Source organism: Kitasatospora sp. NPDC058243, assembly GCF_042882025.1.
In the GTDB taxonomy this organism is placed as follows: Bacteria; Actinomycetota; Actinomycetes; order Streptomycetales; family Streptomycetaceae; genus Kitasatospora.
In genome coordinates, this window is the sequence record NZ_JBHVWW010000053.1 from 1 (window position 1) to 55437 (window position 55437).

Consider the following 55437-nt stretch of genomic DNA (forward strand, 5'->3'; position numbering starts at 1 on the left):
AGGCGGCCGCCCTCGACGACGCCGCCGGGCAGGACCAGCCGGGCGCCGGCCAGTGCGGTACGGTCACGGTCCGCGGTGGTCACGCGGTCACCTCCATGGAGAGCAGATCCCAGGCGAGCAGGCCCGCGCCCAGGGACGCGGCGGTGTCTTTGAGCATGGCGGGTACGACCTTCGGGGGCATCTGGAAGGTCAGGCGCTCGGTGACCGCCGTGCGCAGCGGGCCGAAGAGCGTGTCACCGGCCTCGGCCAGCCCGCCGCCGACGATCACCGTGGACGGGTCGAGCAGGCTCTGGGCGAGCACGATCCCGTCGGCGAGGGCGTCGACGGCGCCCTGCCAGACCGCGAGCGCGCGGTCGTCCCCGGCGTCCACCGCGGCGGCGCAGGATGCCGCGTCGGCGTCGGGGTCGCCGCTGGCCGCGGCCCAGGCACGGGACACGGCGGAGGCGGAGGCGAGCGTCTCCAGACAGCCGCGGGCGCCGCAGCCGCACTGCGGTCCGCCCGGGCGGACCACGACGTGGCCGATCTCGCCGCCGTAGCCGTGCGCGCCGGCCTCGATCCGGCCGCCGATGCCGATGGCACCGGCGATGCCGGTGCCCAGCGCGATGAACAGGAAGCGGTCGACGCCCCGGCCGGCGCCGAGCCGGCCCTCGGCCAGGCCGCCCGAGCGCACGTCGTGGCCGAGTGCGACGGGGATGGCGGCTCCGTCGGGCCCGGCCAGGCGCTCGCCCAGCAGCTTGCGCAGCGGGAGGTCCCGCCAGCCGAGGTTGGCCGAGTAGACCGCGATGCCGTTCCTCTCGTCGATCGTGCCCGGGACGGCGACGCCGGCCGCGAGCGGGGCGACGCCGAAGCGGCCCCGGCCCTCGTCCGCCAGGTCGGCGGCGAAGTCGAGGATGGCGGCGACCACGGCGTCCGTGCCGTGCTCCCGCCCGGTCGGTCGGCGTGCTTCGAACAGCACGGAGCCGTCCTGGGCGAGCAGCGCGGCCTTCATGCCGGTGCCGCCTACATCGAGTGCGATGACGTGCTTCACGGAGGACAGTTTCCCTTGGTCGGGTAGAAGAGGTCTAGTCCAGTTGTCGGATTGGTCTGGTCCAAAGTAGGTGAGCTTTGTCGCAGATGGGGTCGGTGTGAGCGGCTTTGCGTCGGGCGCCTTCCGTTCACCTTCTGTTGCGCATCGTGCAATGACGTCCGCACTTCGATAACTACTCGGCGGGCTCGGCACAGTGGTGTGGACCACCGCCAGGTGGGTTTGGCAGTGTTGCGCCTCCCCCCTCCCGGATTCCCCCGTCCGGTCGCAGTTCTCCCCTGAAGGCGGTACCCGCGTTGAACAGGCGCGCCCACGTTCCCACCCGCGTCCTCGGCACCGCGCTGGCCGGAGCACTGGTACTCACCGCTGTCAGCGCCTGCGGCGGGCAGAACGACGGGCCGGTCACCCTCAAGCTGGTCGCCGCCGACTACGGGGAGAGCGCCGACACCAGCTCCAAGCTCTACTGGGACGAGATCGCGCACGGCTTCGAGGCTGCCAACCCCGGCATCAAGGTCGACGTCGAGGTGGACAGCTGGACCGACATCGGCAAGAAGGTCGACGACATGATCGCGGCCGGCAAGTCCCCCGACCTGCTGCAGACCGGCGGCTTCGCCGACCAGGTCGCGGCGGACCGGCTGTACCCGGCCGCCGACGTGCTCTCGATGGACACCCAGGCCAACTTCCTGGACACCTTCGCGCACGCCGGGCAGGTGCTCGGCACCCAGTACGGCATCCCGTTCGTCTCCTCCTCCCGGGTGCTCTTCTACAACAAGGCGGTCTTCCGCCAGGCCGGCATCACCCAGCCGCCGGCCACCTGGAACGAACTGCGCCAGGACGCCGAGAAGATCAAGGCCAAGGTGCCGGGCGTGACCCCGTACGGGCTGCCGCTCGGGCCGGAGGAGGCGCCGGCCGAGTCCATGCTGTGGACGCTGAGCGGCGGCGGCAGCCTCTCCGACGACGTCGGCAACTACACCATCGACAGCACCCAGAACCAGGCCACCTTCAGCTGGCTGAAGAACAACCTGGTGGCCACCGGGCTGACCTATCCTGACCCGGGCAAGATGAACCGCACCCCGGTCTTCCAGGACTTCGCGGCCGGGAAGGTCGCGATGCTGAACGGGCACCCGACGCTGCTGCGGATGGCCACCGCCGGGAAGATCGACTTCGGGACGGCGCCGATCCCCAAGAAGGACGGCGTGGGCAAGACCGGCAGCCTCGGCGTCGCGGACTGGATGATGGCGTTCAAGGCCAACGGGCACAAGAACGAGATCAAGAAGTTCCTGTCCTTCGCCTACTCCCGCGAGTTCCAGCTGAAGTTCGACGAGCAGTACAACCTGCTGCCGGTCACCCAGGACGCGTTCAACCAGATGACGTCCGACCCGAAGCACGAGGACCTCAAGCAGTTCGCGGTCGGGCTGACCAACGCCAGCTTCTACCCGTTCGGGGACCCGGCCTGGGGCGACGTCAGCAACCGGATCAAGGCCGGGATCGGGCAGGCCGTCACCGGGGACCCGAAGCAGGCGCTCGCCGGGCTGCAGGACGCGGCGGTCAAGGAGGCGGCCCGGGTCCGCAGGTGAACCCGGGCCGGGGCGCCCTCCAGGGGCGGGGTCTCAGGGTCGGGCTCGTCAGGGGAGCGTGATGGCGTAGGCCTTGCGGAGCGTCTCGTGGACCGTCCAGGTGGTCCGGTCGCCCTCGCGCAGCACGGCGCAGTCGCCCGGGCCGACCTCCAGGGTCGGGCCGCCCTCGACCTCGATGGTGGCCCGGCCGCTGAGCACCACGAACAGCTCGTCGGCCTCCACGTCGGTGACCACGCCCGGGGTGATCTGCCAGATGCCGCGCAGCTGGCGGCCGTCGGAGGACTCGGAGAGGACCAGGCCGGAGACCTCCGGGGTGCCGGAGACGATCTGGGCCGGGTCGAGCGGGTCGGGTTCGAGGTCGGCGGTGGGGATGTGCACGGCGAAGCTGGGCGTGGTCATACCGCCGACGCTAGCCGGGGCGGCCGGGCGCCGGAGGGCGCACAGTGTGTCCGGCTCACGCGGGAGAATGACACTCCGTAGTGATGGCGGAGGTGTCCTGGTGGGCGAGCTGAGTGAGCGGGACCTGGCGGTGCTGGCCCTGGAGGGGCGGCAGTGGCGGACGGCCGGGGCCAAGGAGCGGGCGATCCGGGAGGAGCTGGGGCTCTCCTCCACCCGGTACTACCAGCTGCTGAACGCGCTGCTGGACCGGCCGGAGGCACTGGCGCACGCCCCGGTGCTGGTGAACCGGCTGCGCCGGATCCGGGAGGCCCGTCGGTCCGCGCGGTAGCGGGAGGGGGCCGCGGGGTAGGGCTCGGGCATGGGCTTTGACGAGAAGTGGGTGCCGGTCACGGCTGCCGGGCGGGACGGGCTGCGGGCGATCCTGGCGGCGCCGGGCGAGGCGGTGATCGCGCTGGACTTCGACGGGACGCTGGCGCCGATCGTGGCGGACCCCGATCGGGCGCGGGCGCATCCGGGGGCGGCGGCCGCGCTGCGGGCGCTGGTGCCGGCGGTGCGGGCCGTGGTGGTGGTGACCGGGCGGCCGGCCGCGCTGGCGGCGGAGTACGGCGGCCTGGCCGGGCTGCCCGGGGTCGTGGTGCTGGGGCACTACGGCGCCGAGCGCTGGGAGGGCGGCGAGGTGACCGCGCCGCCGGTGCACCCCGGGGTGGCCGGGGCGCGGGCGGCGCTGCCGGGCCTGCTGGCGGCGGCAGGGGCGCCCGAGGGGACGTGGCTGGAGGACAAGGGGCGCTCGCTGGCGGTGCACACCCGGCGCACGGCGGCGCCCGAGGAGGCGCTGGAACTGCTGCGGGCGCCGGTCGGCGAGCTGGCGGCCGGGCACGGGCTGGTGGTGGAGCCCGGGCGGCTGGTGCTGGAGCTGCGGCCGCCGGGGGTGGACAAGGGCGCGGCGCTGACCGGCTTCCTGCGCGAGCACGGGGCTGGCTCGGTGCTGTACGCGGGGGACGACCTGGGGGACGTGGCGGCCTTCGCGGCGGTGGAGAAGCTGCGCGGCGAGGGGGTGGCGGGGCTGCTGGTGTGCAGCGGCGCGGTGGGGGACGCGCCGGTGCGCGAGCTCGCCGACCGGGCGGACCTGGTGGTCGCGGGCCCGGCCGGCGTGGTGGAACTGCTCGCGGCGCTCGGCGCGGCCGTCGGCGCGGGCTGAGCCGGGCGGCAGCGCGCGGTCGGGCCGGTTCAGCGCGCGTCGAGCCGGCTCAGAGCGCGTCGAGCCGGTTCACAGCGCGCCGAGCTGGTTCACAGCGCGTTGAGCTGGTCGAGGAACCACTGCTGCGGGGGCAGCGCGGTGGCCGCCGCCGCGAGGCGCTTGGTGCGGTCGGCGCGCTCCTCCTCGGGCATGGTGAGGCCGGCGTGCAGGGCGTCGGCGGTGGCGATGACGTCGTACGGGTTGACGGTGAGCGCGTCCTCGGCGAGTTCGGCGTACGCGCCGGCCTCGCGGGAGAGCACCAGGGCGCAGCCGTGGTCGGACACCACCGGAACCTCCTTGGCGACCAGGTTCATGCCGTCCCGGATCGGGTTGACCAGGGCCACGTCGGCGAGCCGGTAGGCGGCCAGGGAGCGCGGGAAGTCGTCGTCGACGTGCAGGATCAGCGGCTGCCAGGCGGGGGTGGCGAACTCGGCGTTGATGTCCTCGGCGAGCCGTTGGACCTGGGCGGTGTAGGCGCGGTACTCGGCGAGGTCGGTGCGCGAGGGGTAGGCGAAGGCGATGTGCACCACCCGGTCGTGCCATTCGGGGCGGGTGCGCAGCAGGTGCCGGTAGGCCTGGAGGCCGCGGACGATGTTCTTGCTCAGCTCGGTGCGGTCGACCCGGACGATGGTGCGGCGCCCGCCGACGGCCTCGCGGAGGGCGGCGAGGCGTTCGTCGACGTCCGGGCGGTGGGAGCGTTCGCGCAGGAAGTCGGCGTCGGCGCCGAGCGCGTGGACGCCGAGCCGGGTGGTGCGGCCGGCGTGGGTGACGGTCATGGCGTCCCGGTCGACCTCGGCACCGAGCAGGTCGGCGCAGCAGTCGGCGAAGGCCAGCGCCCAGCGGCGGGTCAGGAAGCCGGCCCGGTCGGCGCCCAGGATGCCGGTGAGGACGGCCTCGGCGACGTCGTCGGGCAGCAGCCGGTAGTACTCGGGCGGGGCCCACGGGGTGTGCGAGAAGTGGCCGATCCGCAGGTCGGGGCGGGCGGCGCGGAGCAGTGCCGGGGTCAGCGAGAGGTGGTAGTCCTGGACCAGCACGGCAGCCCCGGGGGCGGCCTCGGCGGCCAGCGCCTCGGCGAAGGCGGCGTTGTAGGCGCGGTAGGCGGCCCACTCGGTGCGGAACCCGGCGTCGAAGGCGGGGGCGGTGGGGGTGGCGTAGAGCAGGTGGTGGACGAACCAGAGGGTGGAGTTGGCGACGCCGTTGTAGGCGCGGGCGAAGGTGTCGGGATCGATGTCCAGCATGCGGACGGCCTGGCCGCCCACGTCGTGCCCGGCGAGGTCGAGGCGGCCGTCCGGGGCCTCTCTGGCGGCCTGTCGGTCGGCGGCGCCGAGGGCGGCGCAGACCCAGACGGCGTCGGGGTCGTCGATGGCGGAGAGGCCGGAGACCAGGCCTCCGCCGCCGCGGCGGAGGGTCAGCGTGCCGTCGTCCGCGGTGCTGAACGACACCGGTCCCCGATTGGAGGCCACCAGGACGGGGGCGGTGCCGGTCGCACTCGAACGTTCGGTCGTGAGATCGCCCATGGTTGGTACGTTGCCTGGGCTCCGGAGCGGCAAACCCTTTCGGTGGGTGTTCAGTGTCGGGTCGCGTACTCGGGCACGGTGTGCATGGGCGGGCGTTCCAGGGCGGTCACCGGGTGGGTGTGGGCGGTGAACTCCCGGCTCTGCGGGTCGCGGGTGAACTGGGTCAGCAGCGGGTGGACGAGGTCGGCCGAGGCCTTCAGCCGGTGCGTGCGGTCGAGGCGTTCGAGGGCGGTGCGGTAGATGGTGGCGGCCATCCGGCCGAGGGCCTGGCCGTCCTGGTGCCGGTGGTGCCGGACGCCGACGTCCACCTGGGCCAGGGCGTCCAGCCCGACCGTCTCCAGCGCGTCGACCAGCAGGCCGAGTTCGACGCCGTAGCCGGTGGGGAAGGGAAGCCGTTCGAGCAGCGCGCGGCGGGCCGCGTACTCGCCGCCGAGCGGCTGGACGAAACCGGCGAGTTCCGGCCAGTGCAGGTTGAGCAGCGGGCGGGCGACCAGTTCGGTGACCCGGCCGCCGCCGGCCGGGACCACCGCCCCCTCCGTCTCCAGCGGCCGGTCGTACATGGCCTTGACCAGCTGGATGTCCGGTTCGGTGAGCAGCGGGCCGAGGATGCCGGAGACGAAGGCCGGGTCGAACTCGCGCAGGTCGGCGTCGACGAAGCAGACGATGTCGCCGCGGGTGACCAGCAGCGAGCGCCAGAGCACCTCGCCCTTGCCGGGGACGGCGGGCAGCCGGGGCAGGATCGCGTCGCGGTACTCCACCCGGGCGCCGGCCCGGGCGGCGACGGCGGCGGTGGCGTCGGCCGAGCCGGAGTCGATGACGACGAGTTCGTCGACCAGCGGGAGGCGCTCCATCAGCTCGCGGCGGATGGTGCGGACGATGTCGCCGACGGTGGCCTCCTCGTCCAGTGCGGGCAGCACCACGCTGACCGTGTGGCCGGTCCGGCGCTTGGCCTCCAGCAGGGCGTGCACCGGCCGGTCGACCGCGCTCCACGAGCGGCGGCGCAGCCAGGACGCCGCCTGCGGGAGCAGCGCGGGGGTCGGTTCGGCGGGCACGGGACTCTCCTCGGCGGGGTCGGTGGGACGCGCCATCTCGCGTGGCGGACGATCCCGTTCGGGGTTGACGCCTTCGGATACAGTCTTCGTACAGCGGCCGGACCTTTGCACGTCGGGGTCGCCGTTGAGCACCACCACAATTTCACAAGCTCATCCAGAGGGACTGAGGGAACGGCCCGTTGACGTCCCGGCAACCTTCTCGCGCGGCTGTCTGTCGACAGGCCCCGGCGGGACAGGTGCCAATTCCGGCCTGTGGCGCGACCGTGCCACGGGGAAGATGAGGAGAGAGGCCTCCGCCATCATGGCTATCGACACTGTCGCACCCGCATCCGTGGACCTCGGCCCCGCCACCGCGCTGTCCTGTCGGGAGTGCGGCACCCGCTTCCCGCTCGGTCCGAGCTTCGCCTGCCTGGAGTGCTTCGGCCCGCTGGAGATCGCGTACGACTTCGGCAGCGAGGGCGCCGAGGCGCTGCGCCGCCGGATCGAGGCCGGCCCGAGTTCGATCTGGCGCTACGCGCCGCTGCTGCCCGTCCCGGCCGACGTCGCCACCAAGCCCAACCTGAACCCCGGTTGGACCCCGCTGGTCAAGGCGGACAACCTGGGCCGCGAGCTGGGCTTCACCGCGCAGCTGCACATCAAGGACGACTCGGGCAACCCGACCCACTCGTTCAAGGACCGCGTGGTGGCCTGCGCCATCGAGGCCGCGCGGGCCTTCGGCTTCACGACGCTCTCCTGCTCCTCCACCGGCAACCTGGCCGGCGCGGTGGGCGCGGCGGCCGCCCGGGCCGGTTTCAAGTCCTGCGTGTTCATCCCGCACGACCTGGAGCAGGGCAAGGTCGTCATGGCCGGGGTGTACGGCGGCGAGCTGGTCGGCATCGAGGGCAACTACGACGACGTGAACCGCTTCTGCTCGGAGCTGATCGGCGATCCGGCCGGTGAGGGCTGGGGCTTCGTCAACGTCAACCTGCGCCCCTACTACGGCGAGGGCTCCAAGACGCTGGCGTACGAGATCTGCGAGCAGCTCGGCTGGCGGCTGCCGGAGCAGATCGTCATCCCGATCGCCTCCGGCTCCCAGCTGACCAAGATCGACAAGGGGCTGCAGGAGCTGATCAGGCTCGGCCTGGTCGAGGACCGGCCGTACAAGGTCTTCGGCGCCCAGGCGGCGGGCTGCTCGCCGGTATCGGCGGCGTTCAAGGCCGGCCAGGACGTGATCCGCCCGGTCAAGCCGGACACCATCGCCAAGTCGCTGGCGATCGGCAACCCGGCGGACGGCCCGTACGTGCTGGACATCGCCCGGCGCACCGGCGGCGCGGTCGAGGACGTCACCGACGCCGAGGTGGTGGACGCGATCCGGCTGCTGGCCCGGACCGAGGGCGTCTTCGCCGAGACCGCGGGCGGGGTGACCGTCGGCGTGCTGAAGAAGCTGGTGGAGACCGGCCAGCTGGACCCGGCCAAGGAGACCGTCGCGATCAACACCGGCGACGGCCTGAAGACCCTGGACGCCGTCGCCGGGGCCGGGATGACCGCCGTCATCCGCCCGACCCTGGCGTCCTTCCACGACGCCGGCCTCGCGTCCGCCTGAAACACCCCCCACCCCGCTGGGTCGCACCCGCTAGGAGAACCATGAGCGCCAACGTCCGTATCCCCACCATCCTGCGCACCTACACCGGCGGCGCCGCCGAGGTGGCCGCCGAGGGCGCCACCCTGGGCGAGGTCATCGCCGACCTGGAGAAGAACCACGCGGGGATCGCCGCCCGCATCCTGGACGACGCCGGCAAGCTGCGCCGTTTCGTCAACGTCTACGTGAACGACGACGACGTGCGCTTCGCCGAGGGCCTGGCGACCGGGATCGCGGCCGGCGCCAGCGTCTCGATCATCCCGGCGGTGGCCGGCGGCTGCTGAGCCGCGCCCCGACCCGGGCACCCCGCCCGAGCCGTTCGTCCGACCGGCCGTCCGCGCGTACGGAATTCCGTTCTCCGTACGCACGGACGGCCGGCCGCATTTCGGCGGGAATATGGCGGGGTCAAGTCGGAGTAGAGTGTGGCTCGGTTGGGAACAGGGCTTCCCCTCATCCTCACCCGCGAATCGCCGGACGGTCGTCCGGCCGCTGAGACCGGTCGGGTGCCTGGGCCGTGAAACATGTCAGGCAGATGTCAGAATTCCCGCGGGGATTTGTAGTAATCCGTCCGCTATGTCCGGCGTGAAATGCCGAATTCCTCCCGCTTTCGCCCGTCCTGCCCCTTGGCGCGGTGCCGGAATTCCCCGCAGCTGACCCTGTTGCAGAGGGCGTCGATCCGGATACATTCAGCCGCGGTCGACGTAATCACCCGCTCACAGGGCGCCGTCAGGCACCCCCGGCGGAGGACTGCGGCGTGCACGGCTGCGCCCAGGGGGGGTTCCCCGGGCCGGCCTTCAAACCAGACCCGGGCCCGCGACCTGCGGGCGCGTGAAGGGCCAGCACAGCACTAGGGGAGTTCGGAATGGCTCAGGGCACCGTCAAGTGGTTCAACGCGGAGAAGGGCTACGGCTTCATCGCGGTCGACGGTGGTGCGGACGTCTTCGTCCACTACAGCGCGATCCAGATGGACGGCTACCGCACCCTCGAGGAGGGCCAGCGGGTCGAGTTCGAGATCTCCCAGGGACAGAAGGGCCCGCAGGCGGACATGGTCCGCGCCGCGGTGTGACCCCCTTCCGACCCCAGGAGCTCGGCGCGGCCCACGGCTGGTGACCACTCGCTTCTCGACGGGCCCGTACGACACGCGTCGTGCGGGCCCGTCGGCGTTCCCCGGCGGGGAGTTGCGCGGGTCGGCGGGAGCGCCCCGGACGGCTCGCGGGATCGCGATTGGGCTTGCACTCGACCACCCGGAGTGCTAATCATTGGCGTTAGCACTCACAGCGTGAGAGTGACAGCGGACCGGGTCGGTGAGGCCCCCGGGAGCGGTAGGGGAAAGGACCCCCGCACACCAGGGCCGTCCGTCGCGGGCACCCCTTGGTCCGAGCAGTCGACCGTGTCCCGGAGGACCACTTCTGATGGCCAAGATCATCGCCTTTGATGAGGAAGCTCGCCGCGGCCTTGAGCGTGGCATGAACCAGCTCGCCGACGCAGTGAAGGTCACGCTCGGCCCCAAGGGTCGCAACGTCGTGCTGGAGAAGAAGTGGGGCGCCCCCACGATCACCAACGACGGTGTCTCCATCGCCAAGGAGATCGAGCTCGAGGACCCCTACGAGAAGATCGGCGCGGAGCTCGTCAAGGAGGTCGCCAAGAAGACCGACGACGTCGCGGGTGACGGCACCACCACCGCCACCGTGCTCGCCCAGGCCCTGGTTCGCGAGGGTCTGCGCAACGTCGCCGCCGGCGCCAACCCGATGGCCCTGAAGCGCGGCATCGAGAAGGCCGTCGCCGCCGTCTCCGACCAGCTGCTGGCCCAGGCCAAGGACGTGGAGACCAAGGAGCAGATCGCCTCCACCGCCTCCATCTCGGCCGCCGACACCCAGATCGGCGAGCTCATCGCCGAGGCCATGGACAAGGTCGGCAAGGAAGGCGTCATCACCGTCGAGGAGAGCAACACCTTCGGTCTGGAGCTTGAGCTCACCGAGGGCATGCGCTTCGACAAGGGCTACATCTCCGCCTACTTCGCGACCGACCTGGAGCGCATGGAGGCGACGTTCGAGGACCCGTACATCCTCATCGCCAACTCCAAGATCGGCTCGGTCAAGGACCTGCTGCCGCTGCTGGAGAAGGTCATGCAGAGCGGCAAGCCGCTCGTCATCATCGCCGAGGACGTCGAGGGCGAGGCCCTGTCGACCCTGGTCGTGAACAAGATCCGCGGCACCTTCAAGTCCGTCGCCGTCAAGGCCCCGGGCTTCGGCGACCGCCGCAAGGCCATGCTCGGCGACATCGCCATCCTCACCGGTGGCACCGTGATCTCCGAGGAGGTCGGCCTCAAGCTGGAGAACGCCGGCATCGACCTGCTGGGCACCGCCCGCAAGGTGGTCATCACCAAGGACGAGACCACCATCGTCGACGGTGGCGGCGACAGCGAGCAGGTCGCCGGCCGCGTGAACCAGATCCGCGCCGAGATCGAGAACAGCGACTCGGACTACGACCGCGAGAAGCTCCAGGAGCGCCTCGCCAAGCTGGCCGGCGGCGTGGCCGTCATCAAGGCCGGCGCGGCCACCGAGGTGGAGCTCAAGGAGCGCAAGCACCGCATCGAGGACGCCGTCCGCAACGCGAAGGCCGCCGTCGAGGAGGGCATCGTCGCCGGTGGTGGCGTCGCGCTGCTGCAGGCCTCGGTCGCCTTCGACAAGCTGGAGCTGGAGGGCGACGAGGCCACCGGTGCCAACATCGTCAAGGTCGCGCTGGAGGCCCCGATCAAGCAGATCGCGACCAACGCCGGCCTGGAGGGTGGCGTCGTGGTGGAGAAGGTGCGCAACCTCCCCGCCGGTCACGGCCTGAACGCGGCCACCAACACCTACGTCGACCTGATCGCCGAGGGCATCATCGACCCGGCCAAGGTGACCCGCTCCGCGCTGCAGAACGCCGCCTCCATCGCGGCGCTGTTCCTCACCACCGAGGCCGTCATCGCCGACAAGCCGGAGAAGGCCGCTGCGGCCGCCGGCGGCGGCATGCCGGGCGGTGACATGGACTTCTGATCCTGATCGCACCGATCGGATCAGTTGGTTCCTGATCGTGTGGGCGGTCCCCTTCGGGGGGCCGCCCACACGGCGTTCTACCGGAGAATGGACAGATGGCTTCCGACGACATCGAGACCGCGCTGCACAACGCGCGGGCGCTGATCCTGGCCGACCTCACCGCGCGGGACGTGGCGGACGCCGCCGTCGTCTCCTTGGTGGAGCAGGCCGTGACGCACCGCCGCTGGTGGCTGGAGCAGTGGCCGGACGGCACCGAGTACGTGCTCGGACTGGTCGCCCAGGACGTCCAGGACGCGCTGCTGGAGGCGTACGGGCGCTGGCCGCTGTGCACCGCCTGCGCCGCCGACGGGGACCCGCACGCGCTCGGCGTGGAGCCGGAGCTGGGGCCGGAGCCGCACTGGGTGTGCGGCAAGCAGGGTGCGGTGGTCGCGCCGGTGGGGGAGCTCTCCTAGTCCGCTCGTGGCCTGCTCCTGGTCCGCTCCCAGCCCGCTCGTGGTCCGCGTGGTGGACCGGGCGGCGGGAGTACTGGACCTATAGGTAGGTTGACGATATATGTAGTCGTATGACTGAACGCTCGATGCAGGAGCCGACGCTGCTGCTGCTCACCGCCCTGGCGGACGCCCCGAGACACGGCTACGCCCTCATCCAGGAGATCGCCGCGATCTCCGAGGGCCGGGTCAAGATGCGCACCGGCACCCTGTACGGCGCCCTCGACCGGCTGCTCCAGCAGGGGCTGATCGAGGTCGCCGCGGAGGAGGTCGTGGACGGGCGGGCGCGGCGCAGCTACGCGCTGACCAGCGTCGGCCGGGAGGCGCTGGCCTCCGAGGCGGAGCGGCTGCGGGCCGTCGCCACCGAGGCGGAGCGCCGTCTCGCGAACGTCCTGTCGGCGCTGCAGGGGAAGCCGGAGCCGGAGGGGAAGTCGATGATGAGGGGGTTCTTCGCATGACCACACCCATGACCACACCGACGATGGGGGCGCCTTCGACCGCGCTGCGGGCGGCGCTGCAGTTCTACCCGCCGCGCTACCGCCGGGAGCGCGGCGAGGAGCTGGCCGCGGTGTTCGCCGACACCACGGCGGAGGCCGGCCGCTCGGCCGTCGCCCGCGAGGCGTTGGACCTGGCCGCGTACGGACTGCGGGTGCGGCTCGGGCTGACCGGCTCCTCGCTGGCCGGGCGGGTGCTCGCGCTGGCCGCGCCGATGGTCGCCGGGGCGCTGGCCGGTGCGGCCCTGGTGCCGTGGGTGAGCGATGCGGAGCGGGCCGCCCATCGGCTGACCTGGGACGACTCGTACCTCACGTACGCCCTGACCATCGCGCCGCCGGTGATCGCGCTGCTGCTCGCGGTGGCCGTCGTGACGGGGCGCTGGACGGCGGTGCGGGTCATCTCGCTGGTCCAGGCCGTCTCCGCGCTGTTCGTGCTGGCGCAGGCCGTCGTGCTGCCGCCGGAGTTCGACCTCTGGGGGGTGGGGGACAGCAGCGTGGCCACCATGCCGTTCGTGCTGGGGGCGCTGCTGCTGGCCGCGGCGCCGACGGAGTTGCTGCCCAGGGCCTCCTGGCGTTCCGGCGGGCTGGCGCTGGCCTCGGTCCTCGGGGGCGGGCTGCTGGTGGCGCTCCAGCACTGGGGCGACTCGACCTTCCCGCTGGACATGCAGTGGTTCGCGGTGCTGCTGATCGGGCCGCTGCTGCTGACCTTCACCGCGCTGCGCGGCCGGGTGCTGCCGGCGGCCGTCGGGGTCGCGGTGCTGTCGCTGACGATGTTCGCGGGCCTGTTCAACATCTGGCGCGAGGGCCGCGGGTTCTGGCACGTGCTGCCGATGGCGGCGCCGGTGCTGCTGCTCCTGGTGGCGGCCGCGGTGGCGGTGCGCCGGATCGGGACCGGCGACGGGCTCGGCGGACGGTTCGGCGGGGGCTCCGGGAAGGGGCGCAGCCTGGCGTGATCCGGGGGGTGGGGCGAAGTGCTCGCCGGGCCCGGCCGGATGTGGCAACCTACTGATATGTCTAGACCAATTTTCGAAGTCATCGCGCTGACGCCCCAGGACGCCCAGGCTGCCGAGTCGGGCGGCGCCGACCGGCTCGAACTGGTCACCGACATGGCCGCGGACGGGCTCACCCCGCCCGTCGAGGACTTCGCCCGGATCCGGGCCGCCGTCGACATCCCGCTGCGCGTCATGCTCCGGATCCAGGACGGCTTCGCGCCCGGCGGCCTGGACGAACTGGCCGCCCGGGCCGCCGCGTTGCGGGCCGAGGGCGCCGAGGAGTTCGTCTTCGGCTTCCTCCACGCCGACGGTGCCGTCGACCTGGCCGCCACCGCCGCCGTCGCCGAGGCGGTGGCCGGCTGCCGCTGGACCTTCCACCGGGCGATCGACCACAGCGCCGACCGGGCCGCCCTGCGGGCCGCCGTCGGCGCGCTGCCCGGGCTGGACACCTTCCTCACCTCGGGCGCGGCCGCCGGCGTCGACGCCGGGCACAAGGTGCTGCTGGCGGACCTGGCCCGCGCGGGCGAGCCCGGGTACGGGCAGCGGATCCTGATCGGCGGCGGCCTGCGGGCCGAACACCTGAAGGGCCTGCGGGCCGAGGGCTTCGACGGCTTCCACGTCGGCGGCGCGGTGCGGGCCGACGGCTGGCGGACGCCGGTGGACGCGGCCAAGGTCGCCGAGTGGCGGGCGCTGATCGACGCCTGAGCGCGCGCGGCGGGCGGGGGCCGGTCCCGGTGGGGCCGGCCCCCGCTGCCCGGTTCCTCAGTGCAGCTGCGCGGGCAGCGGCTCGCCGTGCAGCACCGTCAGGCCGGAGACGGCACGGGTGAGCGCCACGTACAGCCGCCGCAGGCCGGTCCGCTCGTCCGGCTCGCCCGCGACCACCGCGGCCGGCTCGTCCAGCACCACGTAGTCGTACTCCAGGCCCTTGGCCAGCGAGGCCGGGACGAGCGTCAGCCGGGCCTCGGCGCTGGTCTCGGCGCCGGGGGACAGGTACGGCAGGCCGGCCGCGGTCAGCGCCTCGGCGAGCGCCGGGATCCGGGCGTCGGCGGCGATCAGCCCGGTCGAGCCCTCGTGCTCCAGCGCCTCGCGGCAGGCCGCCAGGACGGCGGGCACGGCCTCCCCGTCCGGGAGGCGGCGGATCGTCAGCGAGCCGGGGGCGTCGCGGACGGAGGTCGCCGGGGCCAGGCCCGGGGCGATCGCCGGGAGCAGCCGGGAGGCGTACGCGATGACCTCCTCCGGCACCCGGAAGCCCTTGGTCAGCTCCTCGACGTGGGCGTCCGGCTTGCCCAGGTGGCGCAGCGCGTCCGGCCAGCTCGCCGTCGCCCACGGGGTGGTGCCCTGGGCGAGGTCGCCGAGGACGGTCGCCGAGCCCGTCGTGCAGCGGCGGCCGACCGCGCGGTACTGCATCGGGGAGAGGTCCTGCGCCTCGTCCAGCACCACGTGCCCGAGCGAGGGGGTGCGCTGCACCAGGTCCGTCGCCTCGTCGACCAGGACGGCGTCGGCCTGCGTCCAGCGGGCCGTCTTCACCGAGCGGCCCGGCTTGGGCCACAGCACCGCCTGCTGCTCCTCCGGGGTCAGCACGCCCTCCGCGCAGGCGGCCAGGAACTCCGGGTCGGAGAGCAGCCGCAGCACCAGCTTCGCCGGATCGACCGCCGGCCAGCACTCCTTGGCCACCGCCTTGACCGCGGCGTTGCGGGCCACCGCGTCCTGCACCCGGTCGTCGGGGGCCTCGCCGGACTGTTCCATCTTCAGCAGCACGGTGTGCGCGATCCGCTGCGGCAGGGCGTCCCTGGCGGCGCCGTAGCGCACCTCGCGGCCCTTCAACTCCTCGATGATCGCGGCGAGCTCGTGCACCTGGACGCGCCAGCGGCGGGAGCCGCGGACCACCACGCAGGGCTCGGTGGGCAGCGCGATGCCCGCGCGCACCGCCCGGCGCAGCACCTCGGCCATCCGGGCGTCGCCCTTCAGCCGGGCCGCCTGCGGGTCGTCCTCGCCGCGCACCTCGACGTGCCCGACCAGCTGCTGCACGGTCGCCTGGGCGACGTCCAGCTCGCCCAGGGCCGGGAGCACCTGCTCGATGTAGGAGAGGAAGGCGTTGTTCGGCCCGATCACCAGCGTGCCCGTCCGGGCGAGGCGCTCGCGGTGCGCGTACAGCAGGTACGCGACGCGGTGCAGGCCCACGGCCGTCTTCCCGGTGCCGGGGGCGCCCTGGACGCAGATGGTGCCCGTCACGTCGGAGCGGACGATCTCGTCCTGCTCGGGCTGGATGGTGGCGACGATGTCGCGCATCGGGCCGACGCGGGGCTTCTCGATCTCGGCGGCGAGCAGGGCGGAGGCGGTGTCCGCCTCCGCCGGGTCGCTCAGGTGCTCGTCCTCGTAGGCGGTGAGCTCGCCGGCGGTGTAGCCGAAGCGGCGGCGGCGCTCGACGTCCAGCGGCTCGGTGCGGGTGGCCCGGTAGAACGGCTGGGAGACCGGCGCGCGCCAGTCGATCACCATCGGGTCGCCGTCGGCGTCGTGGACGTGCCGGCGCCCGATGTAGAAGTTCTCGCCGCCTCCTCCTTCGCTCAGCTCCTCGCTGATCGCGTGCAGGTAGTCCAGGCGGCCGAAGAACAGCGGGGTGTGCGAGAGGTCGGCGAGGGCGGCGATCCGGGCCTCGATCTGGTTCTGGAGGACGGCGGCGGACACCCAGGTGCCGGTCACGTCGCGCAGGTCCAGCGACTGGACGTCCTCGCGCATCGCTCGCAGCGCGGACCGGGACGCGGCCAGGTGGTCGCGTTCGCGCTGGAGGGGGTCGGTGGTGGGGGTGGCGGGCACAGCGAACCTTCCCGGCTGCGCCGGAACCGGGCGCAGCGGATCGATGGAGCTCACGGTGGGTACGGCCGACCGGTTGCCGTGCGGTCGGCGCCTCCCCCGGCTGCCTGCGCGACTTCAGCAGGTACCACGGTTCGGGAGGGGGCAGACGGACGATCCTAGACCCGTGCGGCCCGGGGTTCCAGCCCCGCAGGTCCCGGGCCTGCAGGTCCCGGCCCCCGTACGGGCCGCAGGACGTGCGCGACGGCGGCACCGCCCCGGGCACCGCCGCGCGCCTGCCGCACGCCCTACAGCACGTCGTCCGCGTCGATGATGCGGTACGCGTAGCCCTGCTCGGCCAGGAAGCGCTGCCGGTGGGCGGCGAAGTCCTGGTCCACGGTGTCCCGGGCGACCACCGAGTAGAAGTGCGCCGAGTGGCCGTCCGCCTTCGGGCGCAGGACGCGGCCCAGGCGCTGGGCCTCCTCCTGGCGGGAGCCGAACGTCCCGGAGACCTGGATGGCCACGGTGGCCTCGGGCAGGTCGATCGAGAAGTTCGCGACCTTGGAGACCACCAGGACGCCGATCTCCTTGTTGCGGAACGCCTCGAACAGCTTCTCGCGCTGGGCGTTGCTGGTCTCGCCCTTGATCACGGGCGCGTCCAGCACCTCGCCGAGCTCGTCCAGCTGGTCGATGTACTGGCCGATGACCAGCGTCTGGTCCTTCTCGTGCTTCTTCACCAGCGCCTCCACCACCCGCCGCTTGGTCGCCGTGGTGGCGCAGAAGCGGTAGCGCTCCTCGGGCTCGGCGGTGGCGTAGGACAGGCGCTCCGAGTCGGTCAGGGTGACCCGCACCTCGCAGCAGTCGGCGGGCGCGATGTAGCCCTGCGCCTCGATCTCCTTCCACGGCGCGTCGAAGCGCTTGGGCCCGATCAGGCTGAACACGTCGCCCTCGCGGCCGTCCTCGCGCACCAGCGTCGCGGTCAGGCCCAGGCGGCGGCGGGCCTGGAGGTCGGCGGTGAACTTGAACACCGGCGCGGGCAGCAGGTGCACCTCGTCGTAGACCACCAGGCCCCAGTTGCGGGCGTCGAACAGTTCCAGGTGCGCGTAGGCGCCCTTCCGCTTGGTGGTCATCACCTGGTAGGTGGCGATGGTGACCGGGCGGATCTCCTTGCGCGTCCCGCTGTACTCGCCGATCTCCTCCTCGGTGAGCGAGGTGCGCTTGACCAGCTCGTGCTTCCACTGGCGGGCCGAGACGGTGTTGGTGACCAGGATCAGCGTCGTCGACTTGGCGTGCGCCATCGCGGCCGCGCCGACCAGCGTCTTGCCGGCGCCGCAGGGCAGCACCACGACGCCCGAGCCGCCGTGCCAGAAGCCCTCGACGGCCTGTGCCTGGTACGGGCGCAGCCGCCAGCCGTCCTCGTCCAGCTCGATCGGGTGCGCCTCGCCGTCCACGTACCCGGCGAAGTCCTCGGCCGGCCAGCCGAGCTTGAGCAGCACCTGCTTGATCTGGCCGCGCTCGGAGGGGTGCACCACCACCGTGTCCGGGTCGACCCGGGCGCCGACCAGCGGGGCGATCTTCTTGGAGCGCAGCACCTCCTCCAGCACCGGCCGGTCGGTGGTGGCGAGCACCAGCCCGTGCGTCGGGTGCTTGAGCAGCTGGAGCCGCCCGTAGCGGCCCATGGTGTCCGCCACGTCCACCAGCAGTGCGTGCGGCACCGGGTAGCGCGAGTACGTCACCAGGGCGTCGACCACCTGCTCGGCGTCGTGCCCCGCCGCCCGCGCGTTCCACAGCCCGAGCGGCGTCACCCGGTACGTGTGCACGTGCTCGGGGGCGCGCTCCAACTCGGCGAACGGCGCGATGACGCGGCGGCACTCGGCGGCCTTGGGGTGATCGATCTCCAGGAGAAGAGTTTTGTCGCTCTGGACGATGAGCGGTCCGTCGTTCACGCGGGGAAGCCCTCCACTGGCTGACAGGCTGGATTGACGCAGACCCTCCAGTGTCGCGCATTGCGCGGCGAACGTGAGCGGGCCCCTTCCAAACGTGATCGGGCTTCTTCCATTCGTACGGGTGACCGCGCCCGCGACCGCGACCGCGCCGGTACCCGCGCCCCGGGCGACGGCTCCGGGTGACCACGGTGCGCATCGCTCGTTGAGCCGGTCATGAAGAAGTCGAAGCGCGTTCTCACCGCTCTCGCCCTGATGGGCACGGCCTTCGCGGCCACCGCCTCGTCCGTCGGCTCCGCGCACGCCCTCGCGGGGATCGGGGAGGGGCCCGGCGGGCTGCTCGCCGCGCCCGGATTCCTGATCGCCGACCAGGTCGGCGGCGGCTCGCTGCCGGTCGGGCAGGGGGAGATCGGCAGCCTGGCGGACAAGGCCGTCAAGGAGAAGATGAAGGAGTCGCAGGGGCACTGAGCCCGGCCCTGCCGCCGGGGTTACTCGTCGAGCTCCGCGACGCCGGTGATGCGGTGCAGGGCGAAGGTGCGGAGCTCGTCGGCGTGGTGGTCGAAGGCGGTGACGAAGCCGCCTTCGACCTTGACCGGGTCGATGATCCGCTGGCTGGCGATGCCCTCGGCGTTGAGGTAGCCGATCCACATCCGTTCGCCGAGCAGGACGGCGGTCTGCAGGGCCGCGAGGGTCTCGGCGGCGGCGGTGCGGGGCAGCTGGCGCGGGTCGGGGGTGGAGTCACGGCGGTTGACGGTGGCGGCGCGGTCGCCGGCCCGGATGGCCTTGATGGCGGCGGCGAGCAGGGTGTCGTCGGGGGTCGGCGGGCCGTCCGGGACGGGCGCGGGGGCGGTGCGGGGCGGGGTGCGGTGGCTGTCCTGGCGGGTGATCAGCACGTCGCCCTCGGCGGACTCGGCGGCCGGGGCGTAGCCCATCGTGCGCAGGGCGGCGAGCAGGACGTCCGGGGCGGCCTGGGCGGCGAGGACGGTGGGGGCGAGCAGCCGCAGCCGCAGGTCGGCGGAGCGGCGGTCGGCGAGGACCTCGTTCAGCAGCGACGGGTCGTCGCAGCGCAGGTAGGAGGAGGCGGCGCCGACCCGCAGGATGCCGTGCCGGCGGGCGACGTCGTCGATCAGGTAGCCGAGCGGCTGCGGGACGGGCGTCCGGGAGTGCTGCTCCAGGAAGGCCCGCAGGTCGGCGGCGGTGCGTCCGGCGTCGAGGGCGCGGCGCACGGACACCGGGGTGAAGCGGTAGACGGTGGCGCCGCCCTTGGACTCGATGTCGGCGCACAGCGCGAGGGCCTGGGCGAGCGGGGTGAGCAGCGGGCCGGGGGCGATCGCGGTGAGGTCCGGTTGCAGGATCACGTGGTCGAGCGGCTGCGGCAGCAGCGGGGCGAGCACCTCGGCCGGGTCGGATTCGGCGGTGAGCAGGGCGCGGGCGGGGGCGGCGAGGGCGCCGCGGCCGGTGACGCCGAGGAGTTCGGCCTCGGCGAGGGTCCAGGCGGTGAGGTCGTCGCGCAGCTCGTGGCCGTCCGGGCCGGTCGGGCCGCCGCGCAGCGGGCGCTGCCAGCGCAGGGTGGGCAGGAGTTCGGCGGCGGTGGCGGGGGTGCCGGGCGGGAGTTCGGCGAGCAGCGCGAGGGTGGCGCGGCGGACGGACGGGGCGAGGGTGCGGTCGAGCTCGGGCCCGAGGGCGGCGCGCGGCTTGCCCTTGCCGTCCGGAGTGCCGGTGAGGGCGGGGACGCGGGTGGCGGCGAGCCAGGCGGCGGCGAGGACGGACCAGCGTTCGGCGGTGTCCCGCTGGAGCCAGCCGTCGTAGGCCGGGGTCGGGGCCCAGCGCTCGTCGGCCTCGCCGTCGGGGGCCAGCAGCCCGGCGGCGTAGGCGAGTTCGAGCCAGAAGGCGGCCTGCTGCTCGGTGGTCTCCAGGGCCTGCGCGGTGCGCTTGAGGTCGCGGATGCCGAGGCCGCCGGCGCGCAGCGTGGGCGGCGGGGTGAGGCCCCAGGTGTCGAGGAGTTCCTCGACGGTCTTGACGGCGGTGTGGGCCTGGCCGGCCGCCGCGCCGTCCACAGCCTGTGGATCGCGCGGGGCGGCGGCCGGGGCGGGCTCGGGCTGGACCGGCTCGACGGCGCGGTGGGTGCGGCCGCCGCGCAGGTGCAGGGCCAGTTCGCGCGGTAGGACGACGCTGCCCGGCCCGCTGGGCAGCAGCAGCCCGCGGGCGAGCAGCCACTCGACGGGGCTCTGCGCGTCCTCGGCGGTGACCGGGCGGGTGGCGTCCGGGACGGTGCCGGTCGGCGGCCCCCAGACCAGCCGCTCCAGCAGCCGCAGCGCGGCCTCGGGGGCGGTGTCGAGCAGCGCCGCGCAGCGGGCGCGGTCGTTCAGCAGGGCGGCGAGCGCGTCGACGGCGGTGACCGGGTCCGGGGTGGCGGGCTGTCCGGCGGAGGCGAGCAGCTGCTGCAGCCGGGCCGGGGACATGCCGACGGTCGCGTCGGAGAGGGTCGGGCCGAGGCCGGTGCGGCCGGGGTTGGCGGCCGTCGGGGCGAGTGCCTCGCGGACGGCGAGGACCAGCCGCAGGCCGTTGTCCGGGCCCCAGAGCAGGGACCGGTCGCGCAGGGTGGCGATGGCCCGGGGGAGGGCGGCGGCGACGGCGGACCGGTCGGCGGGCGTCAGCGGGGTCGCGCCGGGGTGCGGCTTGACCTTGGCCGGGCCGGTCAGCAGGGTGCGGACGGTGGCCAGGCCGGTGCCGTCCGGGGCGGTGGCCAGGACCTCGGCTACCTGCAGGGTGAAGCGGTCCAGGCGCTCCAGGGCGCGCAGCGCCGAGGCGCGGGAGGAGAGCCGGGCGGACAGCTGGGTGAGGTCGCCGGGGACGGGGTTGAGCAGGTCGGGGCGGGAGCGGAGCAGGGCGGCGAGCGCGTCGTCGGGGCGGGCGCGCAACTCCTCGGCGAGGGTGCGGGGGCCGGCGGCGGACCTGCCCTGGCGTTGAGGGCCCTGCTGTGTGGTCATTCGACCTAGGTTAGTCGGGCGGGCGGACGGCGGGGTGTCCGTGCGGCGGCCCGTGGTGGACCGGCCCTCAGGACTCGCGTGGGCGGGGGCGGGGTGGGTAGCGTCACGGCCGAGGGTGGTTCGGTGGGCCGGGGTTCGGGCGCGAGGCGGGGTGTCGGTGATGACGGACGGCGAGTGGTGGCGCAGGAGCGGGCCGTGGAGCGGCCGTTCGGGGGGCGGGGCGGGGGCCTCCGGCGGGTCTGCCGGGGCCGGTGCTGCCGGTGACAAGGGCGGTTCGGGCGGTCCGGGGGCGTCGGGTGGGTCCGGCGCCTCCGGTCCGTCCGGCGCCTCCGACGGGGACAGCGTGTACGACACGGCGGCGCCGGGCGGCGGGACTCCGTCGGTGCCGCTGGATCCGCCCCGGACGCCGCGCGCCCAGGGGGCCGGGGCGCCGCCCGTACAGCTGGACAAGTCGCGTTTCGACGGGCCCGAGGACGATTCGGACTCCATCCCGCCGCCCCAGGTGTACAGCTCCGGCGCGAACGGCTGGGATCTGGTGCTGCTCAACTTCTCGGACTCGCCGCAGGCTCCGCCGAAGCCGATCCCCGAGCAGCGCGCCGGGGGCGGGGTGGGTGCGGCGGGCGCGCAGGCTGCCGATCCGGCGGGAGCTGCGGCGGGGGCGGCTGCGGCGGTTGCGGCGGCTTCGGGGAAGGGGAAGAAGCAGCGCAAGGCCAAGGGGAGGGCGGCCGCCGCGGGGAAGGCGAAGGCGCAGCCGGCCGCCCCCGCCGGCCAGGCCGGTGCCGATGCGGGCGCAAGTGCGGGTGCGGGCGTCGGGGCTCGGCGGCCGTCCCTGCTGGTGCTCCTCTCCTGCGGGCTGCTGATCGGCGGCGCCGCCATGAGCTTCTTCCCGGCGATGCTGGTGGGCTGGGCCCTCGGCTACCTGTCCCGCCAACTCTCCGATCTGATGCGCAAGTTCGTCATCCTCGGGATTCCGCTGATCACGATGAGCGCGGCCACCCTGCACGCCATGCAGGCCAAGCCCGGCGCCCAGGGCGGCGCGGGCGTGCAGGCCGGTGCGCAGTTCAGCCAGATCAGCTGGTCGGCGGCCCCGGGCGTGCTGCGCCTGTCGGCGGTGCTGTCGGCGGTGGTGCTGCTGCTGCTGAGCCTGCGCCGTCGCCCGCCGCAGCAGGGCTGAGGCCCGGGACGAGGGCGGCGAAGCCGGTGCAGAGCAGTCGGATGCTCTGGGTGAACTTCTCGTCCTGGCTGATCCGGGGGATCAACTCGCCCATGATCAGCGGGAACTGCGCGCACAGGTCGGCGTAGAGCTCGGCGCTGACGGGTGGTGGGGCCGGTGGCTGGTTCTGTTCCTGGAGGACGAAGCCGGTGACGTGGCTGAGCAGGATGTCGGCGGCGATGCCGCAGTGGACGGTGGGCAGGCCGGCGTCGAGGAGGGTGCGCAGCAGGCGTTCCATCAGGGAGAGGCCGCCGGAGCTGAGGACGCCGGGGCTCTCGGCGAGGAGCAGTGCGCCGCCGGGGTGTTGCCGGATGCTGCGGCGCAGGGTGGTGGCCTGGGCCTCGACCCGGTCCCGCCAGGTGGCGTCGGGGGGGAGGGCGGCGAGGGCTCCGGTGCCGGTGTCGTAGGCCTGTCGGCAGACGCGGTCGGCCATCAGGGTGAGCAACTCGTCCTTGCCGCGCACGTGGTAGTAGAGGCTGCCGGCGTGGGCGTCGAGGCGGTCGGCGACCTGGCGCATGGACAGGTTGTGGTAGCCGACCTCCGCGAAGACGGCCATGCCCGCATCGACGATGCGCTCCTTGGTGAGCTTCATCGCTCCACCGTACAACGTTTTCCAACACCGTTCGAAAGCTGTGCTAGCTTTGCCCTGCCCGGTTTTCGAACAGTGTTGGAATGCAATGGGGGAGGGGCAGTCATGGGGGCGATCCTGTTCAACGTGACCACGGCCGCGCTGATGGTCATGATGGTCAACTGCGGGCTCGGCGTGGTCGGCCGGGACACGCTGCGGGGGCGGCCGATCCCGTGGGCGGCGGTCGCCCTGACCGCGCTCGCCGTCGGCGGCGTGCTGCTCCAGCTGCTCTGGTCCGGCGCCATGGACGCGCTCGACGCCGACCCCGCCAAGTCCGGCTGGTGGCGCGAGTTCACCTCGGTCTTCCTGCAGAACGGCGGCCTCGGCGGCGGCCTGTGGAACCTCGCCACCCTCGCCGCCGTCGCCGCGCTCGCCCAGTGGTACTGGGGCGGCCCGCTCACCCTCGCCTTCTTCCTCGCGGGCGTCCTGCTGCCCGGCCGGATCGACGACCTGCTCGGCTTCGGCGACGGCCCCAGCACCGACCCCCGCAACTTCGCCGGCAGCTCCGGCGCCACCTACTTCCTCGGCGCCACCCTGGCCCTCGCCTTCCTCGCCCGCACCCGCCTGCCCAAGGAACGCGCCCTGGCCGTCGGCGTCCCGGTGCTGGGCCTCGCCATGTGGCTCGCCCAGGACAACGGGCACGGCCTGGTGGCGGTCTACGGCTTCGCCCTCGGCGCGGCGGCCTGGGCGGTCCGCGGCCGGCTGGCGCGACGGTAGTCGGGGCCGCCGCGATCCGACCCGCAGGGCTGGGCGATCCGGCCCGGTGGGTCGGATCGCTTGGCCCTGCTTGGCCCGGCGGCGGATCGCCCAGCCCCTCAGTCCCTCAGTCCCTCAGCCCCTCAGTCCCTCAGTCCCTCGGTCCGGCGGCGCGGTGCGCCCCAGCCGCTCAGCGGGCGAAGCCCGCCAGCAGCTCCCGCGGGTCGAAGGTCACCCGGATCCGGGTGATCCGCCCGTTCTCCACGTGGCTCCAGTTCGCCGTCGGCGCCGGCGGTGCGACGCTCGTGTGCAGGTCGAACCAGGTGATCACGTCGTCCCCCTCGACCACCCGGGCGTGCACCTCGATCTTCTCCAGGACCTGCCCGAGCCCCTTCAGCCCGGCCAGGGCGTTCTCCACCCCCGACACCGTGGCCAGCGGCCCCACGAAGTCGACGTCCTCCGCCAGCAGCCCCCGCAGCGTCTCGAAGTCGCCCGCCTGCCAGGCCGCGAAGTAGGTCTCGGAAATCTCACGCGCAGTCTTCGTCGTCGTCATGCCTCCATCCTCCCGAGCACTCCGCCATCCGTCCAACAGATGGATCAGATCCCAGCTATCATCGTTGGTTATGGAGATGCACCAGCTGCGCTACTTCGCGGCCGTCGTCGACGAGGGCTCCTTCACCGCCGCCGCGACCCGCCTGCACGTGAGCCAGTCCGGCATCAGCACCCAGGTCGGCAAGCTGGAACGCGAGTTGGGCCAGCTGCTCCTCGACCGTTCCGGCCGCCGGGTCCGCCTCACCCCCGCCGGCGAGGCCGTCCTGCCGCTGGCCAAGGACGCCCTCGCCACGCTCGAAGCCATCCAGCACACCGCCGCCGAGTTCGCCGACGCCGTCCGCGGCCGCGTCCGGCTCGGGATGATCATGGGGTGTGCGATCCCGCCGTTCCTCGACGTCGTCGCCGACCTCGGCCGCACCCACCCCGGCATCGAACTGAGCCTGCACGAGGGCCACTCCGAGCTGCTCCAGGCGCAGGTCCTCTCCGGCGCCCTCGACCTGGCGCTGATCGGTTTCGCCAAGGAGGCCGGCCCCGGCCTGGACGTCACCGTCGTCGTCGATGAGCCGATCGCCGCCATCGTCCCCGCCGGCCACCGCCTGGACCGCCCCTCCCTCCGGCTCGCCGACCTCGCGTCCGAGAAGATCCTCTGCCTCTCCCCGGGCACCGGCATCCGCGCCGCCTACGAGCACTCCTGCCTGCAACTCGGCCTCGAACCGCGGGTGGACATCGACGCCAGCTCCCCGGCCACGCTGTTCCGGCTCGCCCAGCGCGGGGCCGGCGTCGCCGTCCTCAGCCCCTCCTCCGCCGCCGGCGAGGGCCTCCGGACCGTCCCCGTCGCCGATGCGCCGGTCCGGGCCCGCCTCGGCCTGGTCGCCCGGCCCGGCCAGCACTCGCCGGCCGTGCGCCTGCTGCACGCCCGGCTCCGCGCGTCCCTGCGGGCGACGGGCTGAGGGCCTGACCGGCTGACCGGCTAACCGGTTGAGCGCTCAGCCGCTCAGCCGCTCAGGCGTTCCAGCGCGGATCGCGCCCGGAGGCGGCCAGCGCGCGGTCCAGCGCCGGGGCGCCGTCCGGCACCGCCACCGGGGTGGCGAACCCGCCGTACTGGCGGTACAGCTCGGCGTTCTCCCCGACGACCTCCAGCACCAGCTGCGCGAGCTCCTCGTCGATCCCGATCCGACCGCCGGTCGCCCGGGCGACGTCCCAGCCGTGCAGGACGAGCTCCGCGATCAGCATCCGGGCGACGCCCTCCGCCGGTGCCGGGGAGCCGCCGAGGTCGACGTCCCCCTCCCAGGCGGCCGGGTCGGCCCAGGCCGCGACGGCGCGGTCCAGCTGGGCCGCGTAGGCGGCGGGCCAGCCGGGGTCGGCGGTGAAGTCGTGGTCGACCAGCGCCTTGGGCAGTTCGGTGCGGCGGGCCCGGTGCTCCAGGCCGTGCGAGGTGTAGAGCACCCAGTGGTTGACGAGCGCGCGGGTGTCGAAGTCCGTGCAGGGTGTCGGGCCGTCCAGCGGGTGGTCCGCCGGGACGCCGTCGGCGACGCGTGCGGCGGCCGCGGCGGCGCGGGCCAGCAGGGGGTGCAGGGGGTGCGGCGGGTGGGTGTCCGGGGTGGGGTGATCGTTCATGCCCCGATCCTGCGCCGGTCGGGGCTGCCGGGTCTTGAAGAAACGCGACGGTCGGCGCCCTGACCAGGAGCGTCGGGCCGGGGCTCGCGGCGGCCCGCCCCGACGACGGCGAACCCTTCAAAATAGGCAGGCAGACTGCTAATATTCAGCAGGCAGCCTGCCCATCTCCGCCGGGATCTCCCCAGCAGGCCCCGCCCCGTCGCAGAGGTCCCGGAGGAAGCGGAAGGAACCCGGCATGCCTCTCCCCGGCGACACCCGCACCCCGCGGCAGACGACCCCGGCGCCCGCCGGAAACCCCTTCGGCCCGCGCTTCGTGGTCCCGCTGTACCTGGGGGCCTCGCTCAACCCGGTCAACAGCTCGATCATCGCGACCGCGCTGGTGGCCATCGCGGCCGCCCTGCACCTCCCCGTCGGGGACACCGCGGTCCTGATCTCCTGCCTGTACCTCACCAGCGCGCTGGCCCAGCCCGCCGCCGGGCGGCTCGCCGAGGAGTTCGGGCCCCGGCGGATCTTCATCGCCGGGATCGTGCTCGTCTTCGCGGCCGGAATCGTCGGCACGCTGGCCCACTCGATGGCCGCCCTGATCGCGGCCCGGGTGCTGATCGGCGCGGGCACCTCGGCCGGCTACCCGGCCGCGATGCTGCTGATCCGCCGCCGCGCCGAACAGGCCGGCTACCAGGCCCCGCCGCGCGGGGTGCTCGGCGGCCTGGCGATCACCGGCGCCGCCACCGTCGCCGTCGGCCCCGCCCTCGGCGGGCTGCTGGTGGGCTGGTTCGGCTGGCAGACCGCCTTCTGGATCAACATTCCGGTCGCCGCCGTCGCCCTGGTCCTGGCGGTGGTCGGGATCGCGTCGGACCCCGACCCGGTGCGCCCCGGTTCACCCCGCGCCCTCGCCTCCCGCCTCGACCTGCCCGGCATGCTGGGCTTCGGCGGTTCGCTGACCGCCCTGATGGTCTTCCTCTCCGCCCTGCCGCGCCCGGACTGGCCCGCGCTCGCCGCCGCCCTCGTCCTCGCCGCCGTGCTGGTCGGCTGGGAACTGCGCGCCGCCCACCCGTTCCTCGACGTCCGGCTGCTCGCCTCCAACGGGGCCCTGACCCGCACCTACGTGCGCAACGGCCTGACGCTGATGGGGACGTACGTGATCCTCTACGGGCTCACCCAGTGGCTGGAAGCGGCCCGCGGGCTGTCCGCCTACCAGGCCGGCCTGGCGCTGATGCCGATGGGCGTCCTGAGCGCCGTGACCGCCCGGGTGGTGGCCCAACGGACGGGCGTGCGGCTGCCGTTGATCGTCTGTTCGGTGCTGCTGCTGTTCGGCGCCGTGGCCGTGCTGTTCGTGGGCGGCGGCACCCCGATGGCGGCGGTCGTCGCCGTCAGCGCGGTGTTCGGACTGACCTCCGGCGCCGGGACGGTCGCCAACCAGACCGTCCTCTACCAGGAGGCCCCCGCCGCCACGGTCGGCACCGCCTCCGGGCTGCTGCGCACCTTCGGCTACCTCGGCTCCATCGCCTCGGCGGCGATCACCGGCACCGCCTTCCACGACCGGGTGGACGACGGCGGCCTGCACTCCATCGCCTGGGTGCTGGTCGCGATCTCCGCCCTCCTCCTCGTCCTGACCGTCTGCGACCGCCGACTCGCCGAGTCCTAGGACCGGACAGGACCTAGCCACCGCAGGCGAACCGGACAGGGGCTAGCTGTCCGCCAGGCGGTTCATGATCTCGGCGGCCCGGTCGAGCGTCTTGCGCTCGCCGGCCCGGAGGGTGGAGCCGATCACCTCGGCCAGCCACGCCTCCCGCGCCGCCGGGATCCGCTCGCACAGGTCGGCTCCGGCCGGGGTCGCGCTGAAGAGGGACTTGCGCCCGTCGTTCGGGTCCTTGGCGGCGCTGACCAGGCCGCCGGCCCGCAGCGCGGCCACGGTCTCCGCCATGGACTGGCGGCGCACGTGCTCGGCCTGGGCGAGTTCGGTCACGGTCGCCGGGCCCTGCTGCACGACGCGGTGCAGGGTGGTCAGGTGCGACCAGTTCCACGGCAGGTCGTCGATCGGGGCCTCGGTGCGCAGCCGTGCCCGCAGCCGCGTCATCGCGCGCATCAGCTCGACGGCGGTGTCCTCGGGCGGGGCCGGTTCGCTACTCACCGTGCCAGCTTATGGCAGGGTGCGGCCGCCCCGACCGGCGCCGGAACCCGGGCGTCGCGGGCCCGGAGAGTCCATACCGGACAAGGCCTAGCCTGGCGGGTATGGACTCTCCCGACCTCGGACGCGGCGTGCTCCACCCCGCCCGCGCGGCGGAGGCGATCAGGGTGGAGCGGCGCGCGCCCGCCCCCGCCGTGGCGCGCTTCGTCGAGTTCTACTGGCTGGTCCGCTGGGACCTGCGCGGCCGGCCCCCGTACGAGCAGAAGGTGCTCGCCCACCCGAACGTGCACCTGGTCTTCGAGGCCCCGAGGGCCCGCGTCTACGGGGTCGACCGGTCGCTCTTCGTCCGCCGCCTGGAGGGCGCCGGGCACGTGCTGGGAGTGAAGTTCCGGCCGGGCGCGTTCCGTTCGTTCGCCGGGCACCCGGTGGCCGGGCTCGCGGACCGGTCGGTGCCCGCGGCCGCCTACTTCGGCCCCGAGGCGGACCGGCTCAACGAGGACGTGCTCGGTGAACGGCCGCGGGACCAGGCCGCCCTCGCGGACGCCTTCCTGCTGCCCCGGCTGCCCGCGCCCGACCCGGTCGCGCAGGAGGTCGCCGCCATGGTGGAGCGGATCACCGGCACCCCCGACCTGTGCCGGGTCGACGACCTGGCGCGGGAGCTGGGCCTCACCGTCCGCCGGCTCCAGCGGCTGTTCGCCGAGTACGTCGGGGCCTCCCCGAAGTGGGTGCTGCGCCGCGCCCGCCTCCACGAGGCCGCCGAACGCGCCGACGCGGGCGGCGGGTTGGACCTGGCGGCGCTCGCGGCCGAACTCGGGTACGCGGATCAGGCCCATCTCACCCGCGACTTCACGGCCGCCGTCGGCACCTCCCCGGCCCGCTACGCCGACGCCGCGCGGTGGGTCACGCCTCCAGGAAGCGCTGCAGCTCGGCCAGCATGAAGTTGGCGCCGGTGTACCCGATCCCCTGGAACCACAGCTGGTCGTCCACCGGGAACGCCCGGTGCGCCTTGACCGCCCCCAGCGCCTGCCAGCCCGGGCTCTCCAGCGCGGCGTCGGTGCCGGCCAGGGCCGGGTCGCCGGAGGTGGCGTACAGCAGCAGGTCGCCGTCCGCCTTCGCGATCTGGTCCAGCGGGATCTCGACGTCGGACTGGTCGACGTTCTGTGCGTCCGGCCGCCCCACCTGGGCGTCCGACAGCACGATCCCGGGGAAGCTCTGCTTCCCGAACAGCCGGATCCCGCCGCCCTCCACGAACCGCACCAGGCTCACCTTCCGGCCGGACGCCTTCGCCGCCGACAGGGCCTGCACCACCTGGTTGGCGTGCCGCTGGTACGAGGAGACGAAGGCCGCCGCCGCGGCCTCCCGGCTCAACGCCTGGGCGTGCACCTGGAAGTCGGCCTTCCACGGCGCGCCGGTGGTCTGGGTGAGTACGGTCGGCGCGATCTCCCGCAGTTGGTCGTAGCGGTCGCCGTCGCGCGCCTGGTTGGAGAGGATCAGGTCCGGCCGCAGCGCCCGGATCGCGACCAGGTCCGGGGCGCCGGCCAGGCCGACCCGGTGGATCCCGGCGACCCGGGAGGCCGGCCAGTAGCCCGGGAACCGGATGTCGGCGGCCGGCAGCGCGGCGCCGACCGGGGTGATGCCGAGGGTCAGCGCCGAGTCCAGCACGTCCGTGTCGAGGACGACCACTCGCAGCGGCTCGCCCGGCACCAGCACCGGCCCGGTGGCCGTGTCCACCGTGACCGGCGGCACCGGGGTGGGCGAGGCGGCCGCGCCCAGGCCGTCGGCGGTCGGCGGCGCCGGCCGCCGGGTGGTGCAGGCCGCGAGCGCGGCACCGCCGAGACCGGCGAGGAACGAACGGCGGGCGATCCGGTGCATCGGCGGTCCTCAGGCGGTGAGGCTTCGGGGGCGCGCCGATTATGTCCGGTTTGGTGTGGAATTGCCGTCAGGCGTCCACGGCCGCCGCCCACGGGGCCCCCGGAACGACCAACGGCGTACCCGTCACCGGGTCCGGCACCACCACCGACTCCAGCCCGAACACCTCCCGCACCAGCTCCGCCGTCACCACCTCGGTCGGCGCGCCCTGCGCCACCACCCGGCCGTCCCGCATCGCCACCAAGTGGTCCGCGTACCGGGCCGCCTGGTTGAGGTCGTGCAGCACCGCCACCACCGTGCGGCCGCGCTCGACGTTCAGCCGGCGGACCAGGTCCAGCACCTCCACCTGGTGCGCGATGTCCAGGTAGGTGGTCGGCTCGTCCAGCAGCAGGATGTCCGTGCCCTGCGCCAGCGCCATCGCGATCCACGCCCGCTGCCGCTGGCCGCCGGACAGTTCGTCCATGCTGCGCTCGGCCAGCTCCGCCGTGGACGTCCGCTCCAGCGCCTCCGTCACCGCCGCCTCGTCCTCCGGCGACCACTGCTGCCACCAGCTCTGGTGCGGCTGGCGGCCCCGCGAGACCAGGTCCGCCACCGAGATGCCCTCCGGCGCCGTCGGCGACTGCGGCAGCAGCCCCAGCCGCTGGGCGATCCGCTTCGTCGGGATCCGCGCCAGCTCCTCGCCGTCCAGCAGCACCGCGCCCCGGACCGGCTTCAGCAGGCGCCCCAGGGCCCGCAGCAGCGTCGACTTGCCGCAGGCGTTCGGGCCGACGATCACCGTCACCCGCCCGTCCGGGATGCCGACGTCCAGGCCCTCGACGACCGTGCGCGCCTCGTAGGCCAGGGTGAGGCCCCGGGCCTCCAGTCGGTGAGCGGACATCAGGAACCTCCACGACGGATGGGGGTACCCCCGAACGGAGTTCGGGGGAGGATCAGCAGCCACATCAAGTACGGCGCGCCGACCATGCCGGTCACCACGCCCACCGGCAGTTCGGTCGGCGCCATCAGCCGCCGGGCGATCAGATCGGCCAGCACGACCACCAGCGCGCCCGTCAGCGCCGAGCAGAACAGCGGGACCTGCGCGGACCGGACCAGCCGCAGCGCGATCTGCGGCGCCATCAGCGCCACGAAGTCCACCGGCCCGGCGGCGCCCGCCGCGCACGAGGCCAGCACGATGCCCAGCAGCGCCATGCCGAGGCGGATCCGGTCCAGCCGCAGGCCCAGGCCGACGGCCGTCGCGTCGTCGAAGGAGATCGAGCGCTGCGCCCGCGCCGCCCACAAGGCGACGGGCACGGCGGCGAGCAGCACCCAGGCCAGCCAGCCGGCCTGGTCGTAGCCGGCGCCGTTCAGGCTGCCCGTCATCCAGACCTTCGCGGCCTGCGCCTGGAAGCCGTCGCCCTTGGTCAGGAACACGGAGGTCAGCGAGGACAGGGCCACGCTGATCCCGATCCCGATCAGCACGAAGCGCTGCGCGTGCAGGCCGCGCCGCCATGCCAGCGCGTACACCAGCAGCCCGGCCACCAGCCCGCCCGCGACCGCCGCGTACGGGGCCTGACCGGTCGAGCCGACCACGCCGTACGCCATCAGCCCGACGACGGTGGCGGTCGCGCCCCAGGTCACGCCCACCACGTCGGGGCTGGCCAGCGGATTGCGGGCGACGGTCTGGATCAGTGCCCCGGCCAGCCCCAGCGCCGTGCCGACCAGCAGGCCCACGACCACCCGGGGCAGCCGGAACTCGCCGACCACCAGCTCGTGCGGGCTCGGCTGCCCGAGCACCACCTTCACCACCTCGACCGGCGACACGGCCGACTCGCCCAGGCAGAGCGAGGCGACGACCGTCCCGGCCAGCGCGACCAGCAGGCCCAGCGCCACCACCGCCGACCGGCGGTGCAGCAGCACGGACGCCCGCCCGGCCCGCAGCACGGCGTACCCGCGCGGGGAGACGGCGCCGCGCCCGACGGTTCGCCCGCCCTGCGCGCTCATGACGCGACCACCTTCCGGCGGCGCACCAGCGCGACCAGGACCGGGACGCCGACGAGCGCCGTCATCACGCCCGCCGGGACCTCCGAGGGCGGGAAGAGGACCCGCCCCAGGGTGTCGGCGAGCAGCAGCAGGGCCGGGCCGAGGACGGCGGAGAAGGCGAGCACCCAGCGGTGGTCCGCGCCGGCGACGGCCCGCGCCGCGTGCGGGACGGCGAGGCCGACGAAGGCGATCGGCCCGGCGGCCGCGACGGCCGAGCCGGTCAGCACCGTCGCGCCGAGCGCGCCGACCGCCCGGACCAGGCCGGTCTTGGCACCGAGGCCCTTGGCGGTGTCCTCGCCGAGCGCGAGCGCGTCCAGGCCGCGGGCCACCGCCACCACCAGCACCGTGCCGACGGCGAGGAACGGCAGCAGCTGCCAGGCCACGTCCGAGGTCCGCCCGGAGAGCGAGCCGACGTGCCAGAAGCGGAACTGGTCCATGGTGGCCGCGTCGGTCGTCAGCACCATGGTGTTGAGCGAGGCGATGAACGCGGACATCGCCGAGCCGGCCAGCGCCAGCTTGATCGGCGTGGCCCCGCCCCGGCCGCGCCCGGCCAGGCCGTACACGAGCACGGTGGCGATCACGGCGCCCGCGAAGCCGAACCAGACGTAGCCGGTGAGGGTGGAGACGCCGAAGCCGGAGATGGCGAGGACCACGCCGGCCGCCGCGCCCTGGGAGACGCCGAGGATGCCGGGGTCGGCGATCGGGTTGCGGGTGAGGCCCTGCATGACGGCCCCGGCGAGGCCGAGCGCCGCGCCGACGGCCAGCCCGACGACGGTGCGCGGCACCCGCAGCTCGCGGACGACGACGGCGTTGGCCGTGTCGCCGCCGTGCAGCAGGGCGTCGAGGGTGTCGCCGAAGGGGATGGTGCGGCTGCCGACCGCCAGGCTCAGCAGCACCGCGGCGGCCAGGACGGCCAGCGCGGCGGCGAGCCACAGTATTCGGTGGCGCGCTGTCCGTCGCGCGCCGGGTGGCGCGGTGGTGTCGGTCATGGGCCCTCTCCGCAGACAACTCAGGTAAACCTAAGTTCCCGTCGGAAGCCGGGGCAAATTGCCCCGGCTCCCCGAACCGCCCGTTGGATAGCCTGGCGGCATGCCCGAGACCCGCACCGCCCCGCTCACCGTCGGCTTCGACCTCGACATGACGCTGCTGGACACCCGGCCGGGGATCCACGCCACCTACCTGGCGCTCGCGGCCGAGACCGGCGCCCGCATCGACGCCGACCTGGTGGTCACCCGGCTCGGCCCGCCGCTGCTGGACGAGATCCGCAACTGGTTCCCGGAGGACGAGGTGGAGCGCGCCGCCACCCGCTACCGCGAGCTCTACCGCGACCTCGCCTTCGCCCCGACCGTCGCCCTCCCCGGCGCGCACGCCGCCGTCGAGGCGGTCCGCGACCACGGCGGCCGGGTCGCGGTGATCACCGGCAAGTACGAGCCGAACGCCCGCCTCCACCTGGAGCACGCCGGGCTGCACGCGGACGCGCTGGTCGGCGACCTCTGGGCGGAGACCAAGGGCGAGGCGCTGCGCGAGTACGGCGCGAGCGTCTACGTCGGCGACCACCTCGGCGACATCCGGGGCGCCCGGCACGCGGACGCCGTCGCGGTGTGCGTGGCCACCGGTCCGTACAGCGCGGACGAACTGCGCGCGGCCGGGGCGGACGTGGTGCTGGCGGACCTCACCGGGTTCCCGGCCTGGCTCGACGCCCACCTGGCCGGCTGAGCCGCGGCCCCGGGGCACGCCCTGGGGCCGGGTCCCGGGGCCGCGTTCTAGGACGCGGCCGCGGACTCCACCCGGCGGCGCTGGGCCCGCGCGTTCAGGAACAGCCCGGTCAGCGCGGCCAGGAAGCCCGCCGGCATCAGCATGCTCAGCCAGTACGCGGCCGTCGGCAGCGGCGTCAGGTGCAGGAACAGCGGGACGAAGGTGACCAGGGTGGCGAGCGCGCCCAGACCGAAGACGATCGTCCCGGCCTTGACGTACACGTCGCCGGGGTCGGCGCTCTGGCTGCTCACGTCTGCTCGCTCCTCGGGGCTGGTCGGGCGGTCGGTCCAGTCTGGCAGAGCGGCCGCCGGGCCCCGTCACCGGAGCGGTCCGGTCACGTTGCGCAGTTTCTCGGAAGCTGAACGTTTTGATCCCTGCTGGGCGGGGGTATGCAGGGGGTGCCGAGGGGTGCGACACGTGCGCCCCGTTTCCTCAGACCCGGGGGTGTGAGCCGATGGACCGTGCTGAGCCGCGCCCCGGCTGTGCCAGTACCGGGTCGCCCGTGATCGCGAGAACGCCGCGCCCGTACCGCCCCCAACGGGCCTTGGAACGCGGATCTTTCGCGGAACGCGGATGAGGCAGTGACGGACCGTTAGTCTGCTCCTGACAGCGTGCTGACCATGAGCGCCCGCGGGCGCCGAGCCGAGGTCGGCTGCCTTCCCCACCACCCAGTGATCCCCGGCCAGGGCCGGGATCCCTCACACCCATTCGAGGACTGTCGAGATGCCCACCGGCCAGGTCAAGTGGTTCAACGAGACGAAGGGCTTCGGCTTCCTGTCACGCGACGACGGCGGCGACGTCTTCGTCCACACCAAGGCGCTGCCCGCCGGTGTCACCGTGCTGAAGCCGGGCCAGCGGGTCGAGTTCGGCGTGGTCGCCGGCCACCGCGGCGACCAGGCGATGGCCGTGCAACTGCTGGACGCACTGCCGTCGGTGGCCGCCGCCCAGCGCAAGAGCGCCGACGACATGGCGCCGATCGTCCAGGACCTGATCACCACGCTGGACGCGGTGCTGCCGGGCCTCCAGCACGGCCGCTACCCGGCCAAGGCGACCGGCCAGAAGCTGGCCGGCCTGCTGCGCGCGGTGGCCGACCAGTTCGACGTCTGACCGAGGGGGATCAGAACGCCAGCGCACCCGGGTCGAGCGGGGGCACCAGCCCCTCCGCGGCGGCCCGGGTGAGCAGCGCGCGGACGGCCGCGTAGCCCTCCTCGCCGAGGTCCGCGGTGAACTCGTTCACGTACAGGGCGATGTGCTGGTCGGCGACGGCCGGGTCCATCTCCTGGGCGTGCGCCAGCACGTACTCCCGGCTGGCGCCCGGGTCCGCCCAGGCCTGCCGGACGGAGGCGCGGACGGCGTCGGTGAGCGCGCGCAGCCGTTCGGCGCCGAGCGAGCGCCGGGCGACGATCGCGCCGAGCGGGATCGGCAGGCCGGTCTCCTGCTCCCAGGCCTCGCCCATGTCGGCCAGGCTGTGCAGGCCGTACTGCCGGTACGTGAACCGGGCCTCGTGGATCACCAGGCCGGCGTCCACCCGGCCGTCCCGGACGGCGGGCATGATCTCGTGGAACGGCAGGACGACGATCTCGCCGAAGCCGCCCGGCACCGCCTTCGCGGCCCAGAGCCGGAACAGCAGGTAGGCGGTGGAGCGCTCGGACGGCACCGCCACCGTCTTCCCGGTGAGGTCCGCGGGGGCGTCCGTGCCCGGCCGGGTGAGCACCAGCGGGCCGCAGCCGCGCCCGAGCGCGCCGCCGCAGGGCAGCAGGGTGTACTCGTCCAGGACCCAGGGCAGCGCGCCGTAGCTGATCTTCAGGACGTCCAGTTCGCCGCGCTCGGCCAGGCCGTTGGTGACGTCGATGTCCGCGAAGGTCACCTCGGGGGCGTCCGCCCCGGGCACCAGGCCGTGCGCCCAGGCGTGGAAGACGAAGGTGTCGTTCGGGCAGGGCGAGTACGCGATGCTCAGCCGTTCAGCCACGGCCGGCCTCCTCGATCAGTTCGTGGACGGGCAGTGCGGCGAAGGCCCGCTCCAGGGCGGTCAGCGCCTCGCCGATCCGCCAGGCGGCCCGGTCGCGCGGGCCGACCGGATTGGAGACGGTCCGCAGTTCGAGCACCGGCACGCCGTACCGGGCGGCGGCCTCGGCCACGCCGAAGCCCTCCATCGCCTCGGCCAGGGCGCCCGGGTGGCGGGCGGCCAGCGCGGCGGCCCGCTCGGCGCTGCCGGTGACGGTGGAGACGGTCAGCACCGGGCCGGTGGCGGCGCCCAGGGCCCGGGCGGCCAGCGCGACGGCGGCCGGGGGAGGGTTGTGCCGGACGGTGCCGAAGCCCAGTTCGGTGACGTCGGCGAAGCCCTCGGGGGTCTCGGCGCCGAGGTCGGCGGTGACGATCGCGTCGGCCAGCACGGTGGTGCCGACCGGGGCGTGCGGGGCGAACCCGCCGGCGATCCCGGCCGAGACGACCAGGCCGTAGCGGCCCCCCGAGGCCGTCTGCGCGCCCAGCGCGGCGGAGGCGGCGGCCGCGGCGGCGGCCGGGCCGACCCCGCCCGCCAGGACGTCCACCGGGGCGCCCGCGGCGCGGTGCAGCGCACCGCCGGGCAACGGCAGCACGGTGGCCGGGCCGGGCAGGCCGCGCAGGACGGCCTCGGCCTCGGCGGGCACCGCGACGACGACGAGCAGCCGGGCCCGGTCGGGGCCCGACTGCTCGCTGCGCTCGTCCGCGACGGCGTGTGCGGTCATCGCGGGAACGTCAGCTGTCCTGGGTGTTCAGCTGGAAGTACCAGACGGCGACCGGGTTGTCCGAGTTCTTGTCGCCCTCGACCACGGTGACCAGGGTCTTGCCGGAGGCGTTCAGCACCTGGCTCGCCGGCTGGGAGCCGGAGAAGGTCGGGCCCTTGGCGTAGGAGAACAGGCTGAAGCGCCCGCCCTGGCCCTGCGAGCCGCCGTTGGTGAAGGCCCACCAGCCCGTGTCAGCCACGTTCGGGGAGACACCGACGCCGACCCGGTCGCTCACCACGACGTCGGAGGTCGGGAGGGTGCCCTCCGCGAGGGCCTGGGTGGCCTTCTGCTGGCACTCCTGCTGCAGGTCCTCCGTGATCGGGCTGCCGCCGTTGAAGCACAGCGGGTCCGCGACGATCGAGGAGTTGCCGACCGTCAGGGTCGCGCGGTGGGAGCTGTGCTCGGTCTGGCCGCTCGCGATGGCGACGGACGTGCCGACCGTGGCAGCACCGACCACGACGACGGCGCCGAGGGCGGCGATGGCACGGGTATTGAGGCTCATGCGTCAGAATCTACCGGGCTTCGCCGATCACGCTACGCGGGGGTCGGCCACCGCGTGTTGCCCATGGCCGGTTCAGGCCACCCTGGGCGCCGCCGGGTGCCGCCGCAGGCCCACCCGGAACAGCGTGCGGACCGTCCACAGCAGCATCAGGCCCACCACCCCGGCGGCCACCGACAGACCCAGCACGCCGTTCAGCGGCAGCAGGATGCCGACCGCGCCGCCGGCCACCCAGGACAGCTGGAGCAGCGTCTCCGAGCGCGCGAACGCCGAGGTCCGCACCGCCTCCGGGACGTCCCGCTGGACCAGCGCGTCCAGCGACAGCTTGCCCAGCGAGGCCGCCACCCCGGCCACGCCGGCGACCAGGACCACCGTCACCACGCCGTACCAGAGCGCGGCCGCGGCCGTCGCGCCGGTCGCCAGCAGCAGCATCGCGGTGACCGTCGCCTCCGGGCCCCGGGTGCGCAGCCAGGAGCCCAGCACCGAACCCAGCGCGTTGCCCGTCCCCGCCGCCAGCGCCACCAGGCCCAGCGCCAGCGTCGGCCGCAGGCCCCCGATCGGCTCGTCGCGCAGCAGGAACGCCAGGAACATCACCAGGAAGCCGACCAGCCAGCGCAGCGCCGACATCGCCCGCAGCGCCAGGATCACCGAGGGGCCGACGGTGCGCAGCGAGGCCTTCGGGGCCCTGGCGTCCTCCGGCGCCCGCTCGCCGTGCACCCCGTCGTGGACCTCGCCGTGGACCTCGGCGTGCAGGACGGCGCGCTGCTCGCCCTTGGCGGAGTCCACCGCGTGCGGCAGGTGGAAGGCCATCAGGGTGCCGATCACGAAGACCAGGAACGCGCCGCGCAGCGGCCAGCCCGGCCCGATCAGGTGCAGCAGACCGCCCACCCCGGCCGCCACCCCGGTGGCCAGCAGCCCGGCCAGGGTGACCCGGGAGTTCGCCTTCACCAGCGACAGCCGGCTCGGCAGCAGCCGCGGCACCACCACGCTGCGCACCACCCCGTACGCCTTGGACGCCACCAGCACGCCCAGCGCCTCCGGGTACAGCGCCAGACCGCCGCCGGTGATCACCCCGGCCATCGTCCAGGCCAGCACCGCCCGGGCCAGCATCGACATCGCCACCGCCGCCCGGCGGCCGTGCGGCAGCCGGTCCAGCAGCGGGCCGATCACCGGGGCCAGCAGGGCGAACGGGGCCATCGTGATCAGCAGGTACAGCGACACCCGGCCGCGGGCCTCGCCGGTGGGCACGGAGAAGAAGATGGTCGAGGCCAGCGCGACGGTGATCAGCATGTCGCCGAAGGAGTTCAGCGCGTGCAGTTCGATCAGTTTCGCCAGGCCGGATTCGCCCGCGCCCTCCGCGGAGGTGGCCTTGCGGATCCGGCGGCCGGTGCCGTGCACCACCCGGCCGGTGCGGGCGCCGGCGGCGGAGGCGGTCCGGACCAGGACGTTGCGGCTCGGCTCGGGGTCCTCTTCGCCAGGGTCCCCGTCCAGGGCGGCGAGTTGCCGGGCGTGGACGGCCGGATCCGCGCCGGTGCCGGTCGCGGTGGCGATCGCGGCGCCGGTCTTGACGAGGCTCACGGGGGCGGTGGGCGACTCGAAATCGCCCCCCGGCTGCGGTTCGCCCGCAGTGGGGGCCGGAGACTGCTGTCGCGGCACGGCGTCCGCCTGGTCGGGGCTGCCGGCCTGCGAGGCGTGCAGTGCGTGCTGCGACGGGTCCTCGTCCGCCACATGCCCATCCTGCCCCAGAATCGCCGCAGTGACGCGGGAATCCACCCCCCTCGGCGCGGCCCCGGAACGGCCGCCACCGCCCCGGACTGTGCTGGGGCGCCGACCGGCGGGTAGCCTGCCCAGGGGCCGCGCGCCGAGCGCCGGGGCGCCGGCAGGCCCGGACGAGCGGCGCGGCCGGTATCCGCGGCGGCCTCTGGTCGCGCAGAATGGACAAGGGACTATCGAGCCGCGACGGAACAGGCAACACGCCGTGGGCGACAGAAGAACTGGGAGAGAATCGACGCCGTGAGTGCTGCGATGCGAAGCCGTACCCCCGATCGGCTCTGTGCCGAGGCCGTCGAACTCGCCCGGAAGGCGGCCGAGGAGGCCGTCGGCCCGGAGACCGTCGGACCACATCTCGGCGCCCAGGCGGACGCCGACCGCGTCGTCACCCACACCTTCGAGTGCCTGGACGCCGCCTACCGTGGCTGGCACTGGGCGGTCACCGTCGCCCGTGCCCCGCGGGCGAAGAACGTCACCCTCGACGAGGTCGTCCTGCTGCCCGGCGCCGACGCCGTCCTCGCCCCCCAGTGGGTGCCGTGGAGCGAGCGGCTGCGCCCCGGCGACATGGGCCCGGGCGACCTGCTGCCCACAGACGCCGACGACGCGCGCCTGGAACCCGGCTGGAGCGGCGAGGACGAGCCCGCCCCGAACTCCGCGGTCGCCCTCGCGGCCGAGGAGGACGTGGTCGTCACCGACCCGGGCATCCAGCCCGCCCCGGCCCGGGCCCAGATCAACGCCGTTGCCGAGGAGCTCGGCATGGGCCGCAGCCGGGTGCTCTCCCGGCTCGGCCTGCACCTGGCCGCCGACCGCTGGGAGAAGGCGCACGGCTCGCAGACGCCGATGGCGCAGGCCGCGCCCGCCGCGTGCGGCAGCTGCGGCTTCCTGATCCCGATCGGCGGCTCGCTCGGACAGGCCTTCGGCGTGTGCGGCAACGAGTTCGGGCCGGCGGACGGGCAGATCGTCTCCTTCGCGTACGGCTGCGGCGGGCACTCCGAGGCGGCCGTCATCCCGGCCCCGCCGGCGCCGTCCGAGCTGATCCTGGACGAGCTGGTGGTCGAGCCGATGCAGCTGCACCCGGACCGCACCTCCGGCTCGGTCGAGCCGGACGCCCCGGCGGAGGAGCTCGGGCACTCCTGACCGGACCTGTCGTCGCTCGCGGCCCGCTCCACCGAACCGGTGGGGCGGGCCGCGGCGTTCGTGCGGGTGGGGGCCCTGCGGGGGCTCGGCGGCGGGGGCGCGGTCCGGAGCAGCGGCCGGGGCGGGGGAGAATGCCCCCCGTACGAAGTACAGGGCGGCGGAAGGCGGCAGGTCCAGTGGAACCTCGGATCATCGGCAGCAGCACGGACGAGCACCTCGCGGACCCCTTCGGGAGCGCCGCGCTGCGCCGGCGGGTGCTGGACGCCTGGGCCGCCTCGCCGGCCCGGTTCCGGGAGGACGCCAACGCCGAGGAGGAACTCGCGCTCGGCGGCTACCGCGACCGCCTGGTCGTCGAGTTGGCGCAGAACGCGGCCGACGCGGCGGTCCGGGCAGGGCACGGGCCCGGCCGGCTGCGGCTCACCCTCGCCGACGGCGTGCTCGCCGCCGCCAACACCGGGGCCCCGCTGGACGCGGCCGCCGTCGAGTCGCTGTCCACCCTGCGCGCCTCCTCCAAGCGCGGTGAGACGCCCGCCGTCGGCCGGTTCGGCGTCGGCTTCGCCGCCGTGCTCGCCGTCACCGACGAGCCCGCCGTGCTCGGCGCCGCCGGCGGGGTGCGCTGGTCGCTCGGCGAAGCCCGCTCGCTGGCCCAGGCGCAGCCCGCGCTGGCCGAGGAACTGCGCCGCCGGGACGGCCACGTGCCGCTGCTGCGGCTGCCGTTCGCCGCCGAGGGCCCGGCCCCCGAGGGCTACGACACGGTGGTCGTGCTGCCGCTGCGGGACGCCGCCGCCGAGGACCTGACCCGCCGTCTGCTCGCCGGCATCGACGACGCGCTGCTGCTCACCCTGCCCGGCCTCGCCGAGGTCGTGGTGGAGACCCCGGAGGGCACCCGGACGCTCACCCGCGCCGCCGCCGAGCCCCGCCCGGACGGCGTCACCGAGGTCACCGTGACCGACGACGCGGACGGCCGGCCGCGGCGGACCCGCTGGCAGACCGCCGGCGCCACCGGCACCCTGGCCGCCGAGCTGCTCGCCGACCGCCCCACCGAGGAGCGCGCCCGCCCGTACTGGACGGTCACCTGGGCCGTCCCGGTCGCCGCCGACGGCACCCCGCAGGCGCCCGGCATCGCGCCGGTGCTGCACGCGCCCACGCCCAGCGACGAGCCGATCGGCCTGCCCGCGCTGCTCATCGCCTCCTACCCGCTGGACTCCACCCGCCGGCACGTCGCCCCCGGCGCGCTCGCCGACTTCCTCACCGAGCGCGCCGCCGACAGCTACGCCGACCTGCTGCGCGCCCGCGGCGCCGACCTCGGCTCGCTCGGCCTCGTCCCCGGGCCGCTCGGCCAGGGCGCGCTCGACAACGCGCTCCGCGCGGCCGTCCTCTCCCGGCTGCCCGGCACGCCGTTCCTGCCGCACCCGGCGCCGGTCGAGGCGGGCACGCCCGCGCTGCGCCCCCGGGACGCCACCCTGCTGGAGGGGGCGGACGGTTCGGTGGTCGAGGCGCTGGCGCCGATCTTTCCCGGGCTGCTGCCGGCCGGGCTGGAGCGCCGCACCGAGCTGCGGGTGCTGAACGTGCGCCGGGTGCCGCTGGCCGACGTGGTCGACCAGCTCGGCGGCCTGGACCGAGAGCCCGCCTGGTGGCGCAACCTGTACGCGGCGCTCGGCGCCGCAGACCCGGAGGCGCTCGGCGCGCTGCCCGTCCCGCTCGCCGACGGCCGGACCATCACCGGGCCCCGGCGCGTCCTGCTGCCCTCCGAGGACGCCGACTGGGCGGCCTTCCCCGGCTACCCCGAGTCGCTGGCCGACGCGCTCGCCGCCCTCGACCTGCGGCTCGCCCACCCCGAGGCGGCCCACCCGCTGCTCGCCAAGCTCGGCGCCGGCACCGCCACCCCGGCCGGGGTGCTCGACACCCCCGAGGTGCGGGCCGCCGTCGCCCGCTCCTACCAGGTGGCCGAGGACGACGTCGAGGCCGCGCTCGAACTGGCGGACGCCGTCCTGGCGCTGGTCAAGGTCGCCGGCCCGGCCGCCGGCGAGCACCGCTGGCTGGCCCGGCTGGCCCTGCTCGACGACGAGGGCGAGCCCGCCCGCGCCGGTGAACTCGTCTTGCCCGGCAGCCCGTTCGCGGCCCTCGCCCGAGAGGAGGACGCCGGCTGGGTGGACGACGAGCTGCTGGAGCGCTGGGGCCCGGAGGTGCTCACCGCGGTCGGCGTGCTCGCCGACTTCGTCCTCGTCCGCGCCGAGGACGTGGTGCTCGACCCGGACGACCTGGAGCGGCTCGACCCCACCGCGCCCGCCGACCGCGCGGCCGGCGGCCACCCCACCGGGCTGCTCGACGAGGCACCCGACGGCCTCGCCGACTGGGCCGAGGACGCCCTCGAAGCCCTCCAGGCCGACGACGTCGCGGGCGTCCCTCCGGTGGCCGCCGAACTGCTGGCCGTCCGCGACCTCGACCTGGTCGACGACGACGCCTGGCCCGAGGCGCTCGCCGCGCTCTCCCGCCCGCCGTACCGGGACGCCGTCGTCAACCCCGTCCGCACCCTGCTGCCGGACGGCTCCTACACCGACCTGCCGCCGTACACCGCCTGGTGGCTGCGCGACCACCCGGTGCTGGACGGCCGCGAGCCCGCCGGACTGCGCGCCGCCGGGGCCGACCCGCTGCTGCGCGGCCTCTACGACGAGGCCCGGACGACCCTGGACGAGCAGTTCCTGCACGCGCTCGGGGTGCGCACCACGCTGGCCGCGCTGCTCGCCGAACCGCACGGCCCGGACGAGGTGCTGGACCGGCTCACCGATCCGGCCTCCGACCTCGGCCACCGCCAACTGCACGGCCTGCACAGCGCGTTGGCCCGGGTCGAGATCGAGCGGATCGAACCGGTCGACGTGGTGCGGGCGCTGCCGCCGCTCGACCCGGACACCGGCCGCCGGCCGGCCCACACGGTGGTCGTCGACTCCTCCAGGGCGGTCGTCGCCGACGCGCCCGACCTCGTCCAGCTCCTGCACCCGTACCCGCTGGTGCCGGTCGCCCCGGCGCTCGCCGCCGACCTCGCCGAGCGGCTGCACGTCTCGCTCGCCAGTGAGGTGGCGGGCGGGCGGGTGCTCTCCGAGGGCGTGCTGCACCGGGTCCCCGCCGTGGTGCGGGAGCTGCTGCCCGGTTGCCCGGTCGCCTACGAGGAGCACGAGGAGCTGCTGGTGGTCGGCCCGGACGGCGACGACGCCGCCGTGGACTGGCGTTGGGACGTCGAGGCGGACGCCCCGGAGGCGCCCTACGACCCGGATGCGGCCGAGGCCGCCGACGAGGACGACGAGTTCGAGCTCCCGCCGGTGCCCGGGCTGCTGCACGCGGCCACCCCGGAGGGCCTGGCGGCCGGGCTCGCCTGGTCGGTCGGGCAGTGGCACCGGCGGTTCGAGGTGCTGGCCGTGCTCACCGATCCGGACCGGGCGTACGAGCTGTCCGCGGCGCGGGACTTCGAGGGCTGAGCGCTCAGCGGGCCCGCCCACGGCGCTTGAACCGCAGGTAGACGACGGTGGTGGTGGCCAGCCAGACGGCCGCCACCAGGGCCTTCACGGCCGTCGGCACCCACGGCAGCGCCGGGGCGGTCACCTCGCCGGCGTTCGTCAGCCAGCGGCCGCCCACCAGGGCCAGGACCGTCAGTCCGGCGGCCAGCAGGCCGGCCAGGAAGGCGGTGAACGCCTCCACCTGTCCGGTCTCGTGCTCGGTTTCCCCACCCGTGTGGGCCATGTCGGCACCCCCTTCCGCGATCGATCATCCAGGCTGCGGGCCGGGGGTGCCAGGGCCTCACTCCATCCCGCGGCGCTTCATGAAGCGCCAGGCGATCTCCAGGGCCAGGCCGCAGACCACCGCGATGCCGACGCCGACCAGGGGGTCGCGGGTGCCCACCAGCGAGAGCTGGAAGAACTCCGCCAGCCAGGGCACCAGCAGGACCAGGGCGAAGGCGCCGCCCATGGTGCCGATCAGCAGCAGGCGCCACCAGTTGTAGGGGCGGGCGACGATGGCGAGCACCCAGATGGCGATCAGGAAGAGCGTCAGGGTGGCCACGCTGGTGTCGGCCTTGAGATCGGTCGCGTGGTCGGAGCGGGCCAGCGCGTAGGCGACGAAGGTGCCGGTGCCGGCGATGACGCCGCCGGGCACGGCGAGCCGCAGGACGCGCTTCACGAAGCCGGTGCGGGCCCGCTCGTTGTTGGGGGCGAGGGCGAGGAAGAAGGCCGGGATGCCGATGGTGAGGGTGGAGAGCACGGTGGAGTGCCGGGGCAGGAACGGGTACGGCGAGTGGGTGAAGATCACCAGCAGGGCCAGCAGGACCGAGTAGACCGTCTTCACCAGGAACAGGCCCGCGACCCGCTCGATGTTGCCGATCACCCGGCGGCCCTCGGCGACCACCGAGGGCAGGGTGGCGAAGGAGTCGTTGAGCAGCACGATCTGGGCGACCGCCTTGGTGGCGTCGCTGCCGGTGCCCATCGCCACGCCGATGTCGGCGTCCTTGAGCGCGAGCACGTCGTTGACGCCGTCTCCGGTCATCGCCACGGTGTGTCCGCGGGACTGCAGGGCGGCGACCAGCTGGCGCTTCTGCTGCGGGGTGACCCGGCCGAAGACGGTGGTCCGTTCGGCGGTGTCGGCGAGGGCGTCCGGTTCGGCGGGCAGCGTCCGGGCGTCCAGCGGGTGGTCGGCGCCGGGCAGGCCGAGATGGCTGGCGACCGCGCCGACCGAGACCGCGGCGTCGCCGGAGATGACCTTGGCCTGCACCTGCTGGCCCTCGAAGTAGCGCAGGGTGGCGGCGGCGTCGTGGCGCAGCCGCTGCTGGAGCACCACCAGGGCGAGCGGGGCGAGCCCGGCGGCCGGGTCGGGGGAGTCCAGCGGGGTGGGGGTGCGGCCGAGCAGCAGCACCCGCAGGCCCTTGGCGCCCAGCTCGTCGACCTCGGTGAGCGCCGGGTGCCCGGCGGGCAGCAGCACGTCGGGGGCGCCGAGCAGCCAGCTGGCCTCGCCGCCCTGCGGCTCCAGCAGCTGCACGCCGCTCCACTTGCGGGCGGAGGAGAACGGCATCGCCTCGATCACCCGCCAGCCGTCGGCGGCCGGGGCGCCGCCGGCCCCCGGGGCGCCGCCGTCGCCGCGCCCGTAGGCGTCGATGACCGCCTGCATGGAGGGGTTGGGGCGGGCGTCGGCGCCGGCCATCACGCCGAGCGCGTGCTTGATGGTGTCCGGGTCGGGGGCGCCGGGCTCGCCGTCGGAGAGGACCCGCAGGTCGACGACGTCCATGCCGCCCTCGGTGAGGGTGCCGGTCTTGTCCAGGCAGACGGTGTCGACCCGGGCCAGGCCCTCGATCGCCGGGAGCTCCTGGACCAGGCACTGCTTGCGGCCCAGCCGGATCACGCCGATCGCGAAGGCGACCGAGGTCAGCAGGACCAGCCCCTCGGGGACCATCGGTACGATCCCGGCCACCATCCGGCGCACGGCCTCGCGCCAGTCGCGGCCCTCGACGGCCAGCTGGCTGATGATCAGGCCGATGGCGGTGGGGATCAGCAGGTAGGTGATGAAGCGCAGGATGCTGTTGATGCCGCTGCGCAGCTCCGACTTCACCAGGGTGAACCGGCTGGCCTCCTCGGCGAGCTGCGCCGCGTACGCCTCGCGGCCGACCCTGGTGGCGGTGAACGCGCCCGCGCCGGCCACCACGAAGCTGCCGGACATGACCTGGTCGCCGGGCTGCTTGAGGACGGGGTCGGGCTCGCCGGTGAGCAGCGACTCGTCGATCTCCAGACCGTCCGCCTCGGTGACCTCGCCGTCGACGATCACCTTGTCGCCGATGCCGAGCAGCACCGTGTCGTCGAGCACGATCTCGGCGACGGCGATCTGCTCGACGGTGCCGTCCCGGCGGACCTCGGGGCGGGCCTCGCCGATCAGGGCCAGGCTGTCCAGGGTCTTCTTGGCGCGCAGCTCCTGGATGATGCCGATCGCCGTGTTGGCGACGATGACCAGGCCGAACAGGCCGTCCTGGAGCGGGCCGACGATCAGGATGATCCCGAACATCACGCCGATGATCGCGTTGAAGCGGGTGAAGACGTTGGCCCGGACGATCTCCTTGGCGGAGCGGCTGGACCGTACGGGGACGTCGTTGACCTGTCCGCGCGCGACGCGTTCGGCCACCTCGGCGGAGGTCAGTCCGCCGCGCCGGCCGGGCAGCAGCCCGAGGGGGTGCGCACCGTCGGGGCGGTCGGCGTCGCCGGGCGGCTCTTCCGCGGGGTGGGCAGGCTGCGTCATGGCACCGACTCTACGGGTGCCTTATGTCCGGTGCGTGCTACTAAAGGACTATTCAGTCCGACTGGGTGGCCGGGTCCTGGCCGTCGTCTCCGGCCGCCCGGTTCGCGGCCTCGGCGGCGCGGTCGCGGGCGATGGCGTCCCGTCGGGCGCGGCAGTACCAGAGGCCGATCAGGCCGAGCAGGCCGCCGGAGAGGCAGATCCACGGCCAGGTGCCGTGGCCGTGGTCGGAGAGGGTGCCCTGGAAGGGGAGCAGGGCCAGGAAGGCGACGAACCACAGCACCGTGCCGCCGCCGACGATGGCGACGTCGTTGGCCTCCAGCGGAGGGGGCGAGGGGTGCAGCGGCGTCTTGGGCATGGGGCCTAGCGTACGGTGCGGCGGCAGACCCGCAGGGGCCCTCTGGTTTCTACGCGCGAAGATAGCGCGTGTGCGATCGGGAAACCATACTGAAAGTTCCCCGCCCGGCCACCGTCGCCCCGGGCGTCCCCCCCTCCTCAGCTCCCCCACAGAGGACGCACGCATGCCTGTGGTCCAGCCGACCACCGAGTCGCCCGAACCCGCCTCCAGCGCCCCCGAGCCCCCCGCCGGCGCCCTGGACCGCTACTTCCGGATCAGCGAGCGCGGCTCCACCCTGCCGCGCGAGATCCGCGGCGGCGTCGCCACCTTCTTCACCATGGCGTACATCCTGGTGCTCAACCCGATCATCCTGGGCAGCGCCACGGACATGACCGGGGCCCACCTGGACAGCGCCCAGCTGGTCACCGCCACCGCCCTCACCGCAGGTCTCACCACCCTGCTGATGGGCGTGATCGGCAACGTCCCGATCGGCCTGGCCGCCGGCCTCGGCGTCAACACCATCGTGGCGCTCCAGCTCGCCCCCAAGATGACCTGGCCGGACGCCATGGGCATGGTCGTGCTGGCCGGCTTCGCGATCATGCTGCTGGTCGCCACCGGCCTGCGCGAGCGGGTCATGAACGCCGTGCCGCTCGGGCTGCGCAAGGCCATCGCGATCGGTATCGGCCTGTTCATCGCCCTCGTCGGCCTGGTCGACTCCGGCTTCGTCAGCCGCATGCCGGACGCCGCGCACACCACCGTCCCGCTGCAGCTCGGCGGCAGCGGGCACCTGCTCGGCTGGCCGGTGCTGATCTTCGTGTTCGGCCTGCTGCTCACCCTCGTCCTGCTGATCCGCAAGGTGCCCGGCGCCATCCTGATCAGCATCGTGGTCAGCACCGCGCTCGCCGTGGTGATCGACAAGCTCGTCGACGTCCCGGCGCTCAAGTGGGGCCTGACCGTCCCGGCCTGGCCGGGCAACCCGGTCGCCGCCCCGGACTTCGGCCTGGTCGGCAAGGTCAGCCTGTTCGGCGGCTTCGAGAAGGTCGGCGTGCTGACCGGCGTGCTGTTCGTCTTCACCGTGCTGATGTCCTGCTTCTTCGACGCGATGGGCACCATCCTCGGCGTCGCCGACGAGGCCCACCTGCTCGACGAGAACGGCGACCTGCCCGGCATCAACAAGATCCTGATGGTCGACGGCATCGCCACCGCGGCCGGCGGCGCCACCTCCGCCTCCGCGAACACCTGCTTCGTCGAGTCCACCGCCGGTGTCGGCGAGGGCGCCCGGACCGGCTTCGCCTCGATCGTCACCGGCCTGCTCTTCGTGGTCGCGCTCTTCCTCACGCCGCTCGCCACCATGGTCCCGGCCCAGGCCGCGACCCCGGCCCTGGTCACCGTCGGCTTCCTGATCCTGGCGGGCTCGATCAAGGAGATCGACTGGTCGGACCACACCATCGCGATCCCGGCCTTCCTGACGATCGTGATGATGCCGTTCACCTACAGCATCACCAACGGCATCGGCTTCGGCTTCATCGCCTTCTGCGTCCTGCGCCTGGCCGCCGGGCGCGGGCGCAGCGTGCCCGTCCCGCTGTACCTGGTGGCGGGCGTCTTCGCCTTCTACTACCTGATGCCGGCCCTCGGCCTGCTCTGACGCCGCACCGCTCCACCGGCGGCCCCGTCCTCTCCCCCTCCGGGGAAAGGGCGGGGCCGCCGTCGTTGCCCGGGGCCCGGTGCCCGCGGAGCCCGTTGCCTGCGGGGCCGGTCGAACGCCGCCGGGAAAATGTCAAAAAGGGGCCTGTGTAGCGAAGTTGACGGAGGGAATACTGCCTGGACGGACACGGGGAGGGGGCTCGACCGATGGTGCAACAGGATCCGCCCGGGGGAGACGAGGCGAAGCTGCTGCCGGAGCTGTTCTGGACGGCGGACAAGGCCTCGCTGGACGGCCAGCGCGAGACGCTGCGCTGGTACCGCGGACTGATCGCCATGCTGGTGATCGCCGCCGTGATCGGCTCGTTCCCCGGGCCGAAGGACCGCGGCTCCTTCGACAGCGTGCCGCTGTACTCGGTGGGCGCCTTCCTGATCGCCGGCTACTTCTGGTCCCGGCTGCGCCGCAGCAACCCGCAGGGGCGCTGGTACGAGGCCCGGGCGGCGGCCGAGTCGGTCAAGACGCTGGCCTGGAAGTACACCGTCCGGGCCCGGCCGTTCGACGGCGAGGCGGAGTCCGCGGACGTGGACCGCGGCTACCTGCTCCAGGTCGAGGACGTGCTGCGGGCCTTCGAGGACCCGGAGATCGTGCCGCCCGGCACCGTCCCCGAGATCACCCCGGAGATGCGGCGGATGCGGGCCGGCAGCCTGACCACCCGCCGCATGCTCTACCTGCGCACCCGGGTCGAGGGCCAGCGCACCTGGTACCGCGCCCGAGCCGAGGCGTGCGAGACGCAGGCGGTGTCCTGGGGGCTCGGCATCGCGGCGCTGATCATCATCGGCGCGGCGGCGGCCGTCGCCCAGGCCACCGGCGCCCTCCAGGTGCACGTCTTCGGCGCCAGCTCGGCCGCGGCGGCCGCCGTCATCGCCTGGACCCAGCTCAAGCAGCTGCGCCCGCTGGCCGCCGCCTACCAGCTGGCCGCGCGCGAACTGGAGAACGTCGGCAACCAGCTCTCCGACCTCGACCTCAAGACGCCGGACGCCGAGGCGCGCTGGGCCCGTATGGCCGCCGAGGCGGAGGACGCGGTGTCCCGCGAGCACACCACCTGGCGGGCCCGCCGGGCGTTTCCGCGGTAGCGGCCGGGGCCGTCGACGCCCGGTAGCGGCCGGGGCCGTCAATGCCGGGGAGCGGCCGGGCCTGTCGATGTCGGCGGGCGGTCGCTGCCGTCAACTCCGGGGAGGGGCTGGGGAGATCCGGCGAAGCGGGCGCCACGCCGGGCGCACAGGTGTGCGGAGTGCGTGAGGGTCGGGCGGGAAGGCGTAGAACGTAATCATTACGTGTCCATGCCCTGGTTTCATCGCCTGCGCGCGACCCCAGTCCCTGTCCGGAGGCCCTCTTGCGCATTCTCCTGATCGCCAGCGCGTTCAACAGCCTGACCCAGCGCGTCCACGCCGAGCTGCGCGGGCGCGGCCACCAGGTCGCCGTCCAACTCGCCCTCGGCGACGAGGCGATGAGGGCGGCGGTGGACCGTGCCGACCCCGAGCTGATCATCTGTCCGATGCTCACCAAGGCCGTCCCGCAGGACATCTGGTCCACCCGGACCGTCCTGATCGTGCACCCCGGGCCCCAGGGCGACCGCGGCCCCTCCTCGCTCGACTGGGCGATCACCGAGGGGGCGGACCGCTGGGGCGTGACCGTCCTCCAGGCCGTCGAGGAGATGGACGCCGGCGACATCTGGGCGTCCGTCGAGTTCCCCGTCACCGACTGCGGCAAGAGCGAGCTGTACCGGGGCGAGGTCGCCGACGCGGCCGTCGAGGCCGTCCTGCTCGCCGTCCAGCGCTTCGAGGGCGGGCTGTTCACCCCCGAACCGCTCGACTACGACCGGCCGGACGTCCACGGCAGGCTGCGGCCCCTCCTGCGGCAGGACGCGCGCCGGATCGACTGGGCCGCCGACGACACCGCCACCGTGCTGCGCAAGCTCCGCGCCGCCGACTCCCAACCCGGCGTGCTCGACGAGCTGTTCGGGCGCGAGTACTTCCTGCACGGCGGCCACCCCGAGGACGAGCTGCGCGGCCCGGTGCCCGGCGCCGTGCTCGCCACCCGCGACGGCGCGATCTGCCGCGCCACCGTGGACGGCGCGGTCTGGATCCCCCAGCTGCGCCCGCGCCGCACCCCGGGCGGGCCCGCCACCTTCAAGCAGCCGGCCGCGACGGTGCTCGCCGGCCTGCTGCACCGGGTCCGCGAAGTCCCGGTGACGCCGACCTCGGCGGCCCGCCGGGACACCTGGTCGGAGCTGCGCTACCGCGAGGAGGGCGACGTCGGCTACCTCGAATTCGCCTACGCGGGCGGGGCGATGAGCACCGGGCAGTGCCGCCGGCTGCTCGCCGCCTACCGCGAGGCCGCCGACCGGCCCACCTCGGTGCTGGTGCTCGGGGCGCCCCGGGACTTCTACTCCAACGGGATCCACCTCAACGTCATCGAGGGCGCGACCTTCCCGGCGTTGGAGTCCTGGGAGAACATCAACGCGATGGACGACCTGGTCCACGCGGTCCTCACCACGACCGACAAGCTCACCGTCGCCGCCCTGGCCGGGAACGCGGCGGCCGGCGGCCTGATGGCGGCCCTCGCCGCCGACGAGGTGTGGTGCAGGGAGTCGGCGGTGCTCAACCCGCACTACCGGCTGATGGGCCTCTACGGCTCCGAGTACTGGACGTACACCCTGCCGCGCCGGGTCGGCGACGAGCAGGCCGCGCGGCTGACCACCGGGGCGCTGCCGGTCGGCGCCGAACACGCCCGCCGGATCGGGCTGGTGGACCGCACCTGCGGCGGGGACGCGGCCGCCTTCCGGCGCTGGGTGGTCCGGGAGGCCGCCGCGCTCGGCGCCTCGCCCGAACTCACCGGGCGACTGGTCGACAAGAAGCGTCGCCGGTCCGTCGACGAGGAGGTGAAGCCGCTGGCCGAGTACCGGGCGGAGGAACTGCGGCGGATGCACGCCAACTTCTACCGGGCGGGCGAGCCGTACCACGCGCTGCGGCGGGACTTCGTGCACAAGGTCTGCCCGGTGGCCACACCCGCGCACCTGACCGGGCTGCTCGGGCGGCCGGAGTGAGCGGGCGGCGTCGGCCGGAGTGAGCCGAGGGCGTCCGGCCGGGGTGGGGGACCCGGGCGGACGCCCTCGGGGCTTGGGGGGACTGGGAGGCGGGGGGCTTCGGGGGCTTCAGGGGCTTCGCGGCTTTGGGGCCTTGGGGCCCGCCCGGCTCAGCGCCTGGTGCCGGCCTCGTCCCGCTGCCGCCGCTGGCGCGGGACCAGTGGGACCAGCGGGGCCGCCGGGCCGAGCAGGAGCGGCTGCGTGGTGCTGCGGCTCGGTGAGACCGCGAAGGCCAGCGAGCCGAAGAAGACGTAGCAGCCGAGCCCGACCCCGAGCGGGAAGATGAACTGCAGCGCCATCACGCCGCCCTGGGTGGAGTGCGAGTAGTCGAGCCGCACCGAGAGCGCCGCCATGCCGGTGTAGTGCATCGCGCACACCGCCACGCCCATGACCGGCGCGGCCGCGAGGACGGCGAGCGTGCCGCGGATGTTCAGGGTGGCCCAGAGCGCGGCGGTGGCCGCGAACACGGCGATGGCGACGGACAGCCAGACCGTGAGCCGGTCGTAGTCGAGGTGGCCGGGCAGGACCATCGCGGCCATCCCGAGGTAGTGCATCGCCGCGACCCCGAGGCCGGTGGTCAGCCCGCCGGCCAGCAGGGACAGGACGGGGCGGCGGCTGTACCCGACGGTGAACAGGCCGATGCCGACGACGGCGATGGCGACCAGCAGGCTGAGCACGGTCAGCCCGGGGCGGTAGCTGATCTCGACCCCGGTGACGGAGAAGCCGAGCATCGCGATGAAGTGCATGGACCAGATCCCGGCGCCGAGCGAGGTCGAGGCGAAGAGCAGCCAGACCACCCTGGTCCGGCCCTGCGAGACGAGTGCCCAGCGGGCGCTGCGCAGGGCGACGAAGGCGCCGAGGCAGGCGACGAAGTACGAGACCGCCGGTGTCACCCAGCCGTGGTCGGCATGATGGATCTCACCCAAGAGAGCTCCCAGGACGGATGCGGGGGAGGAAGGGCGCCAGGCCTCGGGCGGACACGGATGGTCGGGAAGGAACGCGGCAACGGGCGCGGGAACGGCGCCGCCGAAGGGAGACCTGGCGTGTGGTGCCCCTGACAACGGGGGACAGTAGCCACTACCGGACGGTCGCACAAGGTTCGCGCTTTTCGTGAAGTCCCTGGTCAGGATGGACCTTTACGCGGCCTGCATGATCTTGGCACCAACTCCTGACACCGCCTGCGCACGGCACCCGGTCGGTTCGTCCGTTACTCCGGGTTCGTCACCCCGGGCTCGTCACTCCGCGTTCGTCACTCCAGCGGGGCTAGCCCGAACGGGTGGCCGGCCGGGTCGATCAGCACCTTGAGCGTCCGGCCGTGCTGGTACGTCGGCTCGGTCGCGCCGAGTGCGAGCGCCTTCGCGATGGCCTCGTCCAGGTCGTCCACGTAGAAGTCCAGGTGGAAGTGCTTGCCGCCGTCCGGCTCCGTCCACGGCTCCGGCCGGTAGCCCGAGACCCGGCCGAAGCCCAGCGGGCTGCCGCCCTCCGGGTTGTCCAGGATCGCGAACTGCTCGTCCAGGTGGCGGCTCTCCCAGCCCAGCAGCTCGCCGTAGAACCCGGCCAGCGCGATCGGGTCGGCGCAGTCGATGGTGACCATGGCGAGGCGGGCGAAGCCGGTGTCGTTCTGCGCGGCGGCGAGGCCGGCAGTGAGCCCGGAGGCGGGGTCGGCGGCGAGGTCGGACATGTCTGGTCGGCCCTTCCAGTCGAGATCATTCGAGACCCAGCACCAGCATCGCACCGGGTCGATCTTCCGGCGCGCGGTGAACGGACGGGGCCGGCGGGGTGGAATGGGAACGCATTTTCCTTAGCGAGAGTAATGACGTAAGCTAAAGAACATGCCCGAGATGTCCGAGCAGGACCTCGCAGCGATCAATCAGCTGCGATCGTCCACGATGCGCCTCTCCCGTCGACTCAAACACCAGCGGGTCGAGGAGTCGCTGAGCCCCACCGAGATGGGGGTGCTCGGCACCCTCGCCAGATGCGGAAAGGCGACACCGGGTGAGCTCGCCCGGAAGGAGCACGTGCAGCCGCCCTCCATGACCAGGATCGTCGCGATGCTGGAGGAGAAGGGGCTGGTGCGGCGCGAGCCGCACCCCGAGGACCGCCGCCAGGTGGTCGTCAGCAGCACCGAGCAGGCCGAGGCGATCCTCGCCGAGAGCCGACGGCGCCGCAACGTCTGGCTCGCCGAGCTCGCCGAGGGGCTCGACGAGGAGGAATGGGCCGTCCTCCGGGAGGCCGCGCCCGTGCTCTACAAGCTCGCACACCTCTAGGCACGCCGACCCCGGCCCGCCGGCCGGGAGAAGAAGGAGTACCGCATCACCGCAGCACCGACCACAGAAACCAGGAGCGCGACGGCCGCAGTTCGGGCCGTCGCGCCGCGAGGGGAGACCACCGTGACACCGCCGGCCGCAGCCAGCGCCGCCGCCATCCGCACCGACGACCAGACCACCGACCCCACCGCGGCAGGCGCCGCGGCCGCCGACCTCCAGGCACCCGCCCCCACGGGGCTGCCCGGCAGCGGCGACGACGACCCCGACGAACGCACCGCGGCGGACGACCCCGCCGCTCCCGGACGCACCCACGCGTCCACGTCTCCCACAGGTGCCCGCTTCACGAGGCCCGGGGGGATGTTCTCCTCCCTGCGCGTTCGCAACTACCGCTACTACTTCGCCGGCCAGGTGGTGTCCAACACCGGCACCTGGATGCAGCGGATCGCCCAGGACTGGCTGGTCCTCAGCCTCACCGGCAGCCCCCTCGCGGTCGGCATCACCACCGCCATGCAGTTCCTGCCGATGCTGCTGCTCGGCCTGTTCGGCGGCGTGCTCGCCGACCGGATGCCCAAGCGCCGGCTGCTGATCTACACCCAGGGCGCCATGGGCCTGCTGGCCGCCGGTCTGGCCGTCCTGACCATCGGCGGCGTCGTGACGCCGTACTACGTGTACGCCTTCGCACTGCTGCTCGGCCTGGTCACCGTGGTCGACAACCCGACCCGGCAGGCCTTCGTGTCCGAGATGGTCGGGCCCAAGGACCTCGCCAACGCGGTCAGCCTGAACGCCGCCAACTTCCAGACCGCCCGGCTGGTCGGCCCCGCCGTCGCGGGCCTGCTGATCGCCGTGGTCGGCAGCGGCTGGGCGTTCGCCGTCAACGCGCTGTCCTTCGCCGCCGTGATCGGCGGGCTGCTCGCCATGCGGGAGAGCGAACTGCGCCCGACCGAGCCGATCGCCCGCGAGAAGGGCCAGCTGCGGGAGGGCCTGCGCTACGTCAAGGAGCGGCCCGAGCTGCTCTGGCCGATGGTCCTGGCCGGGTTCATCGGCACCTTCGGCTTCAACTTCCCGACGCTGCTCTCCGGCTTCGCCTACGACACCTTCAAGGTCGGTGCCGGGCAGTACGGCCTGCTGAACACCGCGATGGCGGTCGGCTCGCTGGCCGGCGCGCTGCTCGCGGCCCGCCGGGGCGTGCCCAGGCTGCGCCGGCTGGTGGTGGCGGCGCTGGCCTTCGGCTCGCTGGAGGTGGTGGCCGCGTTCGCACCCGACTACTGGACCTTCGCGGTGCTGCTGACGCTGATCGGGGTGTTCGGACTCAGCTTCAACACCTCCGTCAACTCCATGCTGCAGTTGGCCACCGACCCCGCGATGCGCGGTCGCGTGATGGGCCTGCTGGTGCTGGTCTTCACCGGCGGCACGCCGATCGGCGCCCCGATCGTCGGCTGGGTGACCGCCTCGTACGGGCCCCGGCTCGGCCTGCTGGCCTGCGGACTGGTGTCCGCGCTGGCGGCCGGTGTGGTGGGCCTGGTGCTGGCCCGCAGCGCGGACCTGCGGGTGCGGTTCGACCTGCACCCCGGCCGTGGCGGCCGGGTGGTGGCCTTCGTGCCGCGGACCATCGCCGCCGCCAAGTCGGAGCTGGCGCCCGCCTGCTGACGAGGTGTCATGCCCCGGGGCGGTGGTCCGCCCCGGGGCTTCGGTGCAGGGTCGGGGGTCCTTCGGTGCAGGGCCGAAGGGTCAGAGCCGGATCGCGAGGACCTGGCCGGGCCAGATGCCGTTCGGCTGCTCGGCCTCGAAGGACTCGGTCTCGGTGAACCCGAGCGCCCGGTACTGGCCGACCAGCCTGCGGTCGGCGCCCGCGTAGCAGTCCACCCGCAGCAGGCCGAGGCCGCGCCGGCGGGTCTCCTCGACCGCGTCGGCGATCAGCGCGGTGCCGATCCCCGAGCCCTTGCGGCTGCGGTCGGTGACCAGGATGCGGACGTACAGC

General features: G+C 74.1%; 52 protein-coding genes and 1 riboswitch (1 of these 53 only partly in view). Of the genes, 26 read left to right on the forward strand and 26 right to left on the reverse strand.

Annotated elements, in window-relative coordinates:
* Positions 1-79: 79 nt before the first annotated feature.
* Entirely contained in the window at positions 80-1027 is a 948-nt protein-coding gene (locus ACFVX9_RS28070; protein ID WP_063348236.1) for an ROK family protein, read from the reverse strand.
* 293 nt (positions 1028-1320) lie between these two features.
* Here ACFVX9_RS28070 and ACFVX9_RS28075 point away from each other — a divergent pair, with 293 nt between their 5' ends.
* Entirely contained in the window at positions 1321-2601 is a 1281-nt protein-coding gene (locus ACFVX9_RS28075; protein WP_063348235.1) for an extracellular solute-binding protein, read from the forward strand.
* 48 nt (positions 2602-2649) lie between these two features.
* On the opposite strand, the gene ACFVX9_RS28080 is transcribed toward ACFVX9_RS28075, so the two are convergent.
* Positions 2650-3000: a cupin domain-containing protein gene (locus ACFVX9_RS28080; RefSeq protein ID WP_380482434.1), complete on the reverse strand. Its 351-nt coding sequence runs from the start codon at positions 2998-3000 to the stop codon at positions 2650-2652.
* 67 nt (positions 3001-3067) lie between these two features.
* Between ACFVX9_RS28080 and ACFVX9_RS28085 the strand changes: the two genes are divergently transcribed.
* Together ACFVX9_RS28085 and otsB are read left to right on the forward strand one after the other, a co-directional pair.
* Positions 3068-3328: a DUF3263 domain-containing protein gene (locus tag ACFVX9_RS28085; protein WP_063348233.1), complete on the forward strand. Its 261-nt coding sequence runs from the start codon at positions 3068-3070 to the stop codon at positions 3326-3328.
* 30 nt (positions 3329-3358) lie between these two features.
* On the forward strand, positions 3359-4198 hold the full coding sequence (otsB, locus tag ACFVX9_RS28090) for a trehalose-phosphatase (RefSeq protein ID WP_387984174.1): 840 nt from the start codon (positions 3359-3361) through the stop codon (positions 4196-4198).
* Positions 4199-4287: 89 nt separating this feature from the next.
* Here otsB and ACFVX9_RS28095 read toward each other — a convergent pair whose 3' ends face one another.
* Positions 4288-5754 (reverse strand): trehalose-6-phosphate synthase, encoded by a 1467-nt coding sequence (locus ACFVX9_RS28095; protein WP_387984175.1) that lies wholly within the window; start codon positions 5752-5754, stop codon positions 4288-4290.
* A 50-nt stretch (positions 5755-5804) separates the two neighbouring features.
* Complete coding sequence (locus ACFVX9_RS28100) at positions 5805-6806, reverse strand: glucosyl-3-phosphoglycerate synthase (RefSeq protein ID WP_244293389.1); 1002 nt, start codon at positions 6804-6806, stop codon at positions 5805-5807.
* 147 nt (positions 6807-6953) lie between these two features.
* Positions 6954-7090: riboswitch (SAM riboswitch) on the forward strand.
* A gap of 17 nt (positions 7091-7107) precedes the next feature.
* Between ACFVX9_RS28100 and thrC the strand changes: the two genes are divergently transcribed.
* The 8 genes from thrC (at position 7108) to ACFVX9_RS28140 (ending at position 14138) form a co-directional block, all read left to right on the forward strand.
* Positions 7108-8388 carry a threonine synthase gene (gene thrC / locus ACFVX9_RS28105; RefSeq protein ID WP_387984177.1) on the forward strand — a complete coding sequence of 427 codons (1281 nt, stop codon included), beginning with the start codon at positions 7108-7110 and terminating at the stop codon, positions 8386-8388.
* A gap of 41 nt (positions 8389-8429) precedes the next feature.
* Positions 8430-8708 carry a MoaD/ThiS family protein gene (locus tag ACFVX9_RS28110; RefSeq protein ID WP_063348229.1) on the forward strand — a complete coding sequence of 93 codons (279 nt, stop codon included), beginning with the start codon at positions 8430-8432 and terminating at the stop codon, positions 8706-8708.
* Between the two features lie 578 nt (positions 8709-9286).
* Complete coding sequence (locus ACFVX9_RS28115) at positions 9287-9490, forward strand: cold-shock protein (protein WP_030289665.1); 204 nt, start codon at positions 9287-9289, stop codon at positions 9488-9490.
* 346 nt (positions 9491-9836) lie between these two features.
* A complete protein-coding gene (gene groL / locus ACFVX9_RS28120; RefSeq protein ID WP_063348228.1) occupies positions 9837-11459 on the forward strand; it encodes a chaperonin GroEL in 1623 nt (540 codons plus the stop codon).
* 95 nt (positions 11460-11554) lie between these two features.
* Positions 11555-11911 (forward strand): hypothetical protein, encoded by a 357-nt coding sequence (locus tag ACFVX9_RS28125; protein ID WP_063348227.1) that lies wholly within the window; start codon positions 11555-11557, stop codon positions 11909-11911.
* Between the two features lie 110 nt (positions 11912-12021).
* Complete coding sequence (locus tag ACFVX9_RS28130) at positions 12022-12405, forward strand: PadR family transcriptional regulator (RefSeq protein ID WP_079135692.1); 384 nt, start codon at positions 12022-12024, stop codon at positions 12403-12405.
* Positions 12402-13394, forward strand: coding sequence for a hypothetical protein (locus ACFVX9_RS28135; protein WP_380374804.1), 993 nt, complete (start codon positions 12402-12404; stop codon positions 13392-13394). Before ACFVX9_RS28130 ends, ACFVX9_RS28135 begins: the two co-directional genes overlap by 4 nt.
* Positions 13395-13451: 57 nt before the next feature.
* Positions 13452-14138 carry a copper homeostasis protein CutC gene (locus ACFVX9_RS28140; RefSeq protein WP_387984180.1) on the forward strand — a complete coding sequence of 229 codons (687 nt, stop codon included), beginning with the start codon at positions 13452-13454 and terminating at the stop codon, positions 14136-14138.
* A 57-nt stretch (positions 14139-14195) separates the two neighbouring features.
* Here ACFVX9_RS28140 and ACFVX9_RS28145 read toward each other — a convergent pair whose 3' ends face one another.
* A complete protein-coding gene (locus ACFVX9_RS28145; RefSeq protein ID WP_387984181.1) occupies positions 14196-16247 on the reverse strand; it encodes a HelD family protein in 2052 nt (683 codons plus the stop codon).
* A gap of 284 nt (positions 16248-16531) precedes the next feature.
* On the reverse strand, positions 16532-18169 hold the full coding sequence (locus tag ACFVX9_RS28150) for a DNA repair helicase XPB (protein WP_380374810.1): 1638 nt from the start codon (positions 18167-18169) through the stop codon (positions 16532-16534).
* Between the two features lie 213 nt (positions 18170-18382).
* On the opposite strand from ACFVX9_RS28150, the gene ACFVX9_RS28155 reads away from it, so the two are divergent.
* Positions 18383-18634: a hypothetical protein gene (locus ACFVX9_RS28155; protein WP_063348222.1), complete on the forward strand. Its 252-nt coding sequence runs from the start codon at positions 18383-18385 to the stop codon at positions 18632-18634.
* 20 nt (positions 18635-18654) lie between these two features.
* Here ACFVX9_RS28155 and ACFVX9_RS28160 read toward each other — a convergent pair whose 3' ends face one another.
* Complete coding sequence (locus ACFVX9_RS28160; RefSeq protein WP_063348221.1) at positions 18655-21156, reverse strand: helicase C-terminal domain-containing protein; 2502 nt, start codon at positions 21154-21156, stop codon at positions 18655-18657.
* 343 nt (positions 21157-21499) lie between these two features.
* Here ACFVX9_RS28160 and ACFVX9_RS28165 point away from each other — a divergent pair, with 343 nt between their 5' ends.
* On the forward strand, positions 21500-22330 hold the full coding sequence (locus ACFVX9_RS28165) for a hypothetical protein (RefSeq protein WP_387984184.1): 831 nt from the start codon (positions 21500-21502) through the stop codon (positions 22328-22330).
* On the opposite strand, the gene ACFVX9_RS28170 is transcribed toward ACFVX9_RS28165, so the two are convergent.
* Positions 22227-22961, reverse strand: a complete 735-nt coding sequence (locus tag ACFVX9_RS28170; RefSeq protein WP_380374814.1) for a TetR/AcrR family transcriptional regulator — start codon at positions 22959-22961, stop codon at positions 22227-22229. The genes ACFVX9_RS28165 and ACFVX9_RS28170 overlap by 104 nt on opposite strands.
* Before the next feature lie 102 nt (positions 22962-23063).
* Between ACFVX9_RS28170 and ACFVX9_RS28175 the strand changes: the two genes are divergently transcribed.
* Positions 23064-23714, forward strand: coding sequence for a hypothetical protein (locus tag ACFVX9_RS28175; RefSeq protein WP_380374815.1), 651 nt, complete (start codon positions 23064-23066; stop codon positions 23712-23714).
* 169 nt (positions 23715-23883) lie between these two features.
* Here the strand turns inward: ACFVX9_RS28175 and ACFVX9_RS28180 are convergent, their stop codons facing one another.
* Complete coding sequence (locus ACFVX9_RS28180) at positions 23884-24246, reverse strand: nuclear transport factor 2 family protein (RefSeq protein ID WP_380341650.1); 363 nt, start codon at positions 24244-24246, stop codon at positions 23884-23886.
* A gap of 70 nt (positions 24247-24316) precedes the next feature.
* On the opposite strand from ACFVX9_RS28180, the gene ACFVX9_RS28185 reads away from it, so the two are divergent.
* Positions 24317-25195: a LysR family transcriptional regulator gene (locus ACFVX9_RS28185; RefSeq protein WP_363377335.1), complete on the forward strand. Its 879-nt coding sequence runs from the start codon at positions 24317-24319 to the stop codon at positions 25193-25195.
* Positions 25196-25247: 52 nt separating this feature from the next.
* On the opposite strand, the gene ACFVX9_RS28190 is transcribed toward ACFVX9_RS28185, so the two are convergent.
* Positions 25248-25862, reverse strand: coding sequence for a TIGR03086 family metal-binding protein (locus tag ACFVX9_RS28190; protein ID WP_380374817.1), 615 nt, complete (start codon positions 25860-25862; stop codon positions 25248-25250).
* Positions 25863-26097: 235 nt separating this feature from the next.
* On the opposite strand from ACFVX9_RS28190, the gene ACFVX9_RS28195 reads away from it, so the two are divergent.
* A complete protein-coding gene (locus ACFVX9_RS28195; protein ID WP_387984187.1) occupies positions 26098-27507 on the forward strand; it encodes an MFS transporter in 1410 nt (469 codons plus the stop codon).
* 42 nt (positions 27508-27549) lie between these two features.
* Here the strand turns inward: ACFVX9_RS28195 and ACFVX9_RS28200 are convergent, their stop codons facing one another.
* A complete protein-coding gene (locus tag ACFVX9_RS28200; protein WP_371517520.1) occupies positions 27550-27993 on the reverse strand; it encodes a MarR family winged helix-turn-helix transcriptional regulator in 444 nt (147 codons plus the stop codon).
* Between the two features lie 101 nt (positions 27994-28094).
* Between ACFVX9_RS28200 and ACFVX9_RS28205 the strand changes: the two genes are divergently transcribed.
* The gene (locus ACFVX9_RS28205; protein WP_380482466.1) at positions 28095-28928 is read left to right on the forward strand and encodes a DUF6597 domain-containing transcriptional factor; all 834 of its coding nucleotides are present in this window, start codon (positions 28095-28097) and stop codon (positions 28926-28928) included.
* On the opposite strand, the gene ACFVX9_RS28210 is transcribed toward ACFVX9_RS28205, so the two are convergent.
* The 4 genes from ACFVX9_RS28210 to ACFVX9_RS28225 all read right to left on the reverse strand — a co-directional run bounded on the left by ACFVX9_RS28210 (position 28891) and on the right by ACFVX9_RS28225 (position 32867).
* Positions 28891-29862, reverse strand: coding sequence for an ABC transporter substrate-binding protein (locus ACFVX9_RS28210; RefSeq protein ID WP_380482469.1), 972 nt, complete (start codon positions 29860-29862; stop codon positions 28891-28893). The two genes, ACFVX9_RS28205 and ACFVX9_RS28210, sit on opposite strands and share 38 nt — an antisense overlap.
* A gap of 67 nt (positions 29863-29929) precedes the next feature.
* A complete protein-coding gene (locus tag ACFVX9_RS28215; protein ID WP_063348212.1) occupies positions 29930-30736 on the reverse strand; it encodes an ABC transporter ATP-binding protein in 807 nt (268 codons plus the stop codon).
* Complete coding sequence (locus ACFVX9_RS28220; RefSeq protein WP_380374822.1) at positions 30736-31839, reverse strand: FecCD family ABC transporter permease; 1104 nt, start codon at positions 31837-31839, stop codon at positions 30736-30738. The genes ACFVX9_RS28215 and ACFVX9_RS28220 overlap by 1 nt, the downstream gene beginning before the upstream one ends.
* Positions 31836-32867 carry an iron ABC transporter permease gene (locus ACFVX9_RS28225; protein WP_350877476.1) on the reverse strand — a complete coding sequence of 344 codons (1032 nt, stop codon included), beginning with the start codon at positions 32865-32867 and terminating at the stop codon, positions 31836-31838. Before ACFVX9_RS28225 ends, ACFVX9_RS28220 begins: the two co-directional genes overlap by 4 nt.
* Positions 32868-32967: 100 nt before the next feature.
* On the opposite strand from ACFVX9_RS28225, the gene ACFVX9_RS28230 reads away from it, so the two are divergent.
* The gene (locus ACFVX9_RS28230; protein ID WP_363377331.1) at positions 32968-33594 is read left to right on the forward strand and encodes an HAD family hydrolase; all 627 of its coding nucleotides are present in this window, start codon (positions 32968-32970) and stop codon (positions 33592-33594) included.
* Positions 33595-33641: 47 nt separating this feature from the next.
* On the opposite strand, the gene ACFVX9_RS28235 is transcribed toward ACFVX9_RS28230, so the two are convergent.
* Positions 33642-33884 (reverse strand): hypothetical protein, encoded by a 243-nt coding sequence (locus ACFVX9_RS28235; protein WP_063348208.1) that lies wholly within the window; start codon positions 33882-33884, stop codon positions 33642-33644.
* 472 nt (positions 33885-34356) lie between these two features.
* Between ACFVX9_RS28235 and ACFVX9_RS28240 the strand changes: the two genes are divergently transcribed.
* Positions 34357-34740: a cold-shock protein gene (locus tag ACFVX9_RS28240; protein ID WP_063348207.1), complete on the forward strand. Its 384-nt coding sequence runs from the start codon at positions 34357-34359 to the stop codon at positions 34738-34740.
* Between the two features lie 10 nt (positions 34741-34750).
* Here the strand turns inward: ACFVX9_RS28240 and ACFVX9_RS28245 are convergent, their stop codons facing one another.
* From ACFVX9_RS28245 to ACFVX9_RS28260, 4 genes are all read right to left on the reverse strand, one after another.
* A complete protein-coding gene (locus ACFVX9_RS28245) occupies positions 34751-35602 on the reverse strand; it encodes a 1,4-dihydroxy-6-naphthoate synthase (RefSeq protein WP_380482480.1) in 852 nt (283 codons plus the stop codon).
* A complete protein-coding gene (locus ACFVX9_RS28250; protein ID WP_387984189.1) occupies positions 35595-36359 on the reverse strand; it encodes a futalosine hydrolase in 765 nt (254 codons plus the stop codon). Before ACFVX9_RS28250 ends, ACFVX9_RS28245 begins: the two co-directional genes overlap by 8 nt.
* 10 nt (positions 36360-36369) lie before the next feature.
* Positions 36370-36900: a hypothetical protein gene (locus ACFVX9_RS28255; protein ID WP_350877487.1), complete on the reverse strand. Its 531-nt coding sequence runs from the start codon at positions 36898-36900 to the stop codon at positions 36370-36372.
* Positions 36901-36972: 72 nt separating this feature from the next.
* Complete coding sequence (locus ACFVX9_RS28260; protein WP_387984202.1) at positions 36973-38340, reverse strand: MFS transporter; 1368 nt, start codon at positions 38338-38340, stop codon at positions 36973-36975.
* A gap of 582 nt (positions 38341-38922) precedes the next feature.
* Here ACFVX9_RS28260 and ACFVX9_RS28265 point away from each other — a divergent pair.
* Both ACFVX9_RS28265 and ACFVX9_RS28270 read left to right on the forward strand, forming a co-directional pair.
* Positions 38923-39804 carry a DUF3027 domain-containing protein gene (locus tag ACFVX9_RS28265; RefSeq protein WP_380374829.1) on the forward strand — a complete coding sequence of 294 codons (882 nt, stop codon included), beginning with the start codon at positions 38923-38925 and terminating at the stop codon, positions 39802-39804.
* 176 nt (positions 39805-39980) lie between these two features.
* Positions 39981-43277 carry a sacsin N-terminal ATP-binding-like domain-containing protein gene (locus tag ACFVX9_RS28270; protein ID WP_079135690.1) on the forward strand — a complete coding sequence of 1099 codons (3297 nt, stop codon included), beginning with the start codon at positions 39981-39983 and terminating at the stop codon, positions 43275-43277.
* Between the two features lie 4 nt (positions 43278-43281).
* Here ACFVX9_RS28270 and ACFVX9_RS28275 read toward each other — a convergent pair whose 3' ends face one another.
* From ACFVX9_RS28275 to ACFVX9_RS28285, 3 genes are read right to left on the reverse strand one after another with little or no spacing between them, the layout of a single operon-like run.
* Positions 43282-43539 (reverse strand): hypothetical protein, encoded by a 258-nt coding sequence (locus ACFVX9_RS28275; RefSeq protein ID WP_380374833.1) that lies wholly within the window; start codon positions 43537-43539, stop codon positions 43282-43284.
* 57 nt (positions 43540-43596) lie between these two features.
* Entirely contained in the window at positions 43597-46071 is a 2475-nt protein-coding gene (locus tag ACFVX9_RS28280; protein WP_387984191.1) for an HAD-IC family P-type ATPase, read from the reverse strand.
* A gap of 52 nt (positions 46072-46123) precedes the next feature.
* Positions 46124-46426 carry a DUF2530 domain-containing protein gene (locus ACFVX9_RS28285; RefSeq protein WP_063348201.1) on the reverse strand — a complete coding sequence of 101 codons (303 nt, stop codon included), beginning with the start codon at positions 46424-46426 and terminating at the stop codon, positions 46124-46126.
* A gap of 163 nt (positions 46427-46589) precedes the next feature.
* Between ACFVX9_RS28285 and ACFVX9_RS28290 the strand changes: the two genes are divergently transcribed.
* From ACFVX9_RS28290 to ACFVX9_RS28300, 3 genes are all read left to right on the forward strand, one after another.
* The gene (locus tag ACFVX9_RS28290) at positions 46590-48050 is read left to right on the forward strand and encodes an NCS2 family permease (protein ID WP_380482490.1); all 1461 of its coding nucleotides are present in this window, start codon (positions 46590-46592) and stop codon (positions 48048-48050) included.
* Positions 48051-48256: 206 nt separating this feature from the next.
* Complete coding sequence (locus tag ACFVX9_RS28295) at positions 48257-49180, forward strand: DUF4231 domain-containing protein (protein ID WP_063348198.1); 924 nt, start codon at positions 48257-48259, stop codon at positions 49178-49180.
* 260 nt (positions 49181-49440) lie between these two features.
* The gene (locus tag ACFVX9_RS28300; RefSeq protein ID WP_387984193.1) at positions 49441-51153 is read left to right on the forward strand and encodes a hydrogenase maturation protein; all 1713 of its coding nucleotides are present in this window, start codon (positions 49441-49443) and stop codon (positions 51151-51153) included.
* A 149-nt stretch (positions 51154-51302) separates the two neighbouring features.
* Here ACFVX9_RS28300 and ACFVX9_RS28305 read toward each other — a convergent pair whose 3' ends face one another.
* Complete coding sequence (locus ACFVX9_RS28305) at positions 51303-52118, reverse strand: MHYT domain-containing protein (protein ID WP_063348196.1); 816 nt, start codon at positions 52116-52118, stop codon at positions 51303-51305.
* A 323-nt stretch (positions 52119-52441) separates the two neighbouring features.
* Positions 52442-52873, reverse strand: coding sequence for a VOC family protein (locus tag ACFVX9_RS28310; protein ID WP_387984194.1), 432 nt, complete (start codon positions 52871-52873; stop codon positions 52442-52444).
* A 151-nt stretch (positions 52874-53024) separates the two neighbouring features.
* On the opposite strand from ACFVX9_RS28310, the gene ACFVX9_RS28315 reads away from it, so the two are divergent.
* Both ACFVX9_RS28315 and ACFVX9_RS28320 read left to right on the forward strand, forming a co-directional pair.
* The gene (locus ACFVX9_RS28315; protein WP_063348195.1) at positions 53025-53459 is read left to right on the forward strand and encodes a MarR family winged helix-turn-helix transcriptional regulator; all 435 of its coding nucleotides are present in this window, start codon (positions 53025-53027) and stop codon (positions 53457-53459) included.
* 237 nt (positions 53460-53696) lie between these two features.
* Positions 53697-55106 carry an MFS transporter gene (locus tag ACFVX9_RS28320; RefSeq protein ID WP_387984204.1) on the forward strand — a complete coding sequence of 470 codons (1410 nt, stop codon included), beginning with the start codon at positions 53697-53699 and terminating at the stop codon, positions 55104-55106.
* Between the two features lie 81 nt (positions 55107-55187).
* Here the strand turns inward: ACFVX9_RS28320 and ACFVX9_RS28325 are convergent, their stop codons facing one another.
* On the reverse strand, positions 55188-55437 hold the 3' end of the coding sequence (locus ACFVX9_RS28325; protein WP_387984196.1) for a GNAT family N-acetyltransferase. It continues 269 nt past the right edge of the window; the window shows 250 of its 519 coding nt (coding positions 270-519); the start codon falls outside the window, past its right edge; the stop codon is at positions 55188-55190.

Coding starts and splice junctions, on each gene's coding strand:
- ACFVX9_RS28265 (WP_380374829.1), top strand. CDS start 38,923: ATGCGAAGCCGTACCCCCGATCGGCTCTGTGCCGAGGCCGTCGAACTC.
- ACFVX9_RS28250 (WP_387984189.1), bottom strand. CDS start 36,359: ATGACCGCACACGCCGTCGCGGACGAGCGCAGCGAGCAGTCGGGCCCC.
- ACFVX9_RS28295 (WP_063348198.1), top strand. CDS start 48,257: ATGGTGCAACAGGATCCGCCCGGGGGAGACGAGGCGAAGCTGCTGCCG.
- groL (WP_063348228.1), top strand. CDS start 9,837: ATGGCCAAGATCATCGCCTTTGATGAGGAAGCTCGCCGCGGCCTTGAG.
- ACFVX9_RS28195 (WP_387984187.1), top strand. CDS start 26,098: ATGCCTCTCCCCGGCGACACCCGCACCCCGCGGCAGACGACCCCGGCG.
- ACFVX9_RS28135 (WP_380374804.1), top strand. CDS start 12,402: ATGACCACACCCATGACCACACCGACGATGGGGGCGCCTTCGACCGCG.
- ACFVX9_RS28315 (WP_063348195.1), top strand. CDS start 53,025: ATGCCCGAGATGTCCGAGCAGGACCTCGCAGCGATCAATCAGCTGCGA.
- ACFVX9_RS28155 (WP_063348222.1), top strand. CDS start 18,383: ATGAAGAAGTCGAAGCGCGTTCTCACCGCTCTCGCCCTGATGGGCACG.
- ACFVX9_RS28175 (WP_380374815.1), top strand. CDS start 23,064: ATGGGGGCGATCCTGTTCAACGTGACCACGGCCGCGCTGATGGTCATG.
- ACFVX9_RS28290 (WP_380482490.1), top strand. CDS start 46,590: ATGCCTGTGGTCCAGCCGACCACCGAGTCGCCCGAACCCGCCTCCAGC.
- ACFVX9_RS28255 (WP_350877487.1), bottom strand. CDS start 36,900: ATGAGCCTCAATACCCGTGCCATCGCCGCCCTCGGCGCCGTCGTCGTG.
- thrC (WP_387984177.1), top strand. CDS start 7,108: ATGGCTATCGACACTGTCGCACCCGCATCCGTGGACCTCGGCCCCGCC.
- otsB (WP_387984174.1), top strand. CDS start 3,359: ATGGGCTTTGACGAGAAGTGGGTGCCGGTCACGGCTGCCGGGCGGGAC.
- ACFVX9_RS28185 (WP_363377335.1), top strand. CDS start 24,317: ATGGAGATGCACCAGCTGCGCTACTTCGCGGCCGTCGTCGACGAGGGC.
- ACFVX9_RS28170 (WP_380374814.1), bottom strand. CDS start 22,961: ATGAAGCTCACCAAGGAGCGCATCGTCGATGCGGGCATGGCCGTCTTC.
- ACFVX9_RS28215 (WP_063348212.1), bottom strand. CDS start 30,736: ATGTCCGCTCACCGACTGGAGGCCCGGGGCCTCACCCTGGCCTACGAG.
- ACFVX9_RS28160 (WP_063348221.1), bottom strand. CDS start 21,156: ATGACCACACAGCAGGGCCCTCAACGCCAGGGCAGGTCCGCCGCCGGC.
- ACFVX9_RS28225 (WP_350877476.1), bottom strand. CDS start 32,867: ATGACCGACACCACCGCGCCACCCGGCGCGCGACGGACAGCGCGCCAC.
- ACFVX9_RS28180 (WP_380341650.1), bottom strand. CDS start 24,246: ATGACGACGACGAAGACTGCGCGTGAGATTTCCGAGACCTACTTCGCG.
- ACFVX9_RS28275 (WP_380374833.1), bottom strand. CDS start 43,539: ATGGCCCACACGGGTGGGGAAACCGAGCACGAGACCGGACAGGTGGAG.
- ACFVX9_RS28285 (WP_063348201.1), bottom strand. CDS start 46,426: ATGCCCAAGACGCCGCTGCACCCCTCGCCCCCTCCGCTGGAGGCCAAC.
- ACFVX9_RS28240 (WP_063348207.1), top strand. CDS start 34,357: ATGCCCACCGGCCAGGTCAAGTGGTTCAACGAGACGAAGGGCTTCGGC.
- ACFVX9_RS28080 (WP_380482434.1), bottom strand. CDS start 3,000: ATGACCACGCCCAGCTTCGCCGTGCACATCCCCACCGCCGACCTCGAA.
- ACFVX9_RS28115 (WP_030289665.1), top strand. CDS start 9,287: ATGGCTCAGGGCACCGTCAAGTGGTTCAACGCGGAGAAGGGCTACGGC.
- ACFVX9_RS28085 (WP_063348233.1), top strand. CDS start 3,068: ATGACACTCCGTAGTGATGGCGGAGGTGTCCTGGTGGGCGAGCTGAGT.
- ACFVX9_RS28110 (WP_063348229.1), top strand. CDS start 8,430: ATGAGCGCCAACGTCCGTATCCCCACCATCCTGCGCACCTACACCGGC.
- ACFVX9_RS28095 (WP_387984175.1), bottom strand. CDS start 5,754: ATGGGCGATCTCACGACCGAACGTTCGAGTGCGACCGGCACCGCCCCC.
- ACFVX9_RS28230 (WP_363377331.1), top strand. CDS start 32,968: ATGCCCGAGACCCGCACCGCCCCGCTCACCGTCGGCTTCGACCTCGAC.
- ACFVX9_RS28310 (WP_387984194.1), bottom strand. CDS start 52,873: ATGTCCGACCTCGCCGCCGACCCCGCCTCCGGGCTCACTGCCGGCCTC.
- ACFVX9_RS28205 (WP_380482466.1), top strand. CDS start 28,095: ATGGACTCTCCCGACCTCGGACGCGGCGTGCTCCACCCCGCCCGCGCG.
- ACFVX9_RS28140 (WP_387984180.1), top strand. CDS start 13,452: ATGTCTAGACCAATTTTCGAAGTCATCGCGCTGACGCCCCAGGACGCC.
- ACFVX9_RS28220 (WP_380374822.1), bottom strand. CDS start 31,839: ATGAGCGCGCAGGGCGGGCGAACCGTCGGGCGCGGCGCCGTCTCCCCG.
- ACFVX9_RS28190 (WP_380374817.1), bottom strand. CDS start 25,862: ATGAACGATCACCCCACCCCGGACACCCACCCGCCGCACCCCCTGCAC.
- ACFVX9_RS28280 (WP_387984191.1), bottom strand. CDS start 46,071: ATGACGCAGCCTGCCCACCCCGCGGAAGAGCCGCCCGGCGACGCCGAC.
- ACFVX9_RS28210 (WP_380482469.1), bottom strand. CDS start 29,862: ATGCACCGGATCGCCCGCCGTTCGTTCCTCGCCGGTCTCGGCGGTGCC.
- ACFVX9_RS28130 (WP_079135692.1), top strand. CDS start 12,022: ATGACTGAACGCTCGATGCAGGAGCCGACGCTGCTGCTGCTCACCGCC.
- ACFVX9_RS28125 (WP_063348227.1), top strand. CDS start 11,555: ATGGCTTCCGACGACATCGAGACCGCGCTGCACAACGCGCGGGCGCTG.